Raw genomic sequence first — 49054 nt, forward strand, 5'->3', positions numbered from 1 at the left:
GACCTGCCGGGGCGGCCGCACCGGCTGCTGGTGGGGCTCGGCAAGGACCGCACGCAACGCGCCGCCGAGACCGCCGGCGCGGCCGCCGCCCTGGCCGCCGGGGAGGCGACCGAACTCGACCTCGCTGCCGAGGGGCTTTCGCCCGAGGAGGCGGCGGCGGTGGCGGCCGGCGTGGCGCTCGGCGCGTGGCGCTTCGACGGGCTGCGGACGAAGGATGTGGCGAAGCGCCTGTCGCGCCTGACCGTCCACCTGCCACAGGCAGAGGTGGCGGCGGAGGCGGCCTATGCGCGCCTGGCCCCCGGCGTGGCCGGCTGCCTCCTTGCGCGCGACCTGACCGCCGAGCCCGCCAACCGCCTGACCACGCGCGCCTTCGCCGAGCGGCTCGAGGCGCTGGCGGATGAGGGGCTCGAGGTCGAGATCCACGGCCGGAAATGGCTGGAGCGCCACGGCTTCGGCGCGCTGCTCGCGGTGGGCGGCGGCAGCGACAGCCCGCCGCGTCTCGCGGTGCTGCGCTGGCGCGGCGTGCTGCCTGTGCCCCCCGTCGCTTTCGTCGGCAAGGGCATCGTCTTCGACACCGGCGGCGTCTCGATCAAGCCGGCCGCCGGGATGGAGGCGATGCGCGCCGACATGGCGGGCGCGGCCGCCTGCGCGGGGGCGATGCTGGCCCTGGCCCGGCGGAAATCCCCCGCGCCGGCGGTGGCGGTGCTCGCCATCGCGGAGAACGCGACCGGTGCGCGCTCCTATCGCCCGGGCGACGTGATCCGCACCTCCTCGCGCCGCACGGTGGAGGTGATCGACACCGACGCGGAGGGGCGGCTGGTCCTCGCGGATGCGCTGCACCATGCCATCGCGCGCTTCCGTCCGCGCGCGATGATCGACCTCGCGACCCTGACCGGCGCGGTGATCTCAACACTCGGCCACCATCGCGCCGGGCTGTTCGGGACGGAGGCGGCCCTCATGGCGGCAGCCGCCGCGGCGGGGGAGGCCGTGGGCGAGAGGCTTTGGCCGTTGCCGATCGGCGAGCGGCACCGGGAGGACCTGAAGTCCGACATCGCCGACCTCAGGCAATGCGTGCCGGCCGGGGGCGATGGTTGGGCGGGACGCTTCGTTCCCGATGCCTGCCACGCCGCCGCCTTCCTGCGCGAATTCGTCGGCCAGACGCCCTGGGCGCACCTGGACATCGCCGGGATGGACACGGCGGAGGCGGCGCATGACCTCGGCCCGGCGGGGCCGACCGGCTTCGGCGTCCGGCTGCTCGACCGCCTGGTCTCGATGCGCTTCGAGCAGGAGCCATGAAGGCGCTGTTGCTGCCGGCCCTGCTGGCGATGGCGACGGCGCCCGCGCCGGCCTCGGCCCAGGCGCTGCTGCCCTGCGAGCAGATCGAGGCGACCTCGCGCCCCGGCATGGTCCCGGCGACCGGCTACGCGGCGGTCATCGAGGGCGGGATGCTGCGCCGCATCGTGCTGACGCTCGCCAACGGCCAGCGCACCACCACGGAATTCACGCCCATGGGGGATGGCGTCTCGGTCCGTCTGGTGACCTTTCCCGACCCGCGCGAGGCAGCCCGCGTCACGGCCGTGTTCAATCGCGCGACGGTTTCCACCGACGGCACGGTCCTGGTCGAGACCTGGCTTCGGCGTGCCGAGGACTCCGTCCCGGCACACAACTTCTATCGCCTGCGATGCGCGCCGGGCGGGGTTTCCAAGTAGCGGCATGGCGGAGATCGGCTTCTACCACCTGACCCGCACGCCCCTGGAGCAGGCCCTGCCGCGGCTGCTCGGCCGCATGCTGCAATCGGGTGGCCGCGCCTATGTCCTGTGCGGGGAGACGGAGCGCGCCAAGGCGCTCGACGCCGCACTGTGGACGGCGCCGGAACCGGACTGGCTGCCGCACGGCCAGGCGGGCGGGGAGAACGACGCGCTGCAGCCGATCCTGCTCGGCACCGCCGACATCGCGCCGGGCAATGGCGCGCGCTTCCTGTTCCTGGTGGACGGCGCGGACAGCGCGCGGCTGGCGGAGTACGACCGCGTGCTCGACCTTTTCGACGGCGGCGACGAGGCGGCGGTGGCGGCCGCCCGCCGCCGCTGGGTGGCGGCGAAGGCGGCCGGGCACGCGCTCGCCTACTGGCAGCAGGGCCCCGGGGGGTGGGAGAAGAAGGCCTGACGGGCCCTCCTCCCGTTCAGCCTTCCAGCCGGATCCCGGTCAGTTCCACCAGGCGGCGCCAGCGCGCCACTTCCTCCCGCTGGAAGGCGGCAAAGGGTTCGGCCGGCAGCGGCGCGGCGACGAAGCCCTGGCCGGTCAGGCGCTGCTGCATCTCCGGCTGGGCCAGGATGCGTTGCAGCGCGTCCGAAAGGCGCGCGACGATCTCCGCCGGTGTGCGCGCCGGCGCCCAGAGACCGAACCAGGCATCGACGGCGAGATCCTGCGCATTCAGTTCAGCGAAGGTCGGCACGTCGGGCGTTTCCGGCAGGCGGGCCGGGGCGCCGATGCCGAGCGCCCGCAGCCGCCCCTCGCGCACCAGCGCCACCACCTGCGGCCAGGTCGAGACGAAGAAGTCCACGGTGCCCGCGACCGTGTCCGTCGTCGCCTGCGCGCCGCCGCGGTAGGGCACGTGCGTCGCGTCCATGCGCTCGCGCCGGACGAAGGTTTCCGCGATCACATGGCTCGCCGAGCCGACGCCGGAGGAGGCATAGGTCACGCGCCCGCCGTTCTTCCCCTTCGCCGCGAGTTCGGCCAGCGTCCGCGGCCCGTTGGCCGGCACCACCAGCGCGTGGTGCACCGCGGCGAGCCGCGCGATGGGCGCGAAATCCGCAACAGGATCGTAGGGCAGGGAGGACAGCATCGCCGCATTGGCCGCATGCGTCTGGTTGTTGCCGAGCGACAGCGTGTAGCCGTCCGCCGCCGCCTGCGCGACCGCCTGGGTGCCGACGACGGCGGCGCCGCCCGGGCGGTTGTCCACCACGAAGGTGCTGCCCGGGATCGCATCCTGCAGCGCGGCCGCGAGGGTGCGTGCCAGCACGTCGGTCGATCCGCCCGGCGGATAGGCGAGGACGACGCGCACCGGGCGCGACGGCCAGGCCTGCGCCCGCGCGGCGGCAACGGGCAGGGTGAGAGCGGGGGCAGCGAGCAAGGCGCGGCGACGGATCATGGCGGTTCCTCCCGGGAGGTGGCGGCGCCGGCGCGCCGGCCTTCGCCGCCCTGTTGGCCGATCCCGCGCCTTCGGTCCAGAGCGACCCAGAATTGTAACCGATCAGTTCATTGAATTCCGCCGCGGCGGCGGAATAGGTTGGACTGCATCGGACGAAGGAGGGGCGTGATGGAAGGCATCAACTCGCCCCGGCCGGCCGAGTTGGCCGACCGGACCCATGTGCGCAGCGCCGCGGGGGTCGAGGAACCGCCGACCGGCCGCGCGCTGTGGCCGACCTTCATGCGCCGCACGCTGGACGAGGAAGACCTGCGCCGCCGCCTGCCGGCGCTTCGCCCGGCGGCCAAGCCCCGCTGAACCTCCGCGCGCCGCGCGTCAGGCGGCGTCCAGCCGGGCGGAGAGCTCCAGCCATTCCTCCTCGAGCGCCGCGACCTCCTTCGCGATAGCGGCACGGCGCGTGTTGGCCCAGGCGATGTCCTCGGGCTTGAAGCGCGCATAGGTGTCGGGGTCGGAAAGCCGCTTCTCGATCAGGCCATCCTCGCGCGAAAGGCGGTCGAGCGCGGCTTCGACTTCCTTGAGGCGGGCGCGCAAGGGGGCAGTGGCGATGCGCGCGCCGGCCCGCTCGCGGCGAGCCTCGGCGCGGGCATCGGGGGTTTCCGGACGCGGGCCGCGGGCGCGCTCGGCGAGCAGCGCGCGGTATTCGTCGAGGTCCCCGTCGAAGGGCGTCACCGCGCCATCGGCCACCAGCCAGAGCCGATCCGCCGCCAGTTCCACGAGATGCGGGTCGTGGGTGATGAGCACCACGGCACCGGAAAATTCCGCCAGCGCCTTCACCAGCGCCTCGCGCGCATCGATGTCGAGGTGGTTGGTCGGTTCGTCGAGGATCAGCAGTTGCGGCGCGTCGCGGGTGGTCAGCGCCAGCAGCAGCCGTGCCTTCTCCCCGCCCGAGAGCGCGGTCACCTTGTTGTCCGCGCGATCGGCATCGAGGCCGAAACGGGCGAGCTGGCTCCGGCACTGCGTCTCGGTGGCCTTGGGCAGCGCCGCCTGCATGTGGGTCAGCGGCGTGCCGTCGAGGTTCAGTTCCTCGGCCTGGTGCTGCGCGAAGTAGCCGACCCTCAGTGAACGGGCGCGGAAATGCGTGCCGCCTTCCGGCTCCAGCCGCCCCGCGAGCAGTTTCGCCAGCGTGGACTTGCCGTTGCCGTTGGCGCCGAGCAGCGCGATGCGGTCGTCCGGGTCGAGGCGCAGGTTCATGTTGCGCAGGATCGGCGGGCCGCCGTAGCCGACCGCGCAGCCGTTCAGCGACAGGATGGGGGGCGACAGCGGCTCGGGGGCGGGGAAGGCGAAGCGGACGGGGGTGTCCTCGACCACTGCCTCGATCGGGGGCAGGCGTTCCAGGGCCTTGAGGCGGGACTGCGCCTGCCGCGCCTTGGTCGCCTTGGCGCGGAAGCGGTCCACGAAGGATTGGATGCGGGCGCGTTCCGCCACGACCTTGGTATTGAGCGCCGCCTGCTGCGCCTGGCGCTCTGCCCGGATGCGCACGAAGTCCGCGAAATTGCCCGGGTAGAGCGTGATCCCGCCGCGATCGAGATGCGCGATGGAATCGACGCAGCGTTCCAGCAGGCCGCGGTCGTGGCTGACGACGATCGCCGCGCCGGGGAAGCGCTGCAGCCAGGTCTCGAGCCACAGCGCGGCTTCGAGGTCGAGATGGTTGGTCGGTTCGTCCAGCAGCAGCAACTCGGGCTCGAGGAACAGCGCGCGCGCCAGCGCCACGCGCATCCGCCAGCCGCCGGAGAATTCCCGCGACGGCCGGGCCTGCGCCGCGGCGTCGAAGCCGAGGCCCGAGAGGACCGCCCCCGCCCGCGCCGGCGCGCTGTCGGCGCGGATGGCGATGAGGCGGTCATGGATCTCGGCCAGCCGGTGGGGGTCGGGGTGGCTGTCGGCCTCGGCGAGCAGGGCGGCGCGCTCGGTGTCGGCCGCGAGCACGATGTCGAGCAGGCTGACATCCCCGCCGGGGGCTTCCTGCGCGACATGGCCGAGCCGGGCGCGGGCGGCGAGGCGGATCTCCCCGCCATCGGGCTGCAATTCCCCGGTGATGGCGCGCAGCAGGGTGGACTTCCCGGCGCCGTTGCGGCCGACCAGGCCGACCTTCCGGCCGTCGTCGATCTGCAGGTTCGCCCCTTCCAGCAGCGGCCGGCCGGCGATGCGGATGGTGAGGTCACGGATGGAAAGGACGGTCATGCGGTGGCGCTTCTAGCGGGCCTGGGGCCGGCTGTCATACGCTCGGCGGCGGTCGCGCCGACCCGTGGCAGCATCTCGCCGCCGACGGTATCCCCCTTGTCCTGCACGCGACCGCCCCACGGCCCGGCGTCCGGGTGCGCCGGCCATGATGCCGGGCGTATCCGTCATCGGCCGGGGGTTGCGCGCGGGGCCCATCCCGCCTATCGGGCGCCCCGATCCCGAAAAGACCGAGGACAGACCCATGGCCACCGAGCGCACTTTCTCCATCATCAAGCCCGACGCGACCCGCCGCAACCTGACGGGCGCCATCAATGCCATCTTCGAGAAGAACGGCCTGCGCATCGTGGCCCAGAAGCGCATCTGGATGTCCCGCGCGCACGCGAAGAAGTTCTACGAGGTGCATGCCGCCCGCCCGTTCTACAATGATCTGGTGGACTTCATGGTCTCCGGCCCGGTCGTCGTGCAGGTGCTGGAAGGCGAGAACGCCGTGGCCAAGAACCGCGAGCTGATGGGCGCCACCAACCCGGCGAATGCCGACGAGGGCACCATCCGCAAGCTCTTCGCCGAGAGCATCGAGGCGAATTCCGTGCATGGCTCCGACAGCGCGGAGAACGCGGCGGCCGAGATCGCCTACTTCTTCGCCGGCTACGAAATCGTCGAGTGAATCGCCCGCGCCGCCCCGGCGGCGCAGCCTGACCGTCGAGCAGCGCCCCCGGGGAGAGAGCCTCCGGGGGCGTTCGCGTTTGCGTCCGTCGTTCAGCCGGCGACGCCGAGCACCACGGGACGGTTCTCGTCGCCGTGCTCGAAGCCGACCCAGACCTCGGCGCCGATCGGTGTGGTGGAGCCCGGCGTCGCGCCGAAGGGCGTGCAGACCGAGGCCCATACCCCGCCCGAGCCGGCCAGTGCCGGCAACTGGATACGGACCCGGCCCGCCCCGGAGGGGTCCGATGTATCGGTGACGATCCCGCGTGCCAGTCCGTGCATGGTGGCCATGTGCCCTGCTCCTGTCCTTCCCGCGCACCGGCCTCGCGCCCGCCCGGCACGGTCCGGCGGGCGGGTGCGGCGCCCTGCGCGGACCCCCAGGCTACACCTGGGGCCGCGCCATTCGGAGCATGCAGGTCGCGCAGCGGCAATGACCGCGCTCACGCGGCCTTAAGGGCGCGCGCCGGCTCCGGTGGACAAAGGGGCTGGGCGTGGACGGCATCGCGACGCGCGCCGTCGCGCGCGCGGGAGGGGGCGCATGCCGGGGGGGGCACATGACGCGGGGGCGGATCTCGCCGCGGTGAAGCCGGACCCGGCCCCGACGGCGGGGATCGAGGGCAGCGGCCCGGGCGCGGATCGCACCCGCACCACTGTCGCCGTGGTGGCGGCCATGGCCCATGCGCCGGGCGCCACCGTCATCGCCGAGGCAGTGGCGAGCGCCCCCCCCCTCGGATGCGCGCGCATGCGCCATGCGGGCTGTGACGACCGGCAAGGCAGGCTGCCCGGCCGCCCCAACCCGCCGCCGTCACGGCGCGCGGTCGGGCCGGGCCCGAATCGGTTCGGCGGGGCCGCTCGCGGCCCGACCGTCAGCCCCAGATGGCGTAGATCAGGACCAGCAGGATCGCGATGGTCACGAGCGACCAGGTGAGGAAGGAGGTGAAACCGCCCCAGGTCTGCTGGCGCTCCGCGAGAATGTCCGCGGCCTTCACCTCTACGAATTCATAAGTCTGCTGTTCGGCCACGGTAGCGATCCCCAACCACTCTTTCTCTACCCTCAGCGTTTAGAAAGCCCTGGCGGGAACGGCAAGGGGTTGGTGAGCACTCCCTCCGCCGACGCAGCCGCCGCGACGGTGGCCCGGCCGTCCCGGATCGTCACGCAGCCGGCGGCGAGCCAGGCCAGCGCGGCGGGATAGAGCCGGTGCTCCTGCGCCAGCACCCGCGCGGCGAGGCTCGCTTCGGTGTCCTCCGGCAGCACCGGGACGGCGGCCTGGGCGAGGATCGGGCCCTCATCCACGCCCGCCGTGACCATGTGCACCGTGCAGCCATGCAGCCGCACGCCCGCGGCGATCGCGCGGGCATGGGTGTCGAGGCCGGGGAAGGCGGGCAGCAGGGACGGGTGGACATTGATCATGCGGCCTTCCCAGCGCGCGACGAAGCCTTCCGTCAGCACCCGCATGAAACCGGCCAGGGCAATGATCCCGGCGCCGTGGCGGGCGATCTCGGCCTCCATTGCCGCCTCGAACCCCGCGCGGTCGCCCTTGAAGGCGCGGCTTTCCACCACCGCCGTCGGCACGCCGCGCGCGGCGGCATGGGCGAGGCCCGCGGCGCCGGCGCGGTTCGACAGCACGAGCGCGATCTCGGCCGGGTAGGCGGGATCGGCGGCGGCCTCGATCAGCGCCGCCATGTTCGACCCGCGCCCGGAGATCAGCACCGCGACGCGGCGGCGCGCGGCGCTCATGCCACGCGCGGCCAGGAGGCGGGCAGGTTGTCGATGCGGATGCCGGCCGGGCCTTCGGAGGATTCCAGCACGCCGATGCGGAAGACGCGCTCGCCCGCCGCTTCCAGCATCGCGGTGGCGTCCGCCGCGCGCGCGGCCGGCACGGCGATCACCATGCCGAGGCCGCAGTTGAAGACTCGCAGCATCTCGTCCGCCGCGACGTTCCCGGCTTCGGCGAGGAAGGCGAAGACGGGCGGCACGGGCCAGGAGGTCGCGTCCAGAACGGCCGTCAGGCCCGTCGGCAGCACGCGCGGAAGGTTGCCCGGCAGCCCGCCGCCGGTGATGTGCGCGGCGGCCTTGAGCAGCCCGGCGCGGTGCAGCGCGAGCAGCGGCTTCACATAGATGCGCGTCGGTTCCAGCAGCGCCGCGCCGAGCGTCTTCCCCGGCGCGAAGGGCGCGGCATCGTGCAGCGACAGCCCGCGCGCCTCCAGCACCCGCCGCACCAGCGAGAATCCGTTGGAATGCACGCCGGAGGAGGCGAGGCCGAGCAGCACGTCCCCCGCGCCGAGCCCCACCGGCAGCAGCGCGCCGCGTTCCGCCGCACCCACCGAGAAGCCGGCGAGGTCGTAGTCGCCCTTGGCATACATGCCGGGCATCTCGGCCGTCTCGCCGCCCACCAGCGCGCAGCCGGCCTGGCGGCAGCCCTCGGCGATTCCCGCGATGACGTCCTTCGCGGCCGCGACCTCGAGCTTCCCGGTGGCGAAATAATCGAGGAAGAAGAGCGGCTCCGCCCCCTGCACGATCAGGTCGTTCACGCACATGGCGACAAGGTCGATGCCGACGGTGGCGTGGATGCCGGCCTCGATGGCGACGCGCAGCTTCGTTCCGACGCCGTCGGTCGAGGACACCAGCACGGGATCCTTGAACCCCGCCGCCCTGAGGTCGAACAGCGCGCCGAAGCCACCGAGTCCGCCCATGGTGCCGGTGCGGTCGGTGGATTTGGCGAGCGGCTTGATCGCCTCGACCAGCGCGTCGCCGGCCTCGATGTCCACGCCCGCCGCGCGATAGGTGAGGGAGGGAGACGGGGAACTGGTCAGGGCGGCCTCCGATCGGCTATGGCAAGGGGCGGCTTGGCGCCGCGACGCGGCCGGCCTCGGCCGCTGGCAGGGAAATGGGGATGGCTATGCCACACAAGGGTCGTCTCGCGCGGGCGCGCGGAAAGAACCATGTGGCGGCGCTCATCGCAACCGCCCTGCTGGCGCTTGCCGTGCCTGCCGCGGCGCAGGAGGCCCCGGCCGCACCTGCCGCCATCTCCTTCACCCAGCGCGGCGTGCCCGCCGAGGCGACTGCCGAGAACGGCGTGATCGCGCGCGAAAGGGCCTTCGTCGCCGGCCGCCGCGCCGCCTGGGAGCGCATCGCCGGCGCCGCCGGCGTGACCCGCCAGCTCAGCGACGCGCAGATCGAGGCGATGGTGACCTCCATCATCATCGAGGAGGAACGCACCACCCCCACGCGCTATGCCGGCCGCATCACGGTGAATTTCAACCCGGGCCGGGCGCGCGCCTATACCGGCGGCGCCGGCACGGCCGAGGGCGGCGGCGGGCACGGTGGCACTGAGGGCGACGCCGTGCCGCGCCCGACCGCGCCGGTGGCGGTGGCTTCGACCGTCGAGGCGGTCGCGCTCTACGGCTCGCTCAACGAATGGCTCGAATTGCGGCGGCGGCTACGCGGCGCGGCGCGGATCGAGGTGACGGCGATCTCCACCGACCGGGCGCGGCTGCGCCTTGGCCTGCGGGCGCCGCCGGCAGTGGCGGCGGAGGAACTGGGGCGGCAGGGCGTCAGCCTCGTCCCGGGTTCGGGAGCGCCCGGCGACGCCTGGCGCGTCGGCCTTGCCGGACGCTCCTGACCGCGTCCGCCGAACGGGGCCTCCGGCCTCGGCCGATGTGGAGGCGGGGCTCTTCACCCTGCCGAACCTCATCACCCTCGGGCGGCTCTTCGCCGTGCCGGCGGCGGTGTGGCTGATGCTGCAGCACAGGCTGGACTACGCCTTCCTGGTCTTCGTCGGCGCCGGCATCTCGGATGCGGTCGACGGCTGGCTGGCGCGGGTGCGCAATGCGCGTTCGGCGCTCGGCGCCCTGCTGGATCCGATCGCGGACAAGGCGCTGCTGGTCTCGGTCTATGTCACGCTCGCGGCCATCAACGTGCTGCCGGACTGGCTCGCCATCCTGGTGGTGTTCCGCGACCTGCTGATCGTGGGGGGCGTGATCCTGCTCTGGGTGCTCGGCGTGCCGACGCGGATCAGGCCGCTGATGATCTCCAAGGCGAATACCTTCGCGCAGCTCGCGCTGGCGGCGCTGGCGCTGCTGCTGGCGGGCTTCGGGCTCCAGGCGCCGACGCTGCTGGAAGTGGCGATCTGGATTGTCGCCGTCACCACGGCCGCCTCGGGCGCCGCCTATGTGGTTCAGGCCGCCAGGCTGACGGGCGGCGGCGCACCGTGAGCGAGGCGCCGCCCCGCCCGCCCGCCAAGGCCGACCTGTCCCGCGCCGGGTCGCCGTCAGCGCTCGCCGGCGGGCGCTTCCCGCCGCCGTCGGCGCCGCGCACGGCGACGCCGCGGCAGCGGCTCGGGCTGGTGCTTGGCTTCGGGGGGGCGCTGCTGTTCTCCCTCTGGCTGTTCCAGGGGATCCTGACGCCCTTCGTGCTGGCCGCCGTCGTCGCCTATTTCCTCGACCCGGTGGCGACGCACCTGTCGCGCATCGGCGTGCGGCGGGGCCTCGCCGCCTTCCTGCTGATCTTCCTGCTGATGGCGCTGGCCCTCGCGGCAGGGCTCCTGCTCTATCCGCTGATCCTCTCGCAGATCGGCGTGCTGGTGCAGCGGCTGCCGGCCTATGTCTCGGGCGTCGCCGCGCTGCTGCAGGAAGGGCTGATGCATCTCGAGGAAGCGCTGGGCCCCGAGATGGTGGACCAGCGCCTGCGCGACCTCGCGATCAACCAGGCGGGCACCATGCTGTCCTGGCTCGGCACGGCGGCGACGCGGCTGATCGGCGGCGGTTTCGCGCTGTTCCAGGTCTTCACGCTGGTCATCGTGGTGCCGGTGGTCGCGTTCTACCTGCTGCGGGACTGGCAGGCGATGCTGGGGCGCATCGAATCCTGGCTGCCGCGGCGCAACTCGGCCGTGCTGCGGCAACTGGCGCGGGACACGGACCGCGTGCTCGCGGCCTGGTTGCGCGGCCAACTGTTATGTTGCGCGGCGCTCGGCCTCTTCTATGCCATCGCGCTGCAACTGGTGGGGCTGGAACTGGGCCTGACCGTCGGGCTGATGGCGGGCATCCTGACCTTCATCCCCTATGTCGGCTCGCTGACCGGCTTCGTCGCCGCGGTGCTGCTGGCGATGGGCCAGTTCGGCACCTGGAACGAGGTGCTGATGGTGGTCGGCATCTTCCTGGTCGGCCAGACGATCGAGGGCTACGTCATCTACCCCTACCTGCTCGGGGACAGGGTGGAACTGCACGCGGTCTGGGTGATCTTCGCCCTGTTTGCCGGCGGCGTGGCGTTCGGCTTCCTGGGCGTGCTGCTGGCGGTGCCGATGGCCGCGGCACTCGGCGTCGTCGCGCGCTACTGGCTGCGGCGGTATCTCGAAAGCCCCCTCTACCTCGACCCGCCGCGGACGGGGACATGATGTCCGGCGCGCCCGCGCACCGCACGGCGCGGCAATTCGCCCTGCCGTTGCCCATCGCCACCTCCTGCGCGCGGGCCGACCTGCTCGAGGACGCTTCGAACGCGGAGGCGCTCGCCTGGCTCGACCGGCCGGAGACCTGGCCGGGCCGACGGCTCGCCATCTTCGGGCCGGAGGGGGTGGGCAAGACCCACATGGCGCACGCCTTCGCCGCCGAACGGGGCTGGCGCTTCCTGGAAGGACCCTCGCTGCGCGGGCTGCCGGCCCCGGCGGCCGGCGGCACGGTGCTGGACGATGCCGATGCGGTGGCCGAGGAACCGGCCCTGCTGCACCTGATCAACCTCTGCGCCGAGCGGGGGGAGGGGCTGCTGCTGGTGGGTAGGGAGGCGCCCGCGCGCTGGAAGGTGGCGCTGCCGGACCTCGCCAGCCGGCTGAGGGCGACGACCGCGGTCGGCATCGGCCGCCCGGGTGATGCGCTGCTGGCCGCGCTGCTGGCCAAGCTCTTCGCCGACCGGCAGTTGCGCGTCGCGCCCGAGGTGCAGGCCTGGCTGCTCGCCAGGCTGCGGCGGGAGGCGGCGGTGCTGGCCGAGGCGGTGGCGCGGCTCGACCGCGCCGCGCTGATGGCTGCCGCAGCGGTCACCCGCCCCCTGGCGCGCGCGGCCCTGGCCGACTGGGAGGGCTTCGGGGAAGGCGCCGACGATGATGCTTCCGAGACATTCCCCGCTGCAGCCTCGCCCCCCATGCCCGCACTGCTGTAAATTCGCCATATGACCATTCCAGGCACGCCCGCATGAACGACGCGCCGACGCCCCCGCCGGAGGATGCCCTCCTCACCAGCCCGGCCCGCTACATCAACCGCGAACTCTCCTGGCTCGCCTTCAACCAGCGCGTGCTGGAGGAGGCGACCAACCCGCATCACCCGCTGCTCGAGCGGCTGCGCTTCGTCGCCATCTCGGCCTCGAACCTCGACGAGTTCTATTCGGTGCGCGTCGCCGGCCTGGTGGGGCAGGAGAGGGCCGGGATCGGCAAGCTCTCCCACGACGGGAAGACGCCGGCGCGCCAGCTTGCCGCCATCCACGACCGCGCCGAGGCGCTGATCGAGGGGCAGCAGGCGGCCTGGCGGGAGTTGCGCGGCCTGCTGCGCGACGCCGGCGTGATGGTGTGCGAGCAGGCCGAGCTGGACGCGGCCGACCGGGAATGGCTCGAAGGCTACTTCATGGACCGGGTCTTCCCGGTGCTGACGCCGCTTGCGGTCGATCCGGCGCATCCCTTTCCGTTCATCTCCAACCTCTCGCTCTGCATGGTGCTGAAACTGGTGCGGGAGGAGGATGGCGGCACGATGCGCGCGCTGCTGCCGCTCTCGCCCCAGGTGCAGCGCTTCGTCCGCCTGCCGGCGCGCGAAGGCGTGCCCGGCATCCGCTTCGTGCAGCTCGAGGACCTGATCCAGCTCTTCCTCGACCGGCTCTTCCCGGGCTTCATCCCCGCGGAGAACGGGCTGTTCCGCCTGATCCGCGACACCGACGTGGAATTCGAGGAAGAGGCGGAGGACCTGGTGCGGTCCTACGAGACGGCGCTCAAGCGCCGCCGCCGCGGCCGGCCGATCCGGCTGTCCGTCACCGCCGCCACGCCCGCGGATATGCTGGACTTCGTCGCTGACGAGCTCGAGGCGCCGCGTGCGGAGGTGTTCCTGGTCGATGGCCTGCTCGGGCTTTCGGACCTGACGCAGCTGATCGTGGACGACCGGCCGGACCTGCTCTTCACGCCCTACACGCCGCGCTTCCCGGAGCGCATCCTCGACTATGGCGGGGATTGCTTCGCGGCGATCAAGGCGAAGGAGATCGTCGTCCACCACCCCTACGAATCCTTCGACGTGGTGGTCCAGTTCCTGCGCCAGGCGGCGCGCGACCCCAACGTCGTCGCGATCAAGCAGACGCTCTATCGCACCACGCGCGACAGCCCGATCGCCAAGGCGCTGATCGAGGCCGCGGAGGCCGGCAAGTCCGTCACCGGCATCGTGGAACTGAAGGCGCGCTTCGACGAGGAGCGCAACATCGCCCTCGCGCGCGAGCTTGAAGCCGCCGGCGTGCAGGTGGTCTACGGCTTCGTCGAGCTGAAGACGCACGCCAAGGTTTCGCTGGTGGTGCGGCGGGAGGGCAACCAGCTTCGCTCCTACGCGCATTTCGGCACCGGCAACTACCATCCGGTCACCGCGCGCATCTACACGGACCTGTCCTACTTCACCGCCGACCCGGCGCTGACGCGGGACGCCGCCAAGCTGTTCAACTTCATGACCGGCTATGCGCGGCCGGAGACGATGGAGAAGCTCGCCTTCTCGCCGCTCACGATCCGCCCGACGCTGCTCGGCCTGATCGAGCAGGAGATCGCCTTCGCCAAGGAAGGCAAGCCGGCGGCGATATGGATCAAGATGAACTCGCTGGTGGACGAGACGCTGATCGACGCGCTCTATGCCGCATCGCGCGCGGGCGTGAAGGTGGATGCCGTGGTGCGCGGCATCTGCTGCCTGCGCCCTGGCGTGAAGGGACTGTCCGAGAACATCCGCGTGAAGTCGATCGTCGGGCGCTTCCTCGAGCATTCGCGCATCTGCGTCTTCGGCAACGGGCACCGGCTGCCGTCGCGGCGCGCGCGCGTCTACATCAGCAGCGCGGATTGGATGGCGCGCAACATGGACTGGCGCGTCGAGACCATGGTGCCGGTCGAGAACCCCACCGTGCACGCGCAGGTGGTCGACCAGATCATGGTGGTGAACCTCAAGGACACGATGCAGTCCTGGCAACTCGGGCCGGACGGCGAGTGGACGCGCCTCGCGGCCGGTGAGAAGCCGGTCTCGGCGCACGAATACTTCATGACCAACCCATCCCTGTCCGGCCGGGGCAGCGCGCTCAAGGGCGCGCCGCGGCGGCAGCGGCAGGACCGGGTGATGCAGGACTGACACGGTGAACACGCTTCTTCGCGACGGCCCCGCCTGGACGGGTGGCGGGTTCGCCCGGGCACGCTCGGCGGTGGTCGATCTGGGCTCCAACTCCGTCCGCCTCGTGGTCTTCGAGGGGCGCGGGCGCAACCCGGTGACCATCTTCAACGAGAAGGCGGTGCTCGGCCTCGGCCGCGGGCTGGTTTCGACCGGCAAGCTGAACGAGGAGGCGGTCGAGCAGGCCGTCACCGTCATGGTGCGCTACCACACGGTCGCGCGCGCCATGGGCGCCGATCCGGTGGAGGTGCTGGCGACCGCCGCGGTGCGCGACGCGGCGAACGGATCCGCCTTCGTCGCCGCCCTGCGCGCGCGCCTGCCCGACCTCGGCATCCGCGTCCTGACGGGGCAGGAGGAAGGGCTGCTGTCGGCCGACGGCGTGCTGCTCGGCTTCCCCGGCGCCGACGGCGTGTTGGGCGACATCGGCGGCGGCTCGCTCGAACTGGTGGAGCTGGCCCAGGGGCGCGCCGGGCGGGCGATCAGCCTGCCGCTCGGCGCCATCCGCCTGTCCGAGCGTTCCGGCGGGGACATCCAGCGCGGCCGCGCGCTCGCCACCGAGGAACTCGGCCGCGCCACCTGGCTGGATGAGGGCTCGGGCCGGGACCTCTACCTGGTCGGCGGCGCCTGGCGCGCGCTGGCGCGGATGCACATCGCGCAGACCGCCTATCCGCTATCGATCGTGCACCACTACGTGCTGTCGCGGGAGGAAGCGCGGGACCTTTCCGGCGTGGTGATGGCCGCGACGCGCCGCACCCTCGAACGGATGCCCGGCGCGCCGACCAAGCGCCTGCAGGACCTGCCCTGGGCGGCGATGGTCATGCGCCGCCTGCTGCGCGCGACCGGCGCCCGCCGCGTCGTGTTCAGCGCCAACGGCCTGCGCGAGGGCTGGTACGCCCGCCATATCGAGGCCGCCGAGCGGCGCCGCGACCCGCTGATCGCCGCCGCGCGGGACCTTGCCGAACGCTTCGGGCGCGACCCGCGCCTGCCGCCCGCCCTGGCGCAATGGACAGCCGGCCTCTTCGAGCGCGAAGGCGTGGCCGAGGCATCGCTGCGCGCCGCGGCCTGCTGGGTCAGCGATACCGGCAGCCACGACCACCCGGACTACCGCGCCGAGCACGCCTATTTCCGCGTGCTCCGCCAGGCGGGGGCGGGGCTCGACCACCATGAGCGCGCCTTCCTCGCACTCGCCGTGGCGCTGCGCTACGACGCGGCGCCCGACGCGGCCTTCCTGCAGGCGGCGCGGGTGCTGCTGGACGTCGCGGTGGTGCGGCGAGCCGAGACGCTCGGGGCGGCGCTGCGGCTCGCCTACACCCTTTCGGGCGGCACGCCGGAATTGCTGGCGGGCACGGCGCTGGAACGCAGCGGGGGCCGGCTGGTGCTGCGCCTGGTGGAAGGCAGCGGCGTCTTCGCGGGGGAGAGCGTGATGCGGCGCGTGGAGGCCCTGGCGGCGGTGCTGGGGCTGGAGGCGGTGGTGGAGGTCGCGGGGTAGGGCGCGGCGGGGAGGGCGCTGCCCTCCCCGGATCCCACCCGCGAGAGGCCGAAAGGCCTCTGGACACCAGCTTTCGGTCGGGAGTTCGGAGTAGAGGCTTGCGGGCGCGCGTTCGATGGAGCGGCGCGCCCGCCCCTCCTCGAAGTCCCCAATTGAATCTCATGGGTTCCAAGGGCCTTTGGGCCCTTGGCGGGGAGAGGCCCGGAGAGGGGCAGCGCCCCTCTCCGCTGCGCCCTTACCCTGCCGGGATCAGCTTCACCCGCTTCCCGTCCACCCCCAGCGCCAGCCGCCCCGTCTTCAGCGCCAGCGCGGCCTCGCCGAACACCTCGCGCCGCCAGCCGTGCAGGGCCGCGACTTCGGTGCCGTCGCCGGCGGCCAGGCGGTCGAGGTCGTCGCTGCTGGCGAGCAGGCGCGGGGCAACGTTGTGTTCCTCGCTCTTGGCCGCGAGCAGGACCTTGAGCAGGGAGACCAGCGCGGGGGAGGGCGGCGGGCCGTGCCGGTCCTTGGGCGCCTCCGGCAGCGCCTCGTCCGGCACCTCCTTGCCGGCCTTCACGGCGGCGAGCAGCCCGGTGCCGGAGCGCCCCTTGGCGAAGCCTTCCGAGATGCCGCGGGCGCGGGCGAGGTCGGCCGGCGTCTCGGGCATGGTGGCGGCGATCTCGAGAAGCGTCTCGTCCTTCACCAGGCGCTGGCGCGGGATGTTGATGCGCTGGGCCTCGCGTTCCCGCCAGGCGGCGACGGCGCGCAGCATGCCGAGGAAGCGCCGGTTGCCGGTGCGCGGCCGCAGCCGTTCCCAGGCGCTTTCGGGGTCGAGCCGGTAGGTCGCGGGGTCGGCCAGCGCGCCCATCTCCTCCGCCACCCAGGCGAGGCGCCCTTCGCGGCGCAGCCTGGCGTCGAGCGCGGTGTAGATCTTCCGCAGATGCGTCACGTCCGCCGCGGCATAGGCCATCTGGGCGGCGGAAAGCGGCCGGGCCGACCAGTCGCTGAAGCGGTGCGCCTTGTCGATCTGCGTGCCGGCCAGGGACCGGCACAGCCCGTCATAGGAGACCTGGTCGCCATAGCCCGCGACCATCGCCGCGACCTGGGTGTCGAAGAGCGGCGTCGGCACCGCGTCGAACTTCAGCAGGAAGATTTCCACGTCCTGGCGGGCGGCATGGAAGACCTTCGTCACCGCCTGGTCGGCCAGCAATTCGCCGAGCGGGGCGAGATCCAGCCCCGGCGCCAGCGCATCCACCAGCGCGACCTCGGTGTCGGAGGCGAGCTGGACCAGGCAGAGTTCGGGCCAATAGGTCCGTTCCCGCATGAATTCGGTGTCCACCGTGACGAATGTCTCGGTCCGGAGCCGCGCGCAAAGGGCGGCGAGGGCCTCGGTCTCGGTGATCAGGACAGGGGTGGGTTCGGCGGCAACGGCGGGACGACGGCTCATCGCCGGCGCTTCTAGACCCGGGGGGCGGGGAGGAAAAGGCAAAGCAGGGCCGGGGCTGGCCCCGGGCCGGACGCGGGGGCATGCTCCGGCACCCGAACAGGAGGGGTTCCCCCATGCAGATGCGCGCGCTCGGCCGGTCCGGCCTGCAGGTTCCGCCGGTTGTCTTCGGCGGCAATGTCTTCGGCTGGACGGCGGATCGGGCGGCGTCCTTCCGGCTGCTCGACGCCTGCCTGGAGCATGGCCTGGTCGCGATCGACACCGCCGACGTCTATTCGGCCTGGGCCGAAGGCCATCGCGGCGGCGAATCGGAGGCGATCATCGGCGAATGGCTGAAGGCCCGGCCCGGCGCGCGGGACAAGGTGCTGATCCTGACCAAGTGCGGCATGGAGATGCCGGGGCAGGGGAAGGGCCTCTCGCCGGCCTGGATCGCTACGGCCTGCGAGGCGTCCCTCAAGCGGCTCGGGATCGAGCGTATCGACCTCTACCAGGCGCACAAGGATGACGAGGTGACGCCGCTCGCCGAGACGCTCGGTGCCTTCCAGAAGCTGATCGAGGCCGGGAAGGTCCGGGCGATCGGGTCGTCCAACTACTCGGCGGCGCGGCTGAAGGCGGCGCTAGACCTCAGCGCGGCACAGGGCCTGCCGCGCTTCGAGAGCCACCAGCCCGTCTACAACCTGATGGACCGGGGCATCGAAGCGGACCTCCTGCCGCTTTGCCGGGCGGAGCAGGTGGGGATCATCACCTATTCCGCGCTGGCCTCGGGCTTCCTGACCGGCAAGTACCGGGCGGAAGGGGACCTGTCGAAATCCGTCCGCGGGCCGCGCAGCGTGGCCAAGCACATGGGCGCGAAGGGGGACCGGGTGCTGGCGGCGCTCGATGCGGTGGCGAAGGCGCGGGGCGTGACGCCGGCGGCCGCGGCCCTGGCCTGGCAGATCGCCCGGCCGGGCATCACCGCGCCGATCGCCAGCGCGACCAGCCCGGAACAACTGGCGGAACTGGCGAAGGCGGCGACGCTGGCATTGAACACAGCGGAGATGGCCGAACTGGATGCGGCCAGCGCGTGACGGCTGCGGGGGAGGGCGCTGCCCTCCCCCGGACCCCCGCCCGCCAGAGGCCGAAAGGCCTCTGGACACCATGACCTGGTCGGCGATTTCGGGGAGGGGGCAGGTGCGCCGGCGATAACGGGTGCGCGGGTGAGTCCCTTCCCCGAAATCGCCGATGAAAAACTCGGTTTCCAAAGGCCCCTAGGCCTTTGGCGGGGAGAGGTCCGGAGCGGGGCAGCGCCCTTCTCCGCCCGCCCTCGGCTTGACAGCGCCGGGCCGGTCGGTCCCTTTGCGCGGCTTCCCATGGCATCGAGTACGGTTTCCGACATGCACGCCTATCGCACCCATACCTGCGCCGCGCTTCGCGCCTCCGACGCCGGCACGACCGTGCGGCTGTCCGGCTGGGTGCACCGCAAGCGCGACCATGGCGGGCTGCTCTTCGTGGACCTGCGCGACCACTACGGGATGACGCAGTGCGTGGTGGCGGCCGGCTCGCCGATTCTGGCGACGCTGGAGGAGACCCGTCCCGAGAGCGTCATCACCGTCACCGGCGAGGTGGTGCTGCGCGAGGCAGGCACGGTGAACGCGAAGCTGCCGACCGGCGAGGTCGAGATCCGCGTGCGCGAGATCGCGATCCAGTCCGCCGCCGAGATGCTGCCCATCCAGGTGGCGGGCGAGCAGGAATTCCCGGAAGACCTACGCCTGCGCTACCGCTTCCTCGACCTGCGGCGCGAACGCCAGCACCGCAACATCATGCTGCGCGCAGGCGTCATCGCCTCGATCCGCCGTCGTATGATCGAACAGGGCTTCATCGAGTTCCAGACGCCGATCCTGACGGCGTCCTCGCCCGAAGGCGCGCGCGACTTCCTGGTGCCGGCGCGCAACCACCCCGGCAAGTTCTACGCGCTGCCGCAAGCGCCGCAGCAGTTCAAGCAGCTGGCGATGGTCGCGGGCTTCGACCGCTACTTCCAGATCGCGCCCTGCTTCCGCGACGAGGCCTCCCGCGCCGACCGCAGCCCTGGCGAGTTCTACCAGCTCGACTTCGAGATGAGCTTCGTCACGCAGGAGGACGTCTTCGCCGCCATCGAGCCGGTGATCGCCGGTGTCTTCGAGGAATTCGCGGGCGAGCGGAAGGTCTATGGCGCGCCCTTCCCGCGCATCCCGTATGACGAGGCGATGCTGGTCTATGGCTCGGACAAGCCGGACCTGCGCAACCCGCTGAAGATCACGGATGTCACGGAACACTTCGCGGGTTCGGGCTTCGGGCTCTTCGCCAAGATCGCGGCCTCGGGCGGCATCGTGCGCGCCATCCCGGCGCCGGGTGCGGCGGACAAGCCGCGCGGCTTCTTCGACAAGCTGAACGAATGGGCGCGCGCCGAGGGTGCCGGTGGCCTCGGCTACATCCAGTTCGCTGCCGACGGCCCGAAGGGCCCGATTGCGAAGAACCTGGAAGCCGACCGCGTGGAAGCAATCCGCGCCGCCTGCGGCCTGAACCCCGGCGATGCCGTCTTCTTCGCCGCCGGCAAGAAGGACGAGGCGCCGAAGTTCTCCGGCAAGGTGCGCACGCGCATCGGCGAGGACCTCGATCTCATCGCGTCGAACGAGTTCCGCTTCTGCTGGATCGTCGATTTCCCGATGTACGAGCTGAACGAGGACACCGGCGGGATCGACTTCAGCCACAACCCGTTCTCGATGCCGCAGGGCGGGCTCGAGGCGCTGAACACGATGAACCCCTTGGACATCAAGGCGTTCCAGTACGACATCGTTTGCAACGGTGTCGAACTGTCGTCGGGCGCGATCCGCAACCATCGCCCGGACATCATGATCCGCGCCTTCGAGATCGCCGGCTACAGCGAGCACGAGGTCGAGGCCCGCTTCGGCGGCATGCTCAACGCCTTCCGCTACGGCGCCCCGCCGCATGGCGGCTCGGCCCCGGGCATCGACCGTATCGTCATGCTGCTGGCCGATGAGCCCAACATCCGCGAGGTGATCCTCTTCCCGCTCAACCAGCAGGGCGAGGACCTGATGATGCAGGCCCCCGCCCCGGTGCCGCCGGCGCGGCTGAAGGAACTGCACATCCGGCTCGACCTGCCGCCGGCGAAGGGTGCGGCGGGACCCAAGACAGCCTAAGTTGAGCGCCTGGTCCTAAGACTCGGGAGCCCGCGATGCGGCTGAGCCTCTTCTCCATCCTGGTTGCCGGCGGCCTGCTCGCAGCGCCCGCGATCCAGGCGCAGGCGCCAGCGCCGGCCCCGGCGGCCTCCGTGCCTCTCGGCCAGGCGCTGGAGGCGCGGCACCTGCTGGCGCACCGGGCAGCCTACCGGCTCAGCCTCTCCCGCGCGCGGGAACCGGGGAACATCGCCAACGCCCAGGGCGCGATGGTCTATGAGATGGTGGACGCCTGCGACGGCTGGGCCTCCCGCCAGCGCTTCTCGCTGACGCTGACCGACCGCGACGGGACCGAGGTGGAGACAGCCTCGGACTACTCGACCTTCGAGACCAAGGACGGGCGCCGCCTGCGTTTCACCCTGACGCAGATGACGCAGGGTGCCGTCACCACCCGCGTCGCGGGAGAGGCGGAACTCGCCGCCGACGGCACGGGCGTGGTCCGCTACACCGAGCCCGAGGTGAAGGAGGAGCGGCTGCCCCCCGGCACGCTGCTGCCCAATATCCACACCCTCGCCACCCTCAACGCGGCGCGAGGCGGGCAGCGGCTGGTCGTGGCGCCGCTCTTCGACGGCACCTCGGCGGACGGGGCGCAGGACAGCACGACCGTGCTTTCGGCCTGGGAAGGCCCGCGGGAGGTGGCGGAGTTCCCGCTCCTTTCTCCGCTCGGCTCGGTGCGGATGCGCATCGCCTTCTTCGACCGCGACGCCCAGCAGCAGGGCGGGGGCGCGACGACGCCGTCCTACGAGGTTTCCCTGCGCTACTGGGAGAACGGCGTCGCCGACCAGATGCTGATGGACTTCCGTGAGTTCGTCGTGGACGGCCGGATGGTGAAGCTCGAGGAACTGTCCGGCGGCTGCTGACGGCGGCTGGGGCCGGTCATGACCTATCTCTATCTGACGATCGCGATCGTCGCGGAGGTCATCGCGACCTCGGCGCTGAAGGCTTCGGACGGTTTCGTCCGCCTGTGGCCGAGCGTGGTGACCGTGATCGGCTACGGCATCGCCTTCTATTTCCTGGCGCTCACGCTGCGCACCATCCCGACCGGCATCGCTTATGCGATCTGGTCGGGCGTCGGGATCGTGCTGATCTCGGCCGTCGGCTGGATCTGGTTCCGCCAGTCGCTGGATCTGCCGGCGATCATCGGCATGGTGCTGATCATCGCCGGCGTCCTGGTGGTGAACCTGTTCTCCAGATCGGCGGCCCACTGAACCCGGGGCGCGTTGTCAGGCGCGCCTGAGGTTCCACACGAAGGGGTTCGGCCCCTGGAGCACGCCGGTCAGGTCGCTGCGGAAGGCCGTGCGCAGGCGGAACAGGCCGGTCGGCGCGAAGGGCACGGCATCCCACGCCAGTTCCTGCAGGCGCTGCATTGCGGCCGCCTGGGCCTCGGCATCGGTCGCCATGATCCAGGCCTCGACCTGTTCCTCGACGGCCGCATCCGTGGGCCAGCCCGGCCAGGCGGCCTGGCCGTTCATGCGGATCGCGAAGGACACCGCCGGGTTGGCGATCGTCGCCGCCGGCCCGTTCGTGTTGTGCAGGTTCCACCCACCCTGGGAAGGCGGGTTGCGGTTGCTGCGGCGCGCCAGGATCGAGGCCCAGTCGCTCTCCACCACCTGGATGTTGACGCCGAGGCGGCGCATCAGATCGACGGTCAGCCGCCCCTGCTGGGTCACGGCGTTGAAGTCGGACGGGTTGATGTGAACGATCGGCTCGCCGTTGTAGCCGGCCTCCCGCAGGGCGGCGCGGGCGCGATCCATCGCCTTCGGGCCGCGCCGGGCGGGTGGGAACTCGATGACGCCAGGCAGGCCGCAGGGGAACATGGCGTGGCATTCCTGCCAGTCTCCTTCGAGCGCGACGGAGGCCATGAAGTCCGGCTGCACGATCACGTCGCGGATGGCGCGGCGGACCCGCACGTCGTCGAAGGGCGGGTGGAGGTGGTTGAAGCGCAGGAAGCCGAGGAAGCCGTTCGGGTCGTAGATCTGCGTCCGCGTGTTGCGGTCGCGTTCGAGCACCGGCACGAGGTCGGGCAACGGGTATTCGATCCAGTCGATCTCCCCGGTGCGCAGCGCGGCCGCCGCGGTGCCGCCATCGGGGATCCACACGAGTTCCAGCCGGTCGAAATGCACGCGCTTGCCCCCCGTCGCGCCTTCGGCCGGCTCGTCGCGCGGGACGTAGTCCTCGTTGCGGACGTACGCGCTGAGGCTGCCCTGTACGTACTCGCTGCCGACGAAGCGCCAGGGGCCGGAACCGATCATGTGCTCGACGCCGAGCGGCCGGTCGGCCGGGAGGGAGGCGATGCGCTCCGGCATCATGAAGCAGGGCGAGGACCCAGGCTTGGCCAGCGCGTCGAAGAGCGCGGGGAAGGGACGGTGCAGGCGGAACAGGATGGTGCGATCGTCCGCGGCGGCCAGTTCGGCGGTGGCGCGCAGCAGCACCTGGCCGAAGCCGTCCCTGCTGCCCCAGCGCCGGATCGAGGCGACGCAGTCGGCGGCGCGGACCGGCTCGCCATCATGCCAGCGCAGCCCGTCGCGCAGGCGGATGCGCACGGTGCGGCCATTGTCCTCGATGCTATGCCCTTCGGCCATCTGCGGGCGCGGATGCAGCGCTCGGTCCGCGCCGTAGAGCGTGTCGAAGACGCAATAGGCGTGGGTCGTGATGATGGTGCTCGGGCTGAACACCGGGTCCAGCGAGGCGAGCGCCGCCTGCGGCACGAAGCGCAGGGTGCGTGCGCGGGCGGGCTGGGCTGCAACGGGCCGCGCGAAGGGCGTGGCGATGGCGGTGGCGAGCAGCGTGCGGCGATGCATTCGTCATTCCCCCAAATCGGCGTGGAGGACGGGACCCGGGCGTGACCGCGCGCGCATCCCTGCGCATGACGGCGCATGGAATCCGGGCGCGGACGAACGGGTGGCACCGTTCCCTTCGCCGGTCCGAACCGGATCAGGTTCCATGGGTCGCGGGTGAAGCCCGCCTCTCAGCCCCCGATGGGGCTCCCCAAGGTGTCCGGGGCCTACATGCGCCCGGTGGGGTCCGAGTGCAAGCGCTGGGCCGGGCGTGGTGCTGCCGCTACAGTCCTGGCAGGGACCGTCCAGGGAAGCCGCCATGAGCAGCACGACACTCTCCCCCGTGATCCGCCTGCATCCGGAGGACGGGGTGGTGATCGCCCGTTCCGTGCTGGTGCCGGGCACGGAGGTGGCGCCGGGCGTCACCGTCGGCGCGCGGCGCATCCCCGCCGGGCACAAGGTCGCGGTGCGCCCGCACGCGAAGGGGGAGCCGATCCGCCGCTACGGCCAGATCATCGGCTTCGCGACGGATTCCATCGACCCCGGCGCCTGGGTCCACACCCATAACTGCGAGATGGGCGACTTCGCCCGCGACTACGCCTGGGGCGTGGACGCGAAGCCGACGCAGCACGTCGATGCGCCCGCGAGTTTCATGGGCATCCGCCGCGCCGATGGGCGCGCGGCGACACGCAACTACATCGGCATCGTCACCAGCGTGAACTGCTCGGCGCACGTGGCGGAGCTGATCGCCCGGCAGTTCGAGCGCAATCCGATCACCGGGCATGACCCGCTGGCGGAATGGGGGAACGTCGACGGCGTGGTGGCGCTGACGCACAAGACCGGCTGCGGCATGACGATGGACGAGCCGCTGCGCGTGCTCCGCCGCACGCTCGCGGGCTTCGCGCGCCATGCGAATTTCTCCCACGTCATCGCCATCGGCCTCGGCTGCGAGGTGAACCAGCTCGGCCCGATGCTGGAGGAGCAGAAGCTTTCCGGCCGGCTGCGGAGCATGGACATCCAGGACAGCGGCGGTTCGCGCGCCACCGTGCTGAAGGGCATGGACTTCGTGAAGGAGGTGCTGGCGGAAGCCAACGCCGTCACGCGCGTGCCCGTGCCGGCAAGCGAGTTGTGCGTCGCGCTGCAATGCGGCGGGTCGGACGGGTATTCGGGCATCACGGCGAACCCGGCGCTGGGTGCGGCCTCGGACCTGCTGGTGCGGCATGGGGGCACGGTGATCCTGTCGGAATCGCCCGAGACCTACGGCGCGGAACACCTGCTGACGCGCCGCGCGGTCTCGCAGGAGGTCGGGCAGAAGCTCGTCGACGTGATGAAGTGGTGGGAGGACTACACGGCGCGCGAGGGTGCGGAGATGAACGCCAACCCCTCGCCGGGCAACAAGGCGGGCGGGCTGACGACCATCCTCGAGAAGTCGCTCGGCGCCATGGCGAAGGCGGGCACGACCAACCTGGTCGATGTCTATCGCTATGCCGAGCCGGTCACCGCCAAGGGCTTCGTCTTCATGGACACGCCAGGCTACGATCCCGTCGCCGCGACGGGCCAGGTGGCGGGCGGGGCGAACCTCGTCTGCTTCACCACAGGGCGCGGATCGGTCTTCGGGATGAAGCCGGCGCCCTCGATCAAGCTCGCGACCAATTCCGCGATGCATGAGCGGCTGTCCGAGGACATGGACATCAACTGCGGCACGATCGTCAGCGGGCAGGAGAGCGTGGAGCAGTGCGGCCAGCGCATCTTCGACCTCATGCTGCGCACCGCCTCGGGCGAACGCACCAAGAGCGAGGCCATGGGCTTCGGCGCGCAGGAATTCGCGCCCTGGGTGCTCGGGGCGACGATGTGAGCGGGATCCTCTGGGCCGTCGCGGTGCTGCTCGGCGCGGCAACGGCCGGGTTTGCGGTGGCGGCGCTCGCCTCGGGCTATCGCGCGGTGAGGATCGGCGGGGCGGGGCTGCTGTTCAGCGGCTGGCAGTGGATCGCGGCATCGGACCGCATTCCCGCTGAGGCGCGCCCGCACATGCTCACGGCGCTGCGGCGCTGGGTCTATGCGGGGTCCTGCATGGTGCTCGCGGCCTTTTCCGGCATCGCGGCGGATCTGGCGCGGTGAGCGCGGCGGACCTGATCGCCGCGGCGCGGCGGCTCGATGCGGCAGGGTTCATGCCGTCCAAGTCCGGCAACCTTTCGCTGCGCGACGGGGACGGCTTCGTCGTGACGCCCTCCGCGCTGCCCTATGCCGGAATGACGGAGGCCGACCTGGTGCGGGTCGGCCCCGAGGGCGCGGTCGCGCCGGGCGCGCGGCATCGTCCGTCCTCCGAATGGCGCCTGCATGCTGCGATCTACGCCGCGCGGTCCGAGGCGAAGGCGGTGGTGCACACGCACAGCCCGCGCGCCACGGCGCTCGCCTGCACGCGCCGCGGCATCCCGCCCTTCCACTACATGGTGCTGGCGGCCGGCGGGCCTGTGCGCTGTGCGGAGCACGCGACATTCGGCACGCAGGAACTGGCTGAGAACTGTGTCGCCGCGCTCGACGGCCGCCGCGCCGTGCTGCTGGCGAATCATGGCGTGGTGACGATCGGCGCGACGCTCGCCGCGGCCGTCACGCTGGCGATGGAGGTCGAGAACCTGGCCGGCCAGTATCTCGACCTGCTTGCCGCCGGACTGAAGCCGGTGCTGCTGAACGATCGCGAGCTGGAAGAAGCGGCGGCGCAGTTCGCCGGCTACGGGCGCGCGGTCTGACGCGCTTCAGGCGCGGCGCGGCGGCACCACATCGGCGAAGATCTCGAAGCCCTTCCAGGCGGGTTCGACCCTCGGCTCCCCGCAGCGCGGGACGTAGGGGGAGGCCTCCTGCAACGCATAGCGCGGGATGTTGCGCGGGCAATTGGGGAAGATGTCTTCAGGCGTCACCCGCACCAGCGCCTGCGCGCCCTCGAATTCCGCCATCAGCGGGTCGTCCAGCACGACGCGCGCGGTGCCGTTCACGCGCAGCCGGCGCGGACGGTCCTCCATGGCGATGAAGAGCAGCCCGACATGCGGGTTGGCGCTGATGTTCCCGAGGCTCTTGAACATCCCGTTGCCGTCGTAGTCGGGGAAGGCGAGCAGATCCGGCGCGACCACGCGCGCGAAGCCGGGATCGCCGCCCTTGAAGGAGCAGTCGGGCCGCCCTTCCGCATCCGCGGTCGCGAGGAAGAAGAAGCGGCAGGAGGCGATGAAACCCGCGTCTTCCTCCGTGAAGGCCGAGCGGCGGAGACGTTCCACCAGCCGGTCGGCGAGGCGGCGCGAGCCGAAGGCGTCCTGAAGGTCCCGGTTGCCCTGATGGTACATGGCCATGGACGGAGTTCCACGCTGGAAGCAGCGGAACGTTACGCCTTCGGGTGGGCGGCGTGGTGCGAAATCAGCGGACCGGGCCGCGCGTGATCTCGGTCAAAGGGCCCATGATCTCGCGGTAGGCGGCCTCGATGCCGGTGATGCCCATGGCAGCCAGGCGCGCGGCGTGCTTGCGGTGATAGGCCTCGGCCGAGGTGCGGTCGGCGAAGAGGTAGACGCCGCCGGCGCGCTGCTCCGCCGCGCTCTCGGTCCAGATCTTCCACAGCAGGCCCTTCTCCTGCGCGATGTCCTCGGCGAGGGTGCGCAGGGCGGCCGCGTCGTCCGGCCCGCCGGGCGGGCGGGCCGGGAAGTCGAAGATCAGCAGGATCGGGCCGTCGCTCAACGGCGCTGCTGCTGCCGCTGCTGCGGCGGCGGGGGCGGCGGTTCGAGCAGCCGTTCGATCTCCACCGTGCGGCCGAGATCGAACTGCAGGTAGCAGGCCGCACGGTCCGCGGCGGCGTCCGCGCCGCGCTCCGGGTTGGTGCCGGCGAAGTCGCAGCGCCGGTCGCGATAGGCGACCCAGGCGGCCTGCACATCCGCCAGCGCCGCGCGGCGCTGAGGGTCCTGCTGGGTCGCGAGCAGCCGCTCGACGGCGCGCTCGAGCCGCGGCGCCACCACGCCCCGCTGCCCGTCCATGCAGCGCGCGGCGAGCGCCGTGTCCTGCGAATTGCCCAAGCAGGTGCGCATGTTGCGCTCCACCTGCTGGGAGAAGTCGTCCTGGCGTGGCTGCTGCTGCTGCCGCTGCTGCGCCATGGCGACACCCGGCACGAGCAGCGCCAGGGCGAGGAGCGCCGCCGCCCTCATGACGAGGGCACCAGCTTCTGCTGCTGCTCGCCGAGGCCGGCGATGCCCAGCTTCATCACCTGCCCCGCCTTGAGGAAGACCGGCGCCGGCTTCTTGCCCAGGCCCACGCCCGGCGGCGTGCCGGTGAAGATCACGTCGCCCGGGTTCAGCGTGATGCACTGGCTGACATAGGCGATCACCTGCTTCACGCCGAAGATCATCGTGCGCGTGGAGCCGTCCTGCTGCCGCACGCCATCGACGTCGGTGAACATGGCGAGGTTCTGCGGGTCGGGGATCTCATCCTTCGTGACCAGCCACGGGCCGAGCGGGCCGAAGGTGTCGAAGCCCTTGCCCTTGTCCCAGGCGCCGCCGCGCTCGGCCTGCCATTCGCGCTCGGAGACGTCGTTGCCCACCGCGTAGCCGGCGACGTGGTCGAGGGCGTTCTCCTCGCTGACATACTTCGCGCGGGTGCCGATGATGATGGCGAGCTCGACCTCGTAATCCGTCTTCACGCTGTTGCGCGGGATGACGACGTCGTCATTCGGGCCCGACAGCGCGTTCAGCGACTTGAGGAAGACGATCGGCTCCTTGGGAATCGGGGAGCCGGTCTCGGCCGCATGGTCGGCGTAGTTCAGGCCGATGCAGACCAGGTTCTTCATCCCCGTCACCGGCGGGCCGAGGCGCGGGTTGCCCGTCACCTTCGGCAGCGAGGCCGGGTCGATCGCCGCGATCTTCGCGAGCGCACCCGGGGCGAGCGCATCGCCCGCCAGGTCGGGGATCACGCCGGAGAGGTCACGGATGGCGCCGTCCGAATCCAACAGGCCCGGCTTTTCCTGCCCGGCCGGCCCGTAGCGCAGAAGCTTCATCGGCGTGTTCCTGAACTGTTCGTTGGTGGCGGGAGAATGCCAGGGATTGGCCGGGGCCGGAAGCGCCCCCCCCTTACAGCGTCCAGCCGCCGTCGATGACGATGGCCTGGCCGGTGACGAAGGCGCTCTCCTCGGCGGCGAGATAGACGACCAGCGCGGCCATCTCCTCCGCCGTGGCGAGCCGGCCCATGGCCTGGCGGGCGACGAAGGCGGCGTGGGCGGCCTGCACGGACCCCGCGGCGGCGGCATTGGCCGCGATGCGCTCATGCAGGGAGGGCGTTTCCACCGTGCCGGGACACAGGCAATTGCAGCGGATTCCCTGGCCTACGTATTCGGTCGCGATGGATTTCGTCAGCCCGATCACCGCTGCCTTGGTGGTGCCGTAGAGGAAGCGGTTCGGCGCGCCCTTCACGGAGGAACAGGCGCTCGACATGTTGACGATGCTGCCGCGCCCGCGCTCGACCATGCCGGGGATGAAGGCGCGCGCCACCTTCCACATGGCGCGCACGTTCAGCGCGAAGCCGAAATCCCATTCCTCGTCGGTGCAGGTGAGGATGGTGTTCTGGTGCACGAAGCCCGCGCAGTTGAACAGCACGTCGATGGGGCCGGCTTCCTTCGCCGCGCGGTCCACCGCCGCGTCGTCCAGCACGTCGAGCGGCACATGGGTGATGCCACGCGCACCGAGGTCACCGACCTTGTGCGCGTCCCGGTCGGTGGCGATGACGGTGGCACCTTCCGCGGCCATCGCCAGGGCGGCGGCGCGGCCGATGCCCTGGCCCGCGGCGGTGACGAAGCAGCGCTTGCCGGCGAGGCGTCCGCTCATGGGCGCGTCCTTCAGTGGTTGTGGCGGCTCTCGCCGCGCGTCTCGAGGATGTTGAGGTAGAGCGTCGCAGGTTCGAGGCAGCCGCCCGTGCCCTTGCTGCCGACCATGGAGCGGTAGATCTCCTCCCACGGCGTCTTGTTGATGAGTTCGGGCGCTTTCCAGGCGGCGCGGCGGGCGGCGAGTTCCTCGGCCGGGATCAGCACATCCACGCGGCGCGCATTCAGGTCGATGCGGATCGGGTCCCCGTCCTTCAGCAGCGCGAGCCCGCCGCCGACCGCGGCTTCCGGCGACACGTTCAGGATGGAGGGCGAGCCCGAGGTGCCGGATTGCCGCCCGTCGCCCATGGTCGGCAGCGCCGTGATGCCCCTTTTGATCAGGGCGGCGGGGGGCTGCATGTTCACCACTTCCGCCCCGCCCGGATAGCCGACCGGGCCGCAATTGCGGATCACCAGCACCGTCTTCTCGTCGATGCCGAGGGCCGGGTCCTCGATGCGCGCGTGATAATCCTCGGGGCCTTCGAAGACGGCGACCTTGCCCTCGAAGACATCGGGCGGGTCGGAGAGGAACCGCGCGCGGAAGGCCTTGTCGATGACGCTGATCTTCATCACCGCATTGTCGAACAGGTTGCCCGAGAGCACGACGAAGCCGGCGCGTTCCTTCATCGGCTTGGACAGGGGCCGGATCACCTCGCGGTCCGGTTCGGGGATGGAGGCGAGGTTCTCGGCAAGGGTCCTGCCCGTCGCGGTCATGACGTCGCCATGCAGCAGGCCCGCGTCCAGCAACTCCTTCATCACCGCAGGCACGCCGCCGGCGCGATAGAAGGCCTCGCCGAGGAAGCGGCCCGCCGGCTGGCAATCGACCAGCAGCGGGATGTCGGCGCCGACGCGCTGCCAGTCCTCGACCGTATGCTCCACCCCCATGTGGCGCGCGATGGCGACCATGTGGATCGGGCAGTTGGAGGAAGCGCCGATGGCGGAGGCGACGGCCACCGCATTCTCGAAGGCCTTCTGCGTCATGATGTCGGAGGGGCGGAGGTTTTCCTCCACCATCCGCACGATGCGCCGCCCGGTCTCGTAGGCCATCTGCGCGCGCTGGCGATAGGGGCCGGGGATGGCGGCGCAGCCGGTCAGCGACATGCCGACCGCCTCGGCCAGCGAGTTCATCGACAGCGCCGTGCCCATGGTCGAGCAATGGCCGACGGAGGTGGAACTAGCCGCCACCATCTCGATGAAGGTGTCGTTGTCGATCTCGCCGGCGGCGAGCTTCTTGCGCGCTTCCCACACGATGGTGCCGGAACCGGCGAGCCGCCCCTGCCAATACCCGTCCAGCATCGGCCCGCCGGAGAGCGCGATGGCCGGGATGTTCACCGTCGCCGCGCCCATGAGCTGCGCCGGCGTCGTCTTGTCGCAGCCCGTGGTCAGCACCACGCCGTCGATCGGGTAGCCGTGCAGGATCTCGACCAGCGAGAGGTATTGTAGGTTGCGGTCCAGCGCCGCGGTCGGGCGCTTCAGCGTTTCCTGGATCGGATGGATCGGGAATTCCAGCGGCACGCCGCCGGCGTCGCGGATGCCCGCCTTCACGCGGTCCGCCAGCGCGATGTGGTGCCGGTTGCAGGGGGAGATGTCGGAACCGGTCTGGGCGATGCCGATGATCGGCCGGCCTGACTGCAATTCCCCGCGTGTCATGCCGAAGTTGAGCTGCCGCTCGATGTAGAGCGAGGTCATGCCCGGGTCGGTCGGGTCGTCGAACCAGCGCTGGCTGCGCAGCCGGAAGGGCCGTTTGGTCTGGTCGTGTTCGGCCATCGCGCTTCCCCCTGTTGGTTGGGGGAAGCGTGGGCGGGCGCCGCCGGGCCTGTCAATCGGCCCGGCGGCGGATCACATCAGGGGTAGTTGATGTCGGTCAGGTTGCAGGTGTTGACCTGCATCCGCTCGATCGGCCGCCCGCCATCCGGCACGATGCGGATGTCGTTCACGCACTGGCCGTCGGGCAGGCGCACGATGAAGGACTGGCCGGGCGCCAGCACGTTGGTCCCGAGCAGGTCGCGCCCCCAGTTGCTGACGGAGGAGGAGGAGACATAGAGCTCCATGACCGTCTGGTTCGACCGGTTGTTGAGCCGGAAGGACGGATCCGTGGTCTGGGCCTGGGCGGCACCGCCGAGGCAGATGGCGAGCGCGGCAGCAAGCGCGGGGAGCGCGCGACGAGTGGTCATGTGGGTCATCCGTAAGGTGTCGCCGATTCGACGGCGGCCGGACTTTCGCCCGCGCCTGCCTTCCCGTCCATGAAGGCATTCACGCGGGCGGCGCTTCCTCCAGGAAGGCCTGCACCGTCGCGAAGAGCGCGCCGCGATTGCGCTCCATCAGCATGGTGTGGGTGCCTTCCCCGAGCACCACGAGGCGCTTGCCGGAACTGTTGACCAGCAGCGGGAAGATCGCCGCGGCCATGGCGGGCGGCGTCTCGCGGTCCCATTCCGCCACCACCAGCAGCGTGGGCGCGCGCAGCTTCGCCGGGTCCCAGCTCGCGCGACCGGCCAGTTCGTGCTCCCGCAGATCCTGCAGACCGCCGTTCGGCACACGCAGCACGTTCGGGTTGCGGCGCAGCCCTTCCGGGTCGGTGGCCCAGGTGACGCCGGCCCAGTGCTCGAACCAGCCGGGCGGGATCAGCGCGGCGCGGCGTGTTTCCGGCACGCCGGCGATCCATTGCCGCCGCGCCTCGGCTTGCGTCACCAACCGATAGGCGCCGAGCGGCCCTTCCGTGCCGGCCACCGGTGCGGCGGCGCCGGCCGGAGGCCAGGGTGGCGCGACCAGCACCAGGCGCTCCACCTGTGCCGGGCTGTCCGCGGCGAAGCGCGCCGTCAGCGTGCTGCCCCAGGACCAGCCCATCAGGACCAGGCGCGGGACGCTGCGGTGCTGGCGCACGAAGCCGGCCGCGGCGGCGATGTCGGCGAGGGCGGTGTCGCCGCGCACGATGGGCGGGTTGGCCTCGGGCGGCTGGTTCATCTCGGGCGGGCGCGTGCTGCGGCCATAGCCGCGGATGTCCATGCACCAGACGTCGAAGCCGCGCCCGGCGACGTAGTCCATCCAGGACAGCCCGCCGAGCGGCAGGTCGAAGGAAGTATGCGCCGGATAGGTCGCGCCATGCACGAAGAGCAGCGTTCGCGCCGGCGAGAAGGCGTTCATCCCCTGCGGCCGCTTGTTGCGCACGAAGATCTCGATCCCCGGGTCGCCGGAGGGGACCATGTATTCCTCGGTCACCAGTTCAACGCCCTGCGCGGAGGCGGAGGCGGCGGCCAGCAGCGTGGCGGCGAGCGGAAGGGCGATCGCGGTGCGTCGGTGCATGGTGTCCTCGGTCCCGGGTTCGGGGAGTTGATAGCCTGCCCTGTGGCCGCGCGCACCGTCCGGGGATAGACGGGGCCCCATGGATGCCGGGAACATGACGGTGGCGGCAGGCCCGGCATCGTCCGATTGGCGCGGGGAGGCAAGGGCGACCCTCGCCCTCTCGCTGCCGATCGTCTTCACGAATCTGTCGCAGATGGCGCTCGCGCTGACCGAGACGGCGCTGCTCGGCCACCTCGGGACCGAGGCGCTGGCGGCGAGCATGCTGGCGGTCAGCCTCTACTTCGCGCTGCTCGCGCCCGGCTTCGGCCTGGCGCTGGCGGCGGCGCCGCTGCAGGCGCAGGTGCGCGGGGCAGGGCGGTTGCCTGGCGGTGCGGGGCGCGGCTGGGTGCGGCGCATGCGGCGGGCGACGCGGGCGGCGTTCTGGGCGGCGGGGCTGGCCCTGCTGCCCTGCTGGGCCGTGCTGTGGGAATCGGCCGCGGTGCTGCGCGCGCTCGGGCAGGATGCGGCGCTCGCCGACCTGGCGCAGGAGTATGCGCGCGCGGCGATGTTCGGCATCCCCGCCTTCTGCGGCTTCATCGTGCTGCGCGGTTTCCTCGCGGCCATGGAGCGGCCGGCGGCGGCGATGTGGGTGTCCTTCGCCGCGGTCGCGCTGAACCTGCCCCTCGCCTGGGCGCTGATCTTCCCGGCGGGGCTCGGCGTGTTCGGGGCGGGTCTCGCGATCGCCCTCGCGAATACGGGGATGCTGGTCGTGACGCTCGTGCTGATCCGGCGCGACAGGGTATTCCGGCGGTTCCGGCTGCTTGGCCGCGTCTGGCGGCCGGAGGTCGTGCGCATGCGGGAGGTCCTCGCCGTCGGGCTGCCGATCGCCGCGTCGATGCTGCTCGAGATCGGCGTGTTCAGCGCCGCGGCCCTGGTGATGGGTTGGTTCGGCGCGGCGGCGGTGGCGGCGCATGCCATCGCCATCCAGACGGCCTCGGCGACCTTCATGGTGCCGATGGGGATCGGCCAGGCGGCGACGGCGCGGGTCGGGCTCGCGGCGGGCGCGGGCGATGCCGAGGGCGCGGCGCGCGCGGGGTGGGTGGCGATCGCGCTCGGCGCCGGCTTCATGGCCGGGATGGCCGTGCTGCTGGTGACGATGTCGCCCGGCATCGCCTGGCTGTTCCTCGACCGCGGCGATGTACACGCGGCGGAGGTCGCGGCACTCGGCGCCGCGCTGCTGGTCGTGGCGGGGTTCTTCCAGCTCGGCGACGGCATCCAGGTGGTGGCGGCGGGCGCGCTGCGCGGGCTCAAGGACACGCGCATCCCGATGATGTTCGCCGCCCTCGGCTATTGGGGGATCGGGCTGCCCTTTGGCCTGCTGGTGGCGCATGCGGGCGGGCTTGGGCCGCAGGGGATCTGGGTCGGCCTGGGCACGGGGCTCGCGATCGTGGCGGGGCTGATGCTGCGGCGCTGGCGGATCATCTCCCGCCGCGCGTCAGCCTGAGAACAGGCCGCGCGCCACCACCATCCGCTGGATCTCGGATGTGCCGTCGAGGATGCGCAGCAGCCGCACGTCGCGATAGAGCCGTTCGACCGCGCTGCCGGTCATGTAGCCCTCGCCGCCATGGACCTGCAGCACGCGGTCCGCAACGCGGCCGAGGGCCTCCGTGGCAAAGAGCTTCGCGGCGGCCGCATCGGCGGGGCGCAGGGTGCCGTCGTCCCGCGCACGGGCGAGCTCGAGCGCCATGCAGCGCGCGGCCAGTGCCTCCGCCACGCTGTCGGCGAGCAGCGCGGCGACCGCCGGCTGGTCGGCGAGCGGCTTGCCGAACTGGCGGCGGCCCAGCGCGTGGCGGCGGCCTTCGTCGAGCAGCCGTTCCATCAGCCCGGCGGAGAGCGCGGCGAGATGCAGCCGAACCTTGTCGAGCCCGGCGAGTGCGAGCTTCAGCCCCTCGCCCTCGGCGCCGACCAGCGCATCGGCCGGCACGCGGCAATCCTCGAAGACGATGTCGGCGACCTGGGCGCCGCGCATGCCCATCTTGCCCTGCGCGGGCTGGACGCGGACGCCCTGGGTGGCGGGGTCGATGGCGAAGGCGGAGATGCCGCGCGCGCCTTCGCCACCGGTCCGGGCCATCACCATCAGCATGCCGGCCTCGGGTGCATTGGTGACCCAACGCTTGCGGCCGTCGATGCGCCAGGTATCTCCTTCGCGCCGCGCGGTGGTGCGAAGCGAGGCGGCGTCGGACCCTGCCTCTGGCTCGGACAGGCAGAAGCAGGCGATGAGATCCCCGCGCGCGAGGCCCGGCAGCCAGCGGGACTTCTGCGCATCGCTGCCCGCGCGCAGCAGGATCTGCGCCGTGCCGCCGCTGTTCAGCGCATAGACCGCGCGATAGGCGGGCGCGGTGCGGCCGAGGACGAGCATCAGCCCGGCCTCCTCCTCCATCGTCAGGCCGAGGCCGCCGAAGGCCTCGGGGATGGAGATGCCGAACAGTCCATGCGCACGCAGCGCGGCGCGCGCCTCCTGCGGCATGCGGTCCTCGGCGTCCATGCGCGCTTCGGCGGGGATGAGGATGTCCTCGACGAGGGTGCGCGCGGCGCCGAGGCGGGTGGCATGGGCGTCGGGGTTGCGGATCATGATGTCCTGGCCTTCGGGCTGCGGGTGGGGCGGAGGGGCTCCGCCCCTCCGGACCTCCCCGGCAATGGCCTAAGGGCCTTTGCAAACCTCGATTCCGCCCTGCGGAGATGCAAGGCACCATCTTCGCGGGCCTGCCGGGCGCAAGTGCAGGCTTCGGTGTTGTTCCCGGCAGTGACGCGCGGTGCCAAGTCAAGGTTTCCAAAGGCCCTTCGGCCTTTGGTGGGGAGGTTTGGAGGGGCAAGGCCCCTCCAACCCGCCAGCGGCCGCCTCGCAACGACCATCAATCGCTTTCGGGCGGGATGACGTTGGTATTCAGCCCTTCGACGAGCACGTCGCGCATCGTCTCGGCGGATTTCAGGCGGATGTCGTCCCAGGCCTCGGGCGTGTGGAAGGCGATGTGCGGGCAGATGATGAGGCGGCCGTTCAGCCATTCCTCCTTGTCGCGATAGGCGCGCAGCAGGGAGGGGATGGGCTCGACCGGCGGCTCCACGGGGATGACGTCGAGGCCCGCGGCGGCGACGTGGCCCTCGCGCAGCACGCGCTCCAGCGCGTCGATGTCGAGGATCGGCCCGCGTGCCGTGTTGATGACCACGGCGTTCTGCGGCAGCAGGCGCAGCTCGCGCTCGCCGATCAGCCCGCGCGTGTTGCGCGTCAGCGGGCAATGGATGGAGAGCACGTCGGCCTGCGCCAGCATCTCGTCCATGGTGCGGCAGCGCGTGACGCCGATGGCGCGGTCCGCCCCGTTGGGCAGCGCGGGATCGTAGAACACCACGCGATAGCCGAGCGCCTTCGCCCGCAGCGCGGCCGCCGTGCCGATGCGCCCGAGGCCGAGGATGCCGAAGGTCTGCGCCTCCTGCCGACGCACCGCGGGGTGGGGCATCACGCCCCAGCGCGCCGGGTTCGGGCCGCGCTGCGTGTCGTGGTACAGCGTCAGGCCGCGCCGCAGGCCGAGCGCCATCAGCACCGCGAATTCGGCCACTTCCTGCGTGCCGTAGTCGGGCACGTTGCAGACCTTGATGCCGCGCGCGGCGGCGGCGGCGCGGTCCACGCGGTCGTAGCCAACGCCCATGCGGATGATGACCTTGAGCTTCGGGAAGCGCGCGATCTGGTCGGCGGGGACGGCCATGCGCAGTGTCATCAGGCCCTCGGCCTGCTGGCAGAGTTCGTCCGGAAGTTCGGCGAGGGAGGCCTTGCAGGCGCCCTGCAGGATACGGACCGAAGGACCCATGATCCGCTGCTCGAGCGAGGTGTCGGGATAGAGCCCCTCGGGCTCGAGCACGGTCAGCGTCACTTGGTTTCCCCCATCGTCCTTGGAGCGCGGAGGATGCGTGCGCCGTGCCGGGCGCGCAACCCGTCAGCGCATGGCGAAGAGTTCCTGGTGGAAGCGGGAAGGCGGCAGGTCGTGGGCAGCGAAATCCTGGCGCAGCGCCTGGCCGAAGCCGCCGGGGCCGCAGAACCAGATGCTCGCTTCCCGCCAGCCGGGCACCTCGGCACGGATGCGCTCGCCGTTGAGCCGGCCGTGGCGGGCATCGTGCAGCACGTGAAGGCGGACCCCGGCGCGCGCCGCATCGGCGGTGAGTTTCGCGATGGCTTCCGCGCTGTAGTCGGCAGTGGGGTGGAAGAGGTGAATTTCCTGCCGGACGCCGGGGCGTTCCAGCGCGATCTGCTTCATCCGCGCGATGAAGGGCGTGATGCCGATGCCGGCGCCGACCCAGATCTGGCGCGGACGGTCGTCCTCGAAGGTGAAGCAGCCATAGGGACCTTCGATCTTCACCTCCTGGCTGACCCGCAGCCTGTCCCGCAGGGTGCGCGTGTGGTCGCCGAGTTCCTTGGTGATGAAGGTGACGCGCCGCTCGGCGTCGCTCCAGGCGGAGGCGATGGTGTAGGGATGCGCGCCCTCTGCGGTGTCCGAGGTGACGAAGGCGAACTGCCCGGCGCGGTGCCCCGGCCAGCCCTGCGGCACCGAAACCTCGCCTTCCAGCACCCGCAGTTCGGGATAGTAGGTGAGGGAGGCGATGCTGCCCTGCACCTGCCGGCCCGCGCCCACGCGACGCAGCAGCACGATGACGGCGGCGACCGAGCCGTAGGCCATCAGCATCGCCATCGCGATCCCCAGCGGCGTGGTCCAATAGCCGAACTGCGTGAGAACGATCGCGTGGAAGACCAGCACGAGGAAGACGGCCGCCAGCCAGCGATGCGTCTTGTAGAAGAGGCGGTAGGGAATGCGCTGGATAAGCGCGACCGCGATCAGCAGGACCGCGGCGTAGAACGCCCATTCGCCGATGTCCTCCGCCGTGCCGCGCAGCGAGCGGAGCGCCTGCTCGATGGCGCTGTCCGGCACCGGCCGCGGGCCGCGCGCCGGCCGCGTGAGCCAGCCGTAGCCGACGGCCCATTTTGGCCCCTGCGACCACAGCCAGTGGACCACCGCGAGGACCAGCCCACCGATGCCGAGCCACTTGTGCAGCCGGTACATCTTGTCGAGGCCGCCGAGCCAGCGCTCGGGCCATCGCGGCCGCAGCGAAAGGATCATCGCCGCGCTCATGCAGGCCATGCCGAGGATGCCGGTGATCTGCACCATGCCGTCGCGGAAGGGGAAGAAACCGACCGGGGCGAGCGCGAAAGGGTCCGCGGCGACCCATAGCATGGTGAGCACCGCCAGAAGGCCCCAGAAGCCGATCTTCACCTTCGTCACGGCGCCTCCCCAGGCACGTCGCCAGCCCGTTTCGGCGCGCGCAGGCAACCGCGGCCGCCACGAACTCATACCCTGAATTCCTGCCGCGGCATTGATGTGCATCAGCCCATGGCGGTCCAATCCGCGCGGGAGCGTCTTCAAGGGCTTTCCCCCGCGAGTATAGTGCCCGCGCGGCGATGTTCGCCGGCGGGACACGGTGAAGCGGCGCGGAGCGGGTGGTGATGACGAAGCGGAGAATTCTCGTGACCGGCGCGGCGAGCGGCATCGGCGCGGCAACCTGTCGCGCGCTGGCCGCCCCTGACGTCGCCATCGCCGTGCACACCCGCGGCAACCGTGAAGGCGCGGCACGCACGGCGGAAGCCGTGCGTGCCCGCGGAGGCACGGCCCACGAGATCTTCTGCGACCTCGCCGAGGCTGGCGCGCCGGAGCGTGCAGTGTCGGAGGCAGCGGGCCTGCTCGGCGGCCTCGATGTCGTCGTCTCCAATGCCGGCTTCGCCGACCGCACGCCGGTCGCGGCGCTGACCGACGAGGCCTTCGCACGCAGCCACGATGCCATCGCGCTTGCCTTCCTGCGCCTCGCGCGCGCGGCGGGGCCGATCCTGCGGGAAGGGACCGATCCGCGCCTCGTCGCCGTCTCCTCCTTCGTCGCGCACCTGTTCCGCAATGACGTGGCGCTCTTCCCGGCTTCTGCCGCGGCCAAGGCGGCGGTGGAGGCGCTGGTCAGGACGCTGGCGCTGGAATGGGCGCCGGCGGTGACGGTCAATGCCGTGGTGCCGGGCTACACGCGCAAGGATCCCGGCGCGCACGCCGCGCTGACGCAGGCGCAGTGGGACGAGATCGCGGCGCGCATCCCGCTGAAGCGGCTCGGCACGCCGGACGAGGTCGCGGCGGCGATCGCCTTCCTTGCCTCTCCGGCCGCGGGGTACGTCACGGGGCAGGTCATCCACGTCAGCGGCGGAGTGGTGGTGTGATCCGGTGGCTCGCCGCCCTGGTCCTTCTCGCGCTGCCTGCGGCGGCGCAGGACCGGGCCGCGGTGCACGGGGGGCCGGTGCGGGCACTGGCGGTGCTGGCGGAAGGCGGCGCGCTGGCCTCGGCCGGCTTCGACCAGTCGGTCATCTTCTGGGACCTTGGGACCGGGCGCGCGCGGGCGGTGGTGCGTTGGCATGCGGGGGCGGTGAACGCGCTGGTCGCGCTGCCCGGTGGTGGCGTGGCCTCGGGCGGGGAGGACGGGCGCATCGCGATCTGGCCTGCCGAGCCGCGCGACGGCGCGCCGCTTCGCGTGCTGGAGGGGCATGAGGGGCCGGTCGCCTCGCTCGCCTGGCGCGACGGCGTGCTGGCCTCGGCCGCGTGGGACGGGACGGTGCGGCTTTGGGCCGAGGGCGTGCCGACGCGCGTGCTGGAAGGGCATCGCGGCAACGTCAACGCGGTGGTGTTCCGCGACGACGGCGTGCCCGTCAGCGCCGGCTTCGACGGCACGGTGCGGGCCTGGGGCGCGGATGGCGTGTCCCAGGTGATCGCGGAATTCGCCCTGCCGCAGAACGCGCTTGCCGCGCTGCCCTCGGGCGGGGTGGCCGTGGGCGGCGTGGAGGGCGCCGTGCGGCTGATCACCGCGAACGGCGCGGTGCGGGACCTGCATGCCGGCAGCCGGCCGGTGGTCGCGCTGGCGGTGAACGGTCCGGGGACCTTGCTCGCGGCGGCGACGCTCGGCGGCAGCGTGGCGGTGATCGGCCTGCCGGAGGGGCGGCTGCTGCATACGCTGGACGGGCCGGGCACGCCGGTCTGGTCGGCGGTCTTCGCGCCGGACGGGCGGACGCTGTGGACCGGCGGGGCGGACCGGCGCGTGCGGCGCTGGGACGCGGCGGCGGGCCGGGCGATCGGCCCTGTGGAGGCGGAGCGGGAAGCCCCGCCGCGCGCCGGCCTCGATGCGCACGGCGCGCGCGTCTTCCGCGCCTGCTCGGCCTGCCATGCCCTGACGGCCGAGGCCGGCAACATGGCCGGCCCGCATCTGCATGGCCTGTTCGGCCGGCGGATGGGCAGCGTGGCCGGCTACGCCTATTCCGGGCGCCTGGCGCGCGGCGACATCGTCTGGACACCGGAGACGGTCGCGGACCTTTTCACGCGTGGCCCGGACGTGGTGACGCCGGGGACCAGGATGCCGGTGCAGCGCGTGGAGAATCCCGAGGACCTGGCGGCGCTACTGCGCTTCCTCGAGCAGGCGACGCGATAGCATCCTGCCCGCGACTCTCGCGCCGGGCCGGCGGGCGACTGAAGGTAAGGGCCGCGACCCGGGAACGAAGTCCGTGGGCGGTCGCGATCGGGACGCGGGGCACGCTCAGCGAGACGAACTGCCGGACAGCCTTCCCTTGTCGTCATAGGAGCGGACGGTGCCGCCGCTGCGCTCGCTGCTGCCGGTGATCCGGCCCTCGGCGTCGTAGCGCCGCGTCACCGTGCCGGTCTGGTCGCTGCGGCCGGTCAGCCGGCCCTGGGCGTCGTAGTGCTGCGTCGTGCCGGCGAGGCCGCGCTCGCTGCTGCCGGTGATGCGGCCCTGGGCGTCATAGTGCCGCATCATGTTGCCGCTGCGCTCGCTGTAGCCGCTGATGCGCCCCTGCGCGTCGTAGCGCGTGACGCGGTCGCCGTTGCGCTCCGTATGGCCCATGTAGCGGCCCTGCGCGTCGTACTGGTTCTGGCGCTGCGCCGCGGCGGGCATGGCGAGCAGCAGGATCGGGAGCAGGAGAAGGGCATGGCGGCGCATGGCGGCGGTCCCTCGTGGACATGCTCATTTTCGCATGGCGGGCGCCCCTCAGGGAAGCAGGCGGAACAGCGTCACCTCGCGCAGCGTGCGGTCCTCGAGTTCCAGTGTCGTCGGCACGGCATGGCGGGCGAGGGGCTCCAAGCCCTGCCGCGGCAGGTAGGCGCGGCCGGGATCGGCGAGCAGCACCTCCGCCCCCGTCGCGGCGAGGCCGCGCAGCCAGGGCAGGATATGGGCCGTCATCGGCGCCTCGTAGCAGACATCCCCGGCGAGGATCACGTCCCACCGGCAGGGGGTGCCGACGATGTCGCCCTCGGGGGTTTCCACATGCACGCCGTTCAGCGCCGCGTTCAGCCGTACCGAGGCGAGGGCGAGGGGGTCGATCTCGGCGGCTTCCACCACCGCCGCGCCGGCCATGGCGGCGGCGACGGCGGCGATGCCGCAGCCCGCGGCGAAATCCAGCACCCGCTTGCCGGCGACGCGTGCCGGATCGTCCAGCAGCAGCCGCGCGGTGGCCTGGCCGCCGGGCCAGGCGAAGGCCCAGAAGGGCGGCTCGATGTTGTGTTCCTTCAGCCAGGTCTCGGTCGCCTGCCAGATCGGCGTGATCTCGCTGGCCAGGTGCAGGGCGATCTCCGGCACCAGAGCCGCGCGCGTGACCGTGGTGTGGGCGGTGACGAACTCCTCCGGCGTCACAGGCGGCCGACCAGGAAGGCGAGGGCGATGGCGAGGCCGACCTCCCGGTTCGCCTTGAACAGCCGCAGGCAGAGCGCGGGGTCGCGGATGTCCAGCATCGCGATCTGGCGGATCAGCAGCGCGGCGGGCAGCGCCAGCGCCGGCAGGAACCAGGCCGACAGTCCGGCGAGCCAGCCGGAGAGCGCCAGCAGCGAGACCGTCGCGGCGTAGCAGGCCGCCAGGAAGGGCCGCGTCCGCTCCCCGAAGTGCAGCGCGGTGGAGCGGATGCCGACCAGCGCGTCGTCTTCGCGGTCCTGGTGCGCGTAGATCGTGTCGTAGCCGAGGATCCAGAAGAAGCCCGCCGCCCAGAGGGCGATCGCCGCCACATCCAGTCCGCCCGTCACCGCCGCGTAACCCATCGGCGCAGCCCAGGAGAAGACCAGCCCGAGCATCGCCTGCGGGAAGTCCGTCACGCGCTTGGCGAGCGGATAGAGCGCGATGGGCACCAGCGACAGCACGCCGAGGATGATCGCCGCCCGGTTCAACTGGAGCAGGATCAGGAAGGAGACCAGCAGCACGCCGAGCAGGAAGGCCAGCGCCTGCTTCGGCCGCACCGCGCCCGAGGCGAGCGGCCGCCCCGCCGTGCGTTCCACCTTCCGGTCGAGGTCGCGGTCCCACAGGTCGTTCACCACGCAGCCCGCGCCGCGCATCAGCACTGCGCCGAGGCCGAACAGGAAGGTCAGCCACAGCCCGGTTCCCCAGGAAGGCGCGACCATGGCGAAGGCCCAAAGCCCCGGCAGGAACAGCAGCCAGGACCCGATCGGGCGGTCGAGGCGCATCAACAGCGCATAGGGGCGCCAGGATTCTGGCAGGCGCGCGACCCAGCCGCCGGCGCGGATGTCTGTGTATCCACTCACGGGCCGTATAAGGGGTAGGGAGCCCCAGCATGTCCACCCCGCGACTCTTCCTCGACGAATTCCTGGCCGAAGGCGCCGAGATCCCCGGCACGCCCGCCCAGGCCCACCACCTTGGCACCGTGCTGCGGCGCGCGGCGGGGGATGCCGTGGCCGTGTTCAACCCGCGGGACGGGGAATTCGCCGCGCAGATCGTCGCCTTGCGCAAGGATCGTTGCGTCTTCGCACTCGGCGCGCGGCTGCGAGCGCCGAGGGACGAGCCGGACCTGCGCCTGATGGTCGCCGCGTTGAAGCGGGATGCGCTCGACTGGGTGGTCGAGAAAGCGACGGAACTGGGCGCCGGCGTGATCCAGCCCGTCTTCACCCGGCGGACGGTGGTGGACCGGGTGAACGGGGAGCGCCTGGCCGCCATCGCCCGTGGCGCGGCCGAACAATGCGAGCGGCTCTCGGTGCCGGAGATCCGCCCGGCCCTGCCGCTCCATGCCGCGCTGGACGCCTGGGACGGCGCCCCCCTGCTGGTCGCGGCCGAGCGCCGGGGCGCCATGCCCGTTGGCCGCGCCGCCGCGGGGCTGAGCCTGCCCTGCGGTTGGCTGGTCGGCCCCGAGGGCGGGTTTGACGGGGCTGAGCTTGACGACGCGACCCGGCGTCCCTTTGTTACCGCGGTCGCCCTCGGCCCCCGCATCCTGCGGGCGGAGACGGCGGCGGTTGCGGGCCTTGCGGTGCTCCAGGCGCTGGCGGGGGACTGGACCGCGAATTGAACGTGCCGCGTCCTGCGGCGCCATCGGAAGGGCTGCATGTCGAATCCTGGCGAGTCGGATCCCACGCCGATCACCTCGGCGCGTCAGCTTGCCGGGTGGTTCGCCGCCGGATCCAAGCAGCGCGCGCAATGGCGCATCGGCACGGAGCACGAGAAATTCGGCTTCCGGCGCGACGACCTCTCCCCGCCGCCCTACGAGCCGGGCGGCATCCGCGCCATGCTGGAAGGGCTGACGGCCTTCGGCTGGGAGCCGATCCTCGACCGCGGCAACCCGATCGGGCTGAAGCGGGGCGAGGCCTCGGTCAGCCTGGAGCCGGGCGGTCAGTTCGAATTGTCCGGCGCGCCGCTCGCCACGCTGCATGAGGTGCGGGACGAGATCGCCGACCATCTGCGCGAGGTGCGGGAGGTCGCGGGACCGCTCGGCCTCGGCTTCGCGCCGCTCGGCTTCCACCCGCTCGCGACGCGCGAGCAGATGCCGTGGATGCCCAAGGGCCGCTACGCGATCATGCGGGAATACATGCCGCGGGTCGGCCACATGGGCCTCGACATGATGCTGCGCACCTGCACGGTGCAGGTGAACCTCGACTTCGGCGACGAGGCCGACATGGTCGAGAAGCTGCGCGTCTCGCTCGCGCTGCAGCCGCTCGCCACCGCGCTGTTCGCCAATTCGCCCTTCGCGGAAGGCAAGCCCAACGGGTACCGCACGCTGCGCGGCAAGGTCTGGACCGACACCGACCCCGACCGCACCGGCATCCCCGCCGTGGCCTTCGAGGACGGTTTCGGCTTCGAGCGCTTCGCCGACTGGGTGCTCGACGTGCCGATGTACTTCATCATGCGCGAGGGCCGCTGGATCGACGCCGCGGGCATTCCCTTCCGCGCCTTCCTCGAAGGCAAGGCCGCCGACCGGCTGGACGGCGAGACCGCGACGATGGGCGACTGGGCCGACCACGTCACCACCGTCTTCACCGATGTGCGGGTGAAGCGGTTCCTGGAAATGCGCGGTGCGGATGCCGGCGCGCCCGTGTATCTCACCGCGCTGCCGGCCTTCTGGGTCGGGCTGCTCTACGACGACGCGGCGCAGAAGGCGGCGCGGGCGCTGACCAAGGGCTGGAGCGTGGACGAACTCCGCGCCCTGCGGGACATGGTGCCGGCGCAGGCGTTGCAGGCCACCATCGGCGGCCGCAGGCTGCAGGACGTGGCGCGCGACGTGCTCGCCATCGCGCGGGACGGGCTGAAGGCGCGCGGGCTGGGCGAGGAGATCCACCTGGATCCGATCGATGCCATCGTCGCCACCGGCCAGACCCAGGCCGACCGCTGGCTCGAACGTCACGCCACCGCCTGGGGCGGCGACGTGTCGAAGATCTTCGCCGAAGCGGCGGCCTGACCGCCGCCGGAGCGGTTTCCGCAGGGTTGGAAATCGCTTTCGCCGTGCCGGAGCGGGCCTCTTCACGCAGACGGCTGGTTCTGGCCGCCTGCGATCCGCGCTTGCCGTTCAGCCGCGGCTCCCGGCGCTGCGGCCTGGGCCGGGGGAGCGGTCCTTCGAGCAGATACCGATCAGGTGAAATCACCTGATCGGGTAAGGATGCTCTCGAAGACATAGGTTTGGAGCGGCTGCCGTGAGCTCTTGCGAACGGAATCCACTCTAAGGCCAAGGCCGGGCCGACGGGATCATCGCGCGCGCTGGAGCATGCCGTAGAGGTCTCGCGGATCGTCGGGATCGGCGATCATGTCGAGATCCTCGTGGAAGTCCGTCCCGCGGATGCGCTCACGCAGGTAGCGCAGCGCCGAGAAATCCTCGATGGCGAAACCGACACTGTCGAAGAGGGTGACCTGGCGCTCGTCGTGGCGCCCGGGCCGTTCCCCGGTGACCACCTGCCAGAGCTCGGTGATCGGATAGTCCCTGCCCATCTGCTGGATCTCGCCCTCGATCCAGGTCTGCGGCGCATATTCCACGAAGGTGTCGGCACGCAGCAGGATGTCGCGGTGCAGCTCCGTCTTGCCTGGGCAGTCGCCACCGATGGCGTTGATGTGGACTCCCGCGCCGATCATGTTGTCGGTCAGGATCGTCGCGAACTGCTTGTCGGCGGTGCAGGTGGTGATGATGCCCGCACCCTCGATCGCGGCCTGCGCCGAGGCGCAGGGCAGGACGGCGAGCCCCGAGCCCACGAGGTTGCGGCGCGTCTTCTCGGTCGCCCGCGGGTCGATGTCGTAGAGGCGGACGGTGTCGATGCCGCAGACGGTCTTCATCGCGAGGACCTGGAATTCCGCCTGCGCGCCATTGCCGATCAACGCCATGGTGCGCGCGCCCTTCGGCGCCAGGTGCCGCGCGGCCATCGCCGAGGTCGCCGCGGTCCGCAGCGCCGTCAGCAGCGTCATCTCGGTCAGCAGCACGGGATAGCCGGTGGAGACTTCGGCCAGCATGCCGAAGGCGGTGACGGTCTGCAGGCCCTCGGCGATGTTCCTGGGATGGCCGTTGACGTACTTGAACCCGTAGATCGTGCCATCCGAGGTCGGCATCAGTTCGATGACGCCGTCGCGCGAATGGCTGGCGAGGCGCGGCGTCTTGTCGAAGCTTTCCCAGCGGCGGAAGTCGTCCTCGATGAGGTCGGCGAGTTCGCGCAGCATCGTCTCGATGCCCAGGTGATGGATCAGCCGCATCATGTTGTGCACGCTGACGAAGGGCACCATTGCCTTTTCGGAGGCGAGGGGGGCGGTCACGTCCGAGTCCTGTCCCGTCGTTGAACCAGGGCCGATCCTAGGGCAGCGGAGGTGCCGGTTGGAATCTCCGCGCGCGCCGGCCGGACTGCGCCGGCCTGCCATCGGCGTTGATGCGCCAGGCCCGTGCATGTCCCCCGAGACAGCGCGGAACGTTTTCGTCCTCCGCCGCATCCAAGTGACTGCCCACGGCGCAAAGCCCGTAATGGCACCAGGAGGACAGGCATGGATGCTCTCGTCACATCGATCGTCGATGCGCCCGGTTTCAGGGAGGACGCCGGCGGCGCCCTCCGGCCCTCTCGCGACGAGGCCGAGGCAGCCGTGCGGACGCTGATCCGCTGGGCCGGCGACGATCCCGGCCGCGAGGGGCTGGCAGGCACGCCGGACCGCGTCCTCCGTGCCTATGGGGAGTGGTTCGGCGGCTACGAGGAGGACCCGGTCGCGCTGCTCGAGCGGACCTTCGGGGAGAGCGGCGGCTATGATGGGATCGTGCTGCTGCGCGACATCCGCTTCGTGTCCCACTGCGAGCACCACATGGCGCCAGTCCTCGGCCGGGCGCATGTCGCCTACCTGCCCGGCGCCCGGGTCGTCGGCATCTCCAAGCTGACCCGGATCGTCGAGCTCTACGCCCGCCGGCTGCAGATCCAGGAACGGATGACGGCGCAGATCGCCGACGCGATCGAGACCGTGCTGCGGCCGAGGGGCGTCGCCGTCGCCGTCGAGGCCACCCATGGCTGCATGGTCACCCGCGGCGTCCACAAGCCCGGCGCGGTGATGGTCACGAGCCGCATGCTCGGCGCCTTCCGGGACCGGCCCGAGATCCGGGCGGAATTTCTCTCCGCTGCCGGGCTCGATCGGCGCGAGACTGCGGCCGGAAACCTTTTCGGCTGACCGGCATCGAATGCAGGGACGAGCGGGGAGTGAGCAGATGCGAGGACACCAGCATCCCAAGGCCGCGGGCGAAGCCGCCGATGCCGGGCTATCGGACGGCGAACTCGTCAGCCAGGCGCGCCGGGGCGAGGCGGGGGCGTTTCGCGAAATCATCCGACGCAACAACCGCCATCTGTTCCGCGCCGCGCGCAGCGTGCTGCGCGACGACGCCGAGGCCGAGGACGTGGTGCAGGAAGCCTATGTGCGCGCGTTCCGCGGGCTCGCCGGCTTCCGGGGCGACGCCAGCCTTTCGACCTGGTTGACGCGCATCGCGCTCAACGAGGCGTTCGGGCGGTTGCGTCGCCGGCGGACCACGGTCGATCTGGAACAGATCGAGGTGGCGCAGAAGGGCGGGGGGGCCAGCATCCTCATGTTTCCGACGGCGCTGGGAGGCGATCCCGAAGGCGCGGCGGCGCGGCGCGAGATCCGGCGGTTGCTGGAGCAGGCGATCGACGGCCTGCCCGAGGTCTATCGGCCGGTGCTCGTGGCCCGCGATGTCGATGGGCTGAGCGTCGAGGAGACGGCCCGGATCCTCGGCATCCGGCCGGAGACGGTCAGGACGCGCCTGCACCGCGCCCGGCGCCTTCTCCGAGCGGAACTCGACCAGCGGCTTGGAGATGCCTTGGGGGACGCCTTCCCCTTCGACGGCGCGCGTTGCACGCGGATGGCCGAGACGGTGCTGTCGCGACTTGGCCTCGCCGTGCCGGCGCCGCGAGGGTGACGGCGCCCGGCGGGCCCCAGGGCCGGTCGCCCTGAGCAACCCGCCGCCGCGTTTGCGATCGGAGGCGGCCAGGGTGCGGCGATGCGCCGGCGCCCCGGCCTTGCCCCCCTCCCGCAGTGGCCGCACGCTGCGCGCGGATGCGGGAGGATGCGCATGGATCTCAAGGGTGCGGTCGCACTGGTGACCGGCGGCAATGGCGGGCTCGGGCAGCGCATCTGCCATGCCCTCGCGCACGAGGGCGCGCACCTCGCCGTCACCTGCGCGCAGAACCGCGACCAGGCCGAGGACGTCGCCCGCGACCTCGCCGCGCGCCACGGGACCGAGGCGGCCGCCTTCGCCTGCGACGTCACCGACCAGGCCGCGGTGGAGCGGCTGGTGTCGGACGTCACCGCCCGTTTCGGCCGGATCGACATCCTCGTGAACGACGCCGCCTTCAACAAGGCGATCCCGTTCGACGACCTCGACGGCCTGACGCTCGATCTCTGGGACCGGATCATGGCGGTGAACCTCACCGGGCCGCTGCGCCTGATCAAGGCGGTGGCGCCGGTGATGAAGGCGCAGGGGCGCGGCCGCATCGTCAACATCTCCTCGGTGGCGGGGCTGGGGCCGAGCGGATCGTCCATCGCCTATGCGGTGTCGAAGGCGGGGCTCATCCACCTGACGCGCTGCATGGCGGTGGCGCTGGCGCCGACGACGCTGGTGAATTGCGTCGCACCCGGCTTGCTCGAGGGCACGCGCGCGACCGCCAACCTGCGGCCGGAGCAGGTCGAGCGGTCCGCCGCCGGATCCCTGCTGAAGAAACCCGCCGACAAGGACGACTGCGCCGACATGGTGGTCGCCATGTGCCGCACCGGGACCATGACGGGGCAGACGGTCGTCATCGATTCCGGCCGCGTCTTCCACTGATCCGCAGGCCGGGGAGCGGCGGGGCCGATGTCGCGCAAGGCCTGCGCGCCGCTGCGCGGGGAGCCGGACTGCCGCCTCCCGATATTCCGGCGCCTCGCGGTCGGGCCCGGCGTGGCGGTGCCTGGCGCCTGCCGCGGCACGCATGCCTGTCCCGACCGCGGCCCGCCTTTTCCCCCGGCGCGGACCCGCTAAAGAGCGAATGATGACGATGGAACGCCCTGCCGCGCATGGCCTCGACGCCCGCGCGCGGACCAACCTGCTGCTGCTGGCCTGCTGCCAGGCGACCGGGCAGGCCGCCAACACCATGATGTTCGCGGCGACGGCGCTGTCCGTCGTCACCTTCTACCCGGACCGCGAACTCGCCACGCTGCCGATGACGCTGCAGCACCTCGGCATCATGCTGTGGGTGTTCCCGGCCTCCATGCTGATGCAGCGGATGGGGCGGCGCTTCGGCTTCCGCGTCGGCTCGGTGTTCGGCATGGCGGGCGCGGCGGTGGTCGGCATCGGGCTCTACAACGCCAATTTCGTGATGATGTGCCTGGGCGGCGTCATCCTCGGCTACGCTGTGGCCGCCCTGCACATGTACCGCTTCGCGGCGGTGGAACTGGTGCCCGTATCGCACCGCGCCAAGGCGATCTCCTGGGTCACGGCGGGGGGTGTGCTCGCGGCGGTGATGGGGCCGTCGCTGGTGCGCTGGTCGCATGACCAGTGGGTGCCGATCTACCTCGCGACCTATGTGGTGATGGGGTTCATGCACCTCGTCGTCTTCATCGTGATGGGCTTCATCCGTTTCCCGGCGGCGCACGAGGCGCTGGCCGCGGGCGGCGGCGCCGGCGCCGAGCCCCCC

At 71.7% G+C, this 49054-nt stretch carries 50 protein-coding genes and 1 riboswitch; of the genes, 27 read left to right on the forward strand and 23 right to left on the reverse strand.

The window, feature by feature from the left end:
- The 3 genes from GXW76_RS12215 to GXW76_RS12225 form a co-directional block, all read left to right on the forward strand.
- Window positions 1-1296 (forward strand): leucyl aminopeptidase family protein (locus GXW76_RS12215; protein WP_211862303.1); only part of this gene is annotated, 1296 nt, incomplete at its 5' end.
- The gene (locus GXW76_RS12220) at window positions 1293-1709 is read left to right on the forward strand and encodes a hypothetical protein (protein WP_211862304.1); all 417 of its coding nucleotides are present in this window, start codon (window positions 1293-1295) and stop codon (window positions 1707-1709) included. The genes GXW76_RS12215 and GXW76_RS12220, both read left to right, overlap by 4 nt.
- A 4-nt stretch (window positions 1710-1713) precedes the next feature.
- Window positions 1714-2163 (forward strand): DNA polymerase III subunit chi, encoded by a 450-nt coding sequence (locus GXW76_RS12225; RefSeq protein WP_211862305.1) that lies wholly within the window; start codon window positions 1714-1716, stop codon window positions 2161-2163.
- Between the two features lie 16 nt (window positions 2164-2179).
- Here the strand turns inward: GXW76_RS12225 and GXW76_RS12230 are convergent, their stop codons facing one another.
- Window positions 2180-3148 (reverse strand): Bug family tripartite tricarboxylate transporter substrate binding protein, encoded by a 969-nt coding sequence (locus GXW76_RS12230; RefSeq protein ID WP_211862306.1) that lies wholly within the window; start codon window positions 3146-3148, stop codon window positions 2180-2182.
- Between the two features lie 168 nt (window positions 3149-3316).
- On the opposite strand from GXW76_RS12230, the gene GXW76_RS12235 reads away from it, so the two are divergent.
- On the forward strand, window positions 3317-3502 hold the full coding sequence (locus GXW76_RS12235) for a hypothetical protein (RefSeq protein WP_211862307.1): 186 nt from the start codon (window positions 3317-3319) through the stop codon (window positions 3500-3502).
- Window positions 3503-3520: 18 nt separating this feature from the next.
- Here the strand turns inward: GXW76_RS12235 and GXW76_RS12240 are convergent, their stop codons facing one another.
- Window positions 3521-5383 (reverse strand): ABC-F family ATP-binding cassette domain-containing protein, encoded by a 1863-nt coding sequence (locus GXW76_RS12240; protein ID WP_211862308.1) that lies wholly within the window; start codon window positions 5381-5383, stop codon window positions 3521-3523.
- Between the two features lie 241 nt (window positions 5384-5624).
- On the opposite strand from GXW76_RS12240, the gene ndk reads away from it, so the two are divergent.
- On the forward strand, window positions 5625-6047 hold the full coding sequence (gene ndk / locus GXW76_RS12245; protein ID WP_211862309.1) for a nucleoside-diphosphate kinase: 423 nt from the start codon (window positions 5625-5627) through the stop codon (window positions 6045-6047).
- 92 nt (window positions 6048-6139) lie between these two features.
- Here ndk and GXW76_RS12250 read toward each other — a convergent pair whose 3' ends face one another.
- The 4 genes from GXW76_RS12250 to purM form a co-directional block, all read right to left on the reverse strand.
- Entirely contained in the window at window positions 6140-6376 is a 237-nt protein-coding gene (locus GXW76_RS12250; protein ID WP_211862310.1) for a phage baseplate assembly protein V, read from the reverse strand.
- 575 nt (window positions 6377-6951) lie between these two features.
- Window positions 6952-7107 carry an aa3-type cytochrome c oxidase subunit IV gene (locus GXW76_RS12255; protein WP_211862311.1) on the reverse strand — a complete coding sequence of 52 codons (156 nt, stop codon included), beginning with the start codon at window positions 7105-7107 and terminating at the stop codon, window positions 6952-6954.
- Between the two features lie 32 nt (window positions 7108-7139).
- Window positions 7140-7823 carry a phosphoribosylglycinamide formyltransferase gene (purN, locus tag GXW76_RS12260; protein ID WP_211862312.1) on the reverse strand — a complete coding sequence of 228 codons (684 nt, stop codon included), beginning with the start codon at window positions 7821-7823 and terminating at the stop codon, window positions 7140-7142.
- Window positions 7820-8899: a phosphoribosylformylglycinamidine cyclo-ligase gene (purM, locus tag GXW76_RS12265; RefSeq protein ID WP_211862342.1), complete on the reverse strand. Its 1080-nt coding sequence runs from the start codon at window positions 8897-8899 to the stop codon at window positions 7820-7822. The genes purN and purM overlap by 4 nt, the downstream gene beginning before the upstream one ends.
- An 80-nt stretch (window positions 8900-8979) precedes the next feature.
- Here purM and GXW76_RS12270 point away from each other — a divergent pair, with 80 nt between their 5' ends.
- From GXW76_RS12270 to GXW76_RS12295, 6 genes are read left to right on the forward strand one after another with little or no spacing between them, the layout of a single operon-like run.
- Entirely contained in the window at window positions 8980-9708 is a 729-nt protein-coding gene (locus GXW76_RS12270) for a hypothetical protein (RefSeq protein WP_211862313.1), read from the forward strand.
- The gene (locus tag GXW76_RS12275; protein WP_246514164.1) at window positions 9692-10300 is read left to right on the forward strand and encodes a CDP-alcohol phosphatidyltransferase family protein; all 609 of its coding nucleotides are present in this window, start codon (window positions 9692-9694) and stop codon (window positions 10298-10300) included. Before GXW76_RS12270 ends, GXW76_RS12275 begins: the two co-directional genes overlap by 17 nt.
- Window positions 10297-11478 (forward strand): AI-2E family transporter, encoded by a 1182-nt coding sequence (locus tag GXW76_RS12280; RefSeq protein ID WP_338150945.1) that lies wholly within the window; start codon window positions 10297-10299, stop codon window positions 11476-11478. Before GXW76_RS12275 ends, GXW76_RS12280 begins: the two co-directional genes overlap by 4 nt.
- On the forward strand, window positions 11475-12233 hold the full coding sequence (locus GXW76_RS12285; RefSeq protein ID WP_211862314.1) for an HdaA/DnaA family protein: 759 nt from the start codon (window positions 11475-11477) through the stop codon (window positions 12231-12233). Before GXW76_RS12280 ends, GXW76_RS12285 begins: the two co-directional genes overlap by 4 nt.
- 32 nt (window positions 12234-12265) lie before the next feature.
- A complete protein-coding gene (locus tag GXW76_RS12290; RefSeq protein ID WP_211862315.1) occupies window positions 12266-14425 on the forward strand; it encodes an RNA degradosome polyphosphate kinase in 2160 nt (719 codons plus the stop codon).
- 4 nt (window positions 14426-14429) lie between these two features.
- A complete protein-coding gene (locus GXW76_RS12295; RefSeq protein ID WP_338150946.1) occupies window positions 14430-15950 on the forward strand; it encodes a Ppx/GppA family phosphatase in 1521 nt (506 codons plus the stop codon).
- Between the two features lie 235 nt (window positions 15951-16185).
- Here the strand turns inward: GXW76_RS12295 and rnd are convergent, their stop codons facing one another.
- Window positions 16186-17373, reverse strand: a complete 1188-nt coding sequence (gene rnd / locus GXW76_RS12300; RefSeq protein WP_211862316.1) for a ribonuclease D — start codon at window positions 17371-17373, stop codon at window positions 16186-16188.
- A 113-nt stretch (window positions 17374-17486) separates the two neighbouring features.
- Between rnd and GXW76_RS12305 the strand changes: the two genes are divergently transcribed.
- From GXW76_RS12305 to GXW76_RS12320, 4 genes are all read left to right on the forward strand, one after another.
- Window positions 17487-18437, forward strand: coding sequence for an aldo/keto reductase (locus tag GXW76_RS12305; protein WP_211862317.1), 951 nt, complete (start codon window positions 17487-17489; stop codon window positions 18435-18437).
- A 306-nt stretch (window positions 18438-18743) separates the two neighbouring features.
- A complete protein-coding gene (aspS, locus tag GXW76_RS12310) occupies window positions 18744-20546 on the forward strand; it encodes an aspartate--tRNA ligase (protein ID WP_211862346.1) in 1803 nt (600 codons plus the stop codon).
- A gap of 35 nt (window positions 20547-20581) precedes the next feature.
- Window positions 20582-21442 (forward strand): EipB family protein, encoded by an 861-nt coding sequence (locus tag GXW76_RS12315; RefSeq protein WP_211862318.1) that lies wholly within the window; start codon window positions 20582-20584, stop codon window positions 21440-21442.
- A gap of 18 nt (window positions 21443-21460) precedes the next feature.
- Window positions 21461-21790: an SMR family transporter gene (locus GXW76_RS12320; RefSeq protein WP_211862319.1), complete on the forward strand. Its 330-nt coding sequence runs from the start codon at window positions 21461-21463 to the stop codon at window positions 21788-21790.
- A 15-nt stretch (window positions 21791-21805) separates the two neighbouring features.
- Here GXW76_RS12320 and GXW76_RS12325 read toward each other — a convergent pair whose 3' ends face one another.
- A complete protein-coding gene (locus tag GXW76_RS12325; protein WP_211862320.1) occupies window positions 21806-23383 on the reverse strand; it encodes an ABC transporter substrate-binding protein in 1578 nt (525 codons plus the stop codon).
- A 92-nt stretch (window positions 23384-23475) separates the two neighbouring features.
- Window positions 23476-23583: riboswitch (TPP riboswitch) on the reverse strand.
- A gap of 95 nt (window positions 23584-23678) precedes the next feature.
- Between GXW76_RS12325 and GXW76_RS12330 the strand changes: the two genes are divergently transcribed.
- Genes GXW76_RS12330 through GXW76_RS12340 form a run of 3 tightly spaced genes read left to right on the forward strand, consistent with a single transcriptional unit; the run spans window position 23679 to window position 26106 of the window.
- Complete coding sequence (locus GXW76_RS12330) at window positions 23679-25214, forward strand: UxaA family hydrolase (RefSeq protein WP_211862321.1); 1536 nt, start codon at window positions 23679-23681, stop codon at window positions 25212-25214.
- Window positions 25211-25477, forward strand: coding sequence for a hypothetical protein (locus GXW76_RS12335; RefSeq protein ID WP_211862322.1), 267 nt, complete (start codon window positions 25211-25213; stop codon window positions 25475-25477). Before GXW76_RS12330 ends, GXW76_RS12335 begins: the two co-directional genes overlap by 4 nt.
- Entirely contained in the window at window positions 25474-26106 is a 633-nt protein-coding gene (locus GXW76_RS12340; protein WP_338150947.1) for a class II aldolase/adducin family protein, read from the forward strand. Before GXW76_RS12335 ends, GXW76_RS12340 begins: the two co-directional genes overlap by 4 nt.
- A gap of 6 nt (window positions 26107-26112) precedes the next feature.
- On the opposite strand, the gene GXW76_RS12345 is transcribed toward GXW76_RS12340, so the two are convergent.
- From GXW76_RS12345 to GXW76_RS12380, 8 genes are all read right to left on the reverse strand, one after another.
- On the reverse strand, window positions 26113-26697 hold the full coding sequence (locus GXW76_RS12345) for a pyridoxamine 5'-phosphate oxidase family protein (protein WP_211862323.1): 585 nt from the start codon (window positions 26695-26697) through the stop codon (window positions 26113-26115).
- A gap of 64 nt (window positions 26698-26761) precedes the next feature.
- Window positions 26762-27076, reverse strand: a complete 315-nt coding sequence (locus tag GXW76_RS12350) for a monooxygenase (protein ID WP_211862324.1) — start codon at window positions 27074-27076, stop codon at window positions 26762-26764.
- Window positions 27073-27537, reverse strand: a complete 465-nt coding sequence (locus tag GXW76_RS12355; RefSeq protein WP_211862325.1) for a lysozyme inhibitor LprI family protein — start codon at window positions 27535-27537, stop codon at window positions 27073-27075. The genes GXW76_RS12350 and GXW76_RS12355 overlap by 4 nt, the downstream gene beginning before the upstream one ends.
- A complete protein-coding gene (locus tag GXW76_RS12360) occupies window positions 27534-28382 on the reverse strand; it encodes a fumarylacetoacetate hydrolase family protein (RefSeq protein ID WP_211862326.1) in 849 nt (282 codons plus the stop codon). Before GXW76_RS12360 ends, GXW76_RS12355 begins: the two co-directional genes overlap by 4 nt.
- Before the next feature lie 73 nt (window positions 28383-28455).
- Complete coding sequence (locus tag GXW76_RS12365; protein ID WP_211862327.1) at window positions 28456-29205, reverse strand: SDR family oxidoreductase; 750 nt, start codon at window positions 29203-29205, stop codon at window positions 28456-28458.
- Between the two features lie 11 nt (window positions 29206-29216).
- Window positions 29217-31007 carry an IlvD/Edd family dehydratase gene (locus GXW76_RS12370; RefSeq protein WP_211862328.1) on the reverse strand — a complete coding sequence of 597 codons (1791 nt, stop codon included), beginning with the start codon at window positions 31005-31007 and terminating at the stop codon, window positions 29217-29219.
- A 77-nt stretch (window positions 31008-31084) separates the two neighbouring features.
- Window positions 31085-31414, reverse strand: a complete 330-nt coding sequence (locus tag GXW76_RS12375; protein ID WP_211862329.1) for a hypothetical protein — start codon at window positions 31412-31414, stop codon at window positions 31085-31087.
- 79 nt (window positions 31415-31493) lie between these two features.
- Window positions 31494-32540, reverse strand: coding sequence for an alpha/beta hydrolase (locus tag GXW76_RS12380; protein WP_211862330.1), 1047 nt, complete (start codon window positions 32538-32540; stop codon window positions 31494-31496).
- Window positions 32541-32619: 79 nt separating this feature from the next.
- Here GXW76_RS12380 and GXW76_RS12385 point away from each other — a divergent pair, with 79 nt between their 5' ends.
- Window positions 32620-34023, forward strand: a complete 1404-nt coding sequence (locus GXW76_RS12385) for an MATE family efflux transporter (RefSeq protein WP_246514166.1) — start codon at window positions 32620-32622, stop codon at window positions 34021-34023.
- On the opposite strand, the gene GXW76_RS12390 is transcribed toward GXW76_RS12385, so the two are convergent.
- From GXW76_RS12390 to GXW76_RS12400, 3 genes are all read right to left on the reverse strand, one after another.
- Window positions 34015-35151: an acyl-CoA dehydrogenase family protein gene (locus tag GXW76_RS12390; RefSeq protein ID WP_211862331.1), complete on the reverse strand. Its 1137-nt coding sequence runs from the start codon at window positions 35149-35151 to the stop codon at window positions 34015-34017. The two genes, GXW76_RS12385 and GXW76_RS12390, sit on opposite strands and share 9 nt — an antisense overlap.
- 280 nt (window positions 35152-35431) lie before the next feature.
- A complete protein-coding gene (locus GXW76_RS12395; RefSeq protein ID WP_338150948.1) occupies window positions 35432-36442 on the reverse strand; it encodes a C-terminal binding protein in 1011 nt (336 codons plus the stop codon).
- A 63-nt stretch (window positions 36443-36505) separates the two neighbouring features.
- A complete protein-coding gene (locus GXW76_RS12400) occupies window positions 36506-37843 on the reverse strand; it encodes a ferredoxin reductase family protein (RefSeq protein ID WP_338150949.1) in 1338 nt (445 codons plus the stop codon).
- A gap of 221 nt (window positions 37844-38064) precedes the next feature.
- Between GXW76_RS12400 and GXW76_RS12405 the strand changes: the two genes are divergently transcribed.
- Window positions 38065-38814: an SDR family NAD(P)-dependent oxidoreductase gene (locus GXW76_RS12405; protein ID WP_211862332.1), complete on the forward strand. Its 750-nt coding sequence runs from the start codon at window positions 38065-38067 to the stop codon at window positions 38812-38814.
- Complete coding sequence (locus GXW76_RS12410) at window positions 38811-40070, forward strand: c-type cytochrome (RefSeq protein WP_338150950.1); 1260 nt, start codon at window positions 38811-38813, stop codon at window positions 40068-40070. Before GXW76_RS12405 ends, GXW76_RS12410 begins: the two co-directional genes overlap by 4 nt.
- Window positions 40071-40175: 105 nt before the next feature.
- On the opposite strand, the gene GXW76_RS12415 is transcribed toward GXW76_RS12410, so the two are convergent.
- From GXW76_RS12415 to ubiA, 3 genes are read right to left on the reverse strand one after another with little or no spacing between them, the layout of a single operon-like run.
- Window positions 40176-40595 carry an RHS repeat domain-containing protein gene (locus GXW76_RS12415; protein WP_211862333.1) on the reverse strand — a complete coding sequence of 140 codons (420 nt, stop codon included), beginning with the start codon at window positions 40593-40595 and terminating at the stop codon, window positions 40176-40178.
- 48 nt (window positions 40596-40643) lie between these two features.
- Window positions 40644-41285, reverse strand: coding sequence for a class I SAM-dependent methyltransferase (locus GXW76_RS12420; RefSeq protein WP_211862334.1), 642 nt, complete (start codon window positions 41283-41285; stop codon window positions 40644-40646).
- Window positions 41282-42181 carry a 4-hydroxybenzoate octaprenyltransferase gene (gene ubiA / locus GXW76_RS12425; protein WP_211862335.1) on the reverse strand — a complete coding sequence of 300 codons (900 nt, stop codon included), beginning with the start codon at window positions 42179-42181 and terminating at the stop codon, window positions 41282-41284. Before ubiA ends, GXW76_RS12420 begins: the two co-directional genes overlap by 4 nt.
- A 29-nt stretch (window positions 42182-42210) precedes the next feature.
- Between ubiA and GXW76_RS12430 the strand changes: the two genes are divergently transcribed.
- Together GXW76_RS12430 and GXW76_RS12435 are read left to right on the forward strand one after the other, a co-directional pair.
- Entirely contained in the window at window positions 42211-42936 is a 726-nt protein-coding gene (locus GXW76_RS12430) for a 16S rRNA (uracil(1498)-N(3))-methyltransferase (protein WP_211862336.1), read from the forward strand.
- Window positions 42937-42972: 36 nt separating this feature from the next.
- Window positions 42973-44319 carry a glutamate--cysteine ligase gene (locus GXW76_RS12435; protein ID WP_211862337.1) on the forward strand — a complete coding sequence of 449 codons (1347 nt, stop codon included), beginning with the start codon at window positions 42973-42975 and terminating at the stop codon, window positions 44317-44319.
- 284 nt (window positions 44320-44603) lie between these two features.
- Here GXW76_RS12435 and GXW76_RS12440 read toward each other — a convergent pair whose 3' ends face one another.
- Window positions 44604-45653, reverse strand: a complete 1050-nt coding sequence (locus GXW76_RS12440; protein ID WP_456307106.1) for an ornithine cyclodeaminase — start codon at window positions 45651-45653, stop codon at window positions 44604-44606.
- 222 nt (window positions 45654-45875) lie between these two features.
- Between GXW76_RS12440 and folE the strand changes: the two genes are divergently transcribed.
- The 4 genes from folE to GXW76_RS12460 form a co-directional block, all read left to right on the forward strand.
- Window positions 45876-46541, forward strand: coding sequence for a GTP cyclohydrolase I FolE (gene folE / locus GXW76_RS12445; RefSeq protein WP_211862338.1), 666 nt, complete (start codon window positions 45876-45878; stop codon window positions 46539-46541).
- Between the two features lie 37 nt (window positions 46542-46578).
- On the forward strand, window positions 46579-47301 hold the full coding sequence (locus GXW76_RS12450; protein WP_211862339.1) for an RNA polymerase sigma factor: 723 nt from the start codon (window positions 46579-46581) through the stop codon (window positions 47299-47301).
- A 153-nt stretch (window positions 47302-47454) separates the two neighbouring features.
- Window positions 47455-48207, forward strand: a complete 753-nt coding sequence (locus GXW76_RS12455) for an SDR family NAD(P)-dependent oxidoreductase (protein WP_211862340.1) — start codon at window positions 47455-47457, stop codon at window positions 48205-48207.
- 208 nt (window positions 48208-48415) lie between these two features.
- The coding region (locus GXW76_RS12460) for an MFS transporter (protein WP_211862341.1) at window positions 48416-49054 on the forward strand (639 nt) is incomplete at its 3' end.

The organism is Neoroseomonas soli (assembly GCF_018129065.1).
In the GTDB taxonomy this organism is placed as follows: domain Bacteria; phylum Pseudomonadota; class Alphaproteobacteria; order Acetobacterales; family Acetobacteraceae; genus Neoroseomonas; species Neoroseomonas soli.

What these genes read in the sequence shown, in the direction of transcription:
- GXW76_RS12220 (WP_211862304.1), top strand. Translation starts at nt 1,293, where the DNA reads ATGAAGGCGCTGTTGCTGCCGGCCCTGCTGGCGATGGCGACGGCGCCC.
- GXW76_RS12225 (WP_211862305.1), top strand. Translation starts at nt 1,714, where the DNA reads ATGGCGGAGATCGGCTTCTACCACCTGACCCGCACGCCCCTGGAGCAG.
- GXW76_RS12230 (WP_211862306.1), bottom strand. Translation starts at nt 3,148, where the DNA reads ATGATCCGTCGCCGCGCCTTGCTCGCTGCCCCCGCTCTCACCCTGCCC.
- GXW76_RS12235 (WP_211862307.1), top strand. Translation starts at nt 3,317, where the DNA reads ATGGAAGGCATCAACTCGCCCCGGCCGGCCGAGTTGGCCGACCGGACC.
- GXW76_RS12240 (WP_211862308.1), bottom strand. Translation starts at nt 5,383, where the DNA reads ATGACCGTCCTTTCCATCCGTGACCTCACCATCCGCATCGCCGGCCGG.
- ndk (WP_211862309.1), top strand. Translation starts at nt 5,625, where the DNA reads ATGGCCACCGAGCGCACTTTCTCCATCATCAAGCCCGACGCGACCCGC.
- GXW76_RS12250 (WP_211862310.1), bottom strand. Translation starts at nt 6,376, where the DNA reads ATGGCCACCATGCACGGACTGGCACGCGGGATCGTCACCGATACATCG.
- purN (WP_211862312.1), bottom strand. Translation starts at nt 7,823, where the DNA reads ATGAGCGCCGCGCGCCGCCGCGTCGCGGTGCTGATCTCCGGGCGCGGG.
- GXW76_RS12270 (WP_211862313.1), top strand. Translation starts at nt 8,980, where the DNA reads ATGGCTATGCCACACAAGGGTCGTCTCGCGCGGGCGCGCGGAAAGAAC.
- GXW76_RS12285 (WP_211862314.1), top strand. Translation starts at nt 11,475, where the DNA reads ATGATGTCCGGCGCGCCCGCGCACCGCACGGCGCGGCAATTCGCCCTG.
- GXW76_RS12290 (WP_211862315.1), top strand. Translation starts at nt 12,266, where the DNA reads ATGAACGACGCGCCGACGCCCCCGCCGGAGGATGCCCTCCTCACCAGC.
- rnd (WP_211862316.1), bottom strand. Translation starts at nt 17,373, where the DNA reads ATGAGCCGTCGTCCCGCCGTTGCCGCCGAACCCACCCCTGTCCTGATC.
- GXW76_RS12305 (WP_211862317.1), top strand. Translation starts at nt 17,487, where the DNA reads ATGCAGATGCGCGCGCTCGGCCGGTCCGGCCTGCAGGTTCCGCCGGTT.
- aspS (WP_211862346.1), top strand. Translation starts at nt 18,744, where the DNA reads ATGCACGCCTATCGCACCCATACCTGCGCCGCGCTTCGCGCCTCCGAC.
- GXW76_RS12315 (WP_211862318.1), top strand. Translation starts at nt 20,582, where the DNA reads ATGCGGCTGAGCCTCTTCTCCATCCTGGTTGCCGGCGGCCTGCTCGCA.
- GXW76_RS12320 (WP_211862319.1), top strand. Translation starts at nt 21,461, where the DNA reads ATGACCTATCTCTATCTGACGATCGCGATCGTCGCGGAGGTCATCGCG.
- GXW76_RS12325 (WP_211862320.1), bottom strand. Translation starts at nt 23,383, where the DNA reads ATGCATCGCCGCACGCTGCTCGCCACCGCCATCGCCACGCCCTTCGCG.
- GXW76_RS12330 (WP_211862321.1), top strand. Translation starts at nt 23,679, where the DNA reads ATGAGCAGCACGACACTCTCCCCCGTGATCCGCCTGCATCCGGAGGAC.
- GXW76_RS12345 (WP_211862323.1), bottom strand. Translation starts at nt 26,697, where the DNA reads ATGGCCATGTACCATCAGGGCAACCGGGACCTTCAGGACGCCTTCGGC.
- GXW76_RS12355 (WP_211862325.1), bottom strand. Translation starts at nt 27,537, where the DNA reads ATGAGGGCGGCGGCGCTCCTCGCCCTGGCGCTGCTCGTGCCGGGTGTC.
- GXW76_RS12360 (WP_211862326.1), bottom strand. Translation starts at nt 28,382, where the DNA reads ATGAAGCTTCTGCGCTACGGGCCGGCCGGGCAGGAAAAGCCGGGCCTG.
- GXW76_RS12365 (WP_211862327.1), bottom strand. Translation starts at nt 29,205, where the DNA reads ATGAGCGGACGCCTCGCCGGCAAGCGCTGCTTCGTCACCGCCGCGGGC.
- GXW76_RS12370 (WP_211862328.1), bottom strand. Translation starts at nt 31,007, where the DNA reads ATGGCCGAACACGACCAGACCAAACGGCCCTTCCGGCTGCGCAGCCAG.
- GXW76_RS12375 (WP_211862329.1), bottom strand. Translation starts at nt 31,414, where the DNA reads ATGACCACTCGTCGCGCGCTCCCCGCGCTTGCTGCCGCGCTCGCCATC.
- GXW76_RS12380 (WP_211862330.1), bottom strand. Translation starts at nt 32,540, where the DNA reads ATGCACCGACGCACCGCGATCGCCCTTCCGCTCGCCGCCACGCTGCTG.
- GXW76_RS12385 (WP_246514166.1), top strand. Translation starts at nt 32,620, where the DNA reads ATGGATGCCGGGAACATGACGGTGGCGGCAGGCCCGGCATCGTCCGAT.
- GXW76_RS12390 (WP_211862331.1), bottom strand. Translation starts at nt 35,151, where the DNA reads ATGATCCGCAACCCCGACGCCCATGCCACCCGCCTCGGCGCCGCGCGC.
- GXW76_RS12405 (WP_211862332.1), top strand. Translation starts at nt 38,065, where the DNA reads ATGACGAAGCGGAGAATTCTCGTGACCGGCGCGGCGAGCGGCATCGGC.
- GXW76_RS12415 (WP_211862333.1), bottom strand. Translation starts at nt 40,595, where the DNA reads ATGCGCCGCCATGCCCTTCTCCTGCTCCCGATCCTGCTGCTCGCCATG.
- GXW76_RS12430 (WP_211862336.1), top strand. Translation starts at nt 42,211, where the DNA reads ATGTCCACCCCGCGACTCTTCCTCGACGAATTCCTGGCCGAAGGCGCC.
- GXW76_RS12435 (WP_211862337.1), top strand. Translation starts at nt 42,973, where the DNA reads ATGTCGAATCCTGGCGAGTCGGATCCCACGCCGATCACCTCGGCGCGT.
- folE (WP_211862338.1), top strand. Translation starts at nt 45,876, where the DNA reads ATGGATGCTCTCGTCACATCGATCGTCGATGCGCCCGGTTTCAGGGAG.
- GXW76_RS12450 (WP_211862339.1), top strand. Translation starts at nt 46,579, where the DNA reads ATGCGAGGACACCAGCATCCCAAGGCCGCGGGCGAAGCCGCCGATGCC.
- GXW76_RS12455 (WP_211862340.1), top strand. Translation starts at nt 47,455, where the DNA reads ATGGATCTCAAGGGTGCGGTCGCACTGGTGACCGGCGGCAATGGCGGG.